Here is a 42,231-nt window from a genome sequence, read left to right on the forward strand (position 1 = left end):
CGTTTATTTTGAAGTTTTTCGCGAGAAACTCGTTTAGCTTCAAACACTTGGCTCGCTGCGATCTCTCGTAGCGGGAGGCGAATCATACAGCGTTTAGAAGCGCTGTCAACCACCTTTTCAACCGCTACCGATCAGACGATCGAAGCACCTCCAGCACTACCTGGATTAAGTAACTCTTTGAAATTCAAGGAGTTTCTCGTTCCGACTACGCTGGAAGTGGGGCGCATTATAAGGGGATTCGAGACCCCGTCAAGGCTTAATTTCAAGAAACCTTAATATCGCTGAAAAACAAAGCGGGGCGGCCAAATGGCCGCCCCGCTTCTATATAGCTACAGCAACTGCCGATCACTCAGCCTTGAGTGTCACCCGGCCAAATGCCTTCTTGCCCGCCTGGCACACATGGGTCGCACCCAGCGCGAACACGAAGTCGCGATCAACCACAGCACCGTCGACCTTGACCGCGCCGCCATTGAGCAGGTCCCGCGCCATTGCCGAGTTCTTCACCAGGCCCGCGCGATTCAGCACGGCAGCGATCGGCAAGCTTTCTGTTGCGCCAACTTCGATCTCAGGCAAGTCTTCCGGCAGCTCGCCCTCCTTCATGCGGTTACCCGCCGCGCGATGCGCATTGGCCGCAGCTTCTTCGCCATGGAAGCGCGCAACGATCTCTTCGGCCAGCTTGATCTTGATGTCACGCGGATTGGCACCATTGGCCACGTCGGCACGGAACTGCTCGATCTCTTCCATCGAACGGAAGCTCAGCAGCTCGAAGTAACGCCACATCAACGTGTCCGGGATCGACACCAGCTTGCTGTACATCACCCCGGGCGCTTCCTGGATACCCACATAGTTGCCCAGCGACTTGGACATCTTCTTCACGCCGTCCAGCCCTTCGAGCAGCGGCATGGTCACGATGTTCTGCGCTTCCTGGCCGTAGGCGCGCTGCAGTTCGCGGCCCATCAGCAGGTTGAACTTCTGGTCGGTACCACCCAGTTCCACGTCAGCCTTCAGCGCTACCGAGTCGTAGCCCTGCACCAGCGGATAGAGGAACTCGTGAATGGCAATCGGCTGGTTGGTGGTGTAACGCTTGTCGAAGTCATCACGCTCGAGCATCCGCGCAACGGTGTACTGCGAAGCCAGGCGAATGAAGTCGGCCGGCGTCAGCTTGTCCATCCAGGTGGAGTTGAAGGCGACCTCGGTCTTGGCCGGGTCGAGGATCTTGAACACCTGCTGTTTATAAGTCTCAGCATTGTCCAGCACCTGCTCGCGCGTCAGTGGCGGACGCGTGGTGCTCTTGCCGCTCGGATCACCGATCATCCCGGTGAAGTCACCAATCAGGAAGATCACCTGATGCCCCAGCTCCTGGAACTGGCGCAGCTTGTTGATCAGGACCGTGTGGCCAAGGTGCAGGTCCGGCGCAGTCGGGTCGAAGCCTGCCTTGATGCGCAGAGGTTGGCCGCGCTTGAGCTTCTCCACCAGTTCCGACTCGACCAACACTTCTTCCGCACCGCGCTTGATAAGCGCCAGCTGCTCTTCAACCGACTTCATAAACAGACCCGCTAGGCTCAGATTCAAGGGGAGCCAACCATACAAGATCGGCCATCAAATACAAGTTTCGCAATGGAATGTGACCTGACCGCAGCTTTGCGGCGTCTACGCGCCCTTGCGTGAAAGTGGATTTGGTTATATTTTATACAGTTATTTCATCTTCATCATGTCATTCATCTTTTCCATATTCACTTTTCTTCAAAGTCACCTTACCTATGACCAACGAAACGCCTAAAGCGCCCCCGCTTTATCCGAAAAGCCATCTGTTGGCCGCCAGCGGCATCGCCGCTCTGCTCAGCCTGGCCCTGCTGGTATTTCCGTCCAGCGAAGTCGAAGCAAAGAAGACCACCCTCAGCCTGGAACTGGAAAGCCCGGCCGAACAACTGAAGGACGAGTCCAAGGCCGCGCCACTGGTGCAGGTCGAAGGCGGTCAAGGCACCCCCTTCGCGCAGATCGAAGGCGCCGAACCCAGCACCGAACAAGCCGCTCAGGAAGCTCCCGCTGCCGAGCAGAAACCCGAAGCCAAGGACCCCAGCCATCGCGAAGTGACCGTCGCTCGCGGCGACACCCTGTCGACGCTGTTCGCCAAGGTTGGCCTGCCGACCAACGCGGTGCATGACCTGCTGGCCAGCAACAAGCAGGCCAAGCAGTTCAGCCAGCTCAAGCACGGCCAGGTGCTGCAGTTCGAACTCGATAAGGATGGCCAACTGGCCAGCCTGCACAGCAAGGTCAGCAACCTCGAAACCATTCGCCTGACCAAGACCGCCAAGGGCTACGCCTTCGATCGTGAAATCAGCAAGCCGGTGGTACGCACTGCCTACGCCCACGGGGTGATCAAGAGCTCGCTGTCGGCCTCGGCCCAGCGCGCCGGGCTTTCCCACAGCATGACCATGGACATGGCCAAGGTGCTTGGCTACGACATCGACTTCGCCCAGGACATCCGCCAGGGCGACGAATTCGACGTGGTCTACGAGCAGAAGGTCATGGATGGCAAGGTGGTCGGCACCGGCAACATCCTCTCCGCGCGCTTCACCAACCGCGGCAAGACCTACACCGCCGTGCGCTATACCAACAAGCAGGGCAACACCAGCTACTACACCGCCGACGGCAACAGCCTGCGCAAGGCTTTCATCCGTACCCCGGTCGATTTCGCCCGCATCAGCTCGCGCTTCTCCGCCGGGCGCAAGCACCCGATCCTGAACAAGATCCGCGCGCACAAAGGCGTCGACTACGCCGCACCACGGGGCACGCCGATCAAGGCCGCCGGTGACGGCCGCATCGAGCTGGCCGGCCGTCGCGGGGGTTACGGCAACACCGTGATCATTGCCCACGGCAACAGCTACAAGACCCTCTACGGGCACATGCAGGGCTTTGCCAAGGGTATCAAGACCGGCAGCAGCGTGAAGCAGGGCCAGATCATCGGTTACATCGGCACCACCGGCCTGTCCACCGGCCCGCACCTGCATTACGAGTTCCAGGTGAACGGCGTGCACGTCGACCCATTGAGCCAGAAGGTGCCGATGGCCGACCCGATCGCCAAGGCCGAGCGCCAGCGTTTCCTGCAGCAGAGCCAACCCCTGATCGCCCGTATGGACCAGGAAAAGGCCACCATGCTCGCAGCGAACAAGCGCTGATCCCATGGCGCTCTACCTGGGGGTGATGTCCGGCACCAGCCTCGACGGGCTGGACATTGCACTGATCGAACAAGGCGAGCAGCCGCTACTGCTCGCCACCCATTACCTGCCCATGCCACCCGACCTGCGGCGCGACCTCCTGAGCCTGTGCAGCAGCGGCCCGGACGAGATCGCACGCGCCGCGCTGGCAGAAAACCGCTGGGCGAGCCTGGCGGCCGAGGGCATCCAGCACCTGCTGGCGCAGCAGGGCCTGGGGGCTGACGCCATCCGCGCCATTGGCAGCCATGGCCAGACCATCCGCCATGAACCTGCCCGCGGATTCACGGTGCAGATCGGTAACCCGGCCTTGCTCGCCGAGCTCACCGGTATCAGCGTGGTTGCCGACTTCCGCCGCCGCGACGTGGCAGCGGGTGGCCAGGGCGCGCCGCTGGTGCCCGCCTTCCACGAGGCGCTGTTCAGCCACCTTGGCAAGCAGCTGGCGGTGCTCAATGTCGGGGGGTTCAGCAACCTGAGCTTGATCGAGCAGGGCAAGCCGGTACACGGTTTCGACTGCGGCCCTGGCAACGTATTGCTGGACGCCTGGGTCGAGCGCAAGCGTGGCCACACCTATGATGCAGACGGTGCCTGGGCAGCCAGCGGCGTGGTACAGGGCGATTTGCTCAATACACTGCTGGGCGACCCGTTCTTCGCCGGCAGCGGGCCAAAAAGCACCGGCCGCGAAGTGTTCAACCTGCCCTGGCTGGACGGCCACCTCGCCCGCCTGCCCGCCTACCGGGACGAAGACGTCCAGGCCACGCTGCTGGAGTTGACCGCGCGCAGCATCATCGACGCACTGCTCAACGCCCAGTCAGGCACGCAGGCCCTGCTGGTGTGCGGCGGGGGTGCCCGCAACGGTGCGCTGATGGCGCGGCTTGCCGGGCTGCTGCCCAATGCCCAGGTCACCAGCACCGGGGAACAGGGCGTCGACCCGGACTGGGTCGAGGCCATGGCCTTTGCCTGGCTGGCCCATTGCTGCCTTGAAGGCATCGCCGCCAACCGCCCCAGCGTCACCGCAGCCAAGGGGCTACGGGTACTGGGCGCAATCTACCCGGCCTGACAGGCTACGCCACAAAGCAAAACGCCGCGCAAATGCGCGGCGTTTTCGTATCGCCCGGCGTCAGATCGAGAACGAGGAGCCACAGCCACAAGTAGTGGCAGCATTCGGGTTCTTGATCACGAAGCGCGAACCTTCCAGGCCTTCCTGGTAGTCCACCTCGGCGCCAGCCAGGTACTGGTAGCTCATCGGGTCAACCACCAGGGACACGCCTTCGCGCTCGACGATGGTGTCATCCTCGGCCACGTCTTCATCGAAGGTGAAGCCGTACTGGAAGCCCGAACAGCCGCCACCGGTCACGAACACGCGCAACTTCAGGCGCTCGTTGCCTTCTTCGGAAACCAGGGTCTTGACCTTTTGCGCTGCCCCTTGGGTGAATTCCAAAGCCGTGGGGGTGAAGGTTTCGACGCTCATGTAGATTCTCCCGGCGCAGTGCCGCCTTAAAACTCGATGACGCGCATTATCCGCTTCTCCGAGAAAATCGGTCAACAATTGTGCGGCTTTAGTCGCGGCAAACAAAAAGGCCCGCACGCGGCGGGCCTTTTCGACGAACCTGGGATTACGGCAGCAGGCCGGCGTGGGACAGGCCCATGCGCTCGTCCAGGCCGAACAGGATGTTCAGGTTCTGCACGGCCTGGCCGGAAGCGCCCTTGACCAGGTTGTCGATCACCGACAGCACCACCACCAGGTCACCGCCCTGTGGGCGATGAACGGCGATGCGGCAGACGTTGGCACCGCGCACGCTGCGGGTTTCCGGGTGGCTGCCCGCTGGCATCACGTCGACGAACGGCTCATCGGCATAGCGCTTTTCGAACAGCGCCTGCAGGTCGACCGAAGTATCGACGACGTTTGCGTACAGGGTGGCGTGAATGCCACGGATCATCGGCGTCAGGTGCGGCACGAAGGTCAGGCCGATGTCCTTGCCGGCAGCCAGGCGCAGGCCTTGGCTGATTTCCGGCAGGTGGCGGTGGCCCTTGACCGCATAGGCCTTCATGCTTTCGCCGGACTCACAGAACAGCGAGCCCACGGCGGCACCGCGCCCTGCCCCGCTGACACCCGACTTGCAGTCGGCGATCAGGCGAGACGGGTCGGCCAGGCCGGCCTCGAGCAGCGGCAGGAAACCCAGCTGGGTGGCGGTCGGATAGCAACCCGGTACGGCGATCAGGCGCGCCTGGCGGATCTTCTCGCGGTTCACTTCAGGCAGGCCGTAGACCGCATCCTTGAGCAGCTCAGGCGCGCCGTGCGGCTGGCCGTACCACTTGCCCCACTCGGTGGCGTCCTGCAGGCGGAAGTCGGCGGACAGGTCGATGACCTTGGTGCCGGCCGCCAGCAGCTCGCCAGCCAGGGCGTGGGCAACACCGTGCGGGGTGGCGAAGAACACCACGTCACACGCTGCCAAAGCCTTGCTGTCCGGCACGCTGAAAGCCAGGCCGTCGTAGTGACCGCGCAGGTTCGGATACATGTCGGCGACCGCCACGCCCGCTTCGGAACGCGAAGTGATGACCGCCACTTCGGCCTGTGGATGCTGTGCCAGCAGACGCAGCAGTTCGACGCCGGTGTAACCCGTGCCGCCGACGATACCGACCTTGATCATAACGCTTGCCCCTTTATCAACGAGCCGACTGGAAAGCGCACGATAATAGGGGTGCAGGGCGCCTGTAACAACTCTTCGGGTGACCCTCCGGGCACTTGGCCTCTACTATCTGACCACCGTGAAAACCTGAAGGAACTCCCTCCATGCTCTATCTATGGATCAAAGCGCTGCATATCGTCAGCGTGGTCTGCTGGTTCGCCGGCCTGTTCTACCTGCCTCGCCTGTTCGTCTACCACGCCCAGAGCGAAGACAGCATCAGCCGCGAACGCTTCATTACCATGGAGCGCAAGCTGTACCGCGGCATCATGAACCCGGCGATGATCGCCACCTATGTATTCGGCGCCTGGATGCTGTACCTCACCCCCGGCTGGCTGAGCCAAGGCTGGCTGCATGCCAAGCTGACCCTGGTGATCCTGCTGACCGGCTACCACCACGTGTGCGGCGCCCAGCGCAAGCGCTTCGCCAGCGGTACCAATACCCGCAGCCATGTCTACTATCGCTGGTTCAACGAAGTGCCGGTGCTGTTCCTGCTGGGCATCGTGATCCTCGTGGTGGTCAAACCGTTCTGACGCACACCCTTCTGCACTGGAGCCTTGCCCATGTCTTTGCCTGCCTCGCTCGAACAACGCCTGCGCTTGCCGGTGATCGCTGCCCCCATGTTCCTGATTTCCAACCCTGATCTGGTCCTGGCCTGCTGCGGCAACGGCATCGTCGGCAGCTTCCCTGCCCTGAACCAGCGCGACAGCGCCGGCTTCAAGGCCTGGCTCGAAGAGATCGAGGCTGGCCTGGCCCAGTTGCATGAGCCCGCGCCCTACGCCGTCAACCTGATCGTCCACCCCACCAACCCGCGCCTGCAGGCCGACCTGGCACTGTGCGTCGAACACCGCGTGCCGATTGTCATCACCAGCCTCGGTGCGGTGAAGGAAGTGGTGGATGCGGTGCACAGCTACGGTGGCCTGGTGTTCCACGACGTGACCACCCGCCGGCATGCCGAGAAGGCCGCCGAGGCGGGCGTGGATGGGCTGATCGCCGTGGCGGCGGGCGCTGGCGGGCATGCAGGCACCTGGAGCCCGTTCGCCCTGGTGGCCGAGATCCGCCAGTTTTTCGACAAGACCTTGCTGTTGGCCGGCTGCATCAACCACGGCCACGAAATCCTCGCGGCCCAGTTGCTGGGCGCAGACCTTGCCTACATGGGCACGCGCTTCATCGCCACCCGCCAGAGCCGTGCGCAGGAGGCCTACAAGCAGATGCTGCTCGACGCCCATGCCGCCGACATTATCCATACCCCCGCGGTTTCCGGCATTCCGGCGAGTTTCCTGCGCCCGAGCCTGGAGCAGGCGGGCTACGACATGGCGGCACTGAAAGCCGGGCACGAACAGGGCAAGCTCAAGCCACTGGACGACGAGGCGAAGGTCTGGAAGACCGTCTGGTCCGCAGGCCAGGGCGTCGGCGAAATCCATGACCTGCCCGACGCCGCCGCGCTCATCCAGCGCCTGCAAGGCGAATACCGTGCAGCGCTGAACCGCAGCCAGGCATTGAGCGCCAAGGCCCTGTAGCAAAAGGCAACACCTTGCCCGGCCAAGTTGTACACTAGGCGCCCTCTTCAGCCCCCAGGAGCCTTGCATGACCCGTTACGCCATGATCACCGGTGCTTCCAGCGGCCTGGGCCTGGCCCTGGCGGAAGCCCTGGCGCGGCGCGGGCGCAACCTGATCCTGGTGGCACGCCATCGCGAGACCCTGGAGCCGGTGGCTATCGAGCTGACCCAGCGCTTCGGCGTCGAAGTGCTGTTTCGCGCCTGCGACCTGAGCCAGCCACTGCGCCTGTCAGGCTTCGTACTGGAGCTCGAGGAAGGCGAACGGCGCATCGACCTGCTGGTCAATTGCGCCGGCCAGCGCACCTACGGCCCGTTCCTGGCCCACGAATGGGCCGATGAGCAGGACCTGCTGGAGGTCAACATCCTGGCCCTGAGCCGCCTGTGCCATGCCATCGGCAACCTGATGGCGGTGCAGGGTGGCGGGCAGATCCTCAATGTCGCCGGCCTTGCGGCAGCGGCACCCGGCCCCTGGATGGCCACCTATGCGGCGAGCAAGGCCTACGTGCTGAACTTCAGCGAAGCGCTGCGCGAAGAGCTCAAGCCCACCGGCATCAAGGTTTCGGTATTGTGCCCAGGCCCGGTGCGCTCGGCGCTGCGGCGCATTCCCCGGCTCGACGGCAACAGCCGCTGCCTGAGCCCCGAGGAAGTGGCCCTGTACACCGTGCGCGCCCTGGCAAAGAACCGCGCGCTGATCATGCCGGTGCGCCGCAACCGCTGGCTGGCCTTTGCCCCACGCCTGATGCCGCGCTGGCTGGCGCGCAAGCTGGCAGGCTTCATCCACCGCCGCTACTGCCCGGTCGGCATGGAATAGCCACTGGGCGAGCGGCGCACGGCTGAGTACACTCGGCCCGACCCTCACCATGGAGCAAGTGCTGTGGACGATCTATTCCTCAAAATCATCAACCGGGAAATCCCGGCGGATATCATCTATGAAGATGACCAGATCCTGGCCTTCAAGGACATCGCCCCAGCGGCGCCGGTACACTTTCTGGTCATCCCGAAGAAACACATCCGCACCCTCAACGACCTGACCGAAGAGGACAAGGCCCTGGCCGGCCATATCCTGTTCACCGCCCAGCGCCTGGCGGTCGAGCAAGGTTGTGAAGAAGGTTTCCGCGTGGTCATGAACTGCAACCCCAAAGGCGGCCAGACCGTCTACCACATCCACATGCATGTACTCGGCCAGCGCCAGATGAACTGGCCACCGGGCTGACCCAAGGCAAGCCCCTCCCGGGCGATTGAGGTAAACTGTCGGGCATCACTTCAGTGGAGGTGCCCGATGGCCACCGAACGTCACTACTCGCCGCTCGACCGCTTGTTGCTGCAGGCCGATACCGCCATGCGCACCTTGCTGCCCTTCAGCGGCCAACCGTCCCGGCCCTCGCCGGCCATCATCCAGCCGGATGTCGAGCTGGACGAAAGCCAGACCCGCCACGTTGCCGGCCTCATGCGCATCAACCATACCGGCGAAGTCTGCGCCCAGGCGCTGTACCAGGGCCAGGCCCTGACCGCCAAGCTGCCGCAGGTGCGCAAGGCCATGGAACATGCCGCCGAGGAAGAAGTCGACCACCTGGCCTGGTGCGAACAGCGCATCCGCCAGCTTGGCAGCCACCCAAGCGTGCTCAACCCGCTGTTCTACGGTATGTCGTTCGGCATCGGCGCACTTGCCGGGCTGGTCAGCGACAAGGTCAGCCTGGGTTTCGTCGCCGCTACCGAGCATCAGGTGTGCAAGCACCTGGACGAACACCTCGAGCAGATCCCCCAGGAAGACGAAAAATCACGGGCCATCCTCGAACAGATGCGCGTGGATGAAGAGCACCACGCCGAATCCGCCCTGGAGGCCGGCGGCTATCGCTTCCCCGCTCCGGTTCGCTTCGGCATGAGCTTGATGGCCAAGGTCATGACCAAGAGCACCTACCGCATCTAAGGGCACGCCCATGACGGACCGCATCGACGCCAAGGACCTGGCGCGCGCCGTGCAAGCCGGCATCCTCCAGCCGGGCCAGGACCAGGCCCTGCTGGACTTCCTGCGCAAGCAACCTGCCGCACGTGGCAACTTCCAGCTGGCTCACGTCGCCTTCTACTTCGGCGCCCTGTTGATCATGGGGGCCATGGGCTGGCTGCTCACCGAAGCCTGGATGCGCATTGGCGACGCCGCCCTGCTGGCCATCGCCACCCTGTACATCGCCCTCATTACCCTGTTCGCCCTGGCCCTGCAAAAGCGCCAGCAACCCATTGCTGCCGGCGTGCTGGCGGCCGTTGCAGTGAGCATCGTGCCGCTGGCCGTGTTCGCCGTCGAACGCCTGGCGGGCTGGTGGCCGCTGGACGATGCGCAAACCGACTATCACCAGTACTACACCTATGTGCAGGGTGGCTGGCTGGTGATGGAGGCGGCCACGGTGCTGGCCGGCCTGCTGATGCTGAGGCTGATTCCCTACCCGTTCATCGTGATGCCCATCGCCGTCGCGCTGTGGTTCATGTCGATGGACCTGAGCGAGTGGGTGTATGGCTCACCGTTCAGCTGGGAGCAGCGGCGCACGGTTTCGCTGTGGTTCGGGCTGGGATTGCTGCTGGTGTTCGTGCTGGTCGACGGCCGTACCCGCGAGGACTACGCCCATTGGGGCTACCTGGCCGGGCTGGCGGCGTTCTGGGGCGGGCTGACGATGATGGAAAGCGACAGTGAACTGGGCAAGGCGCTGTACTGCCTGGTCAACCTTGGCTTGATGGCAATCGCCGTGCTGCTGCGCCGGCCGGTGTTCATGGTGTTTGGCGCACTGGGGGTGGCGGCCTACCTGGGCTATCTGTCTTACGAAGTGTTTGCCGAATCGCTGCTGTTCCCGGTGGTGCTGACGCAGATCGGGCTTGGCGTGATTGGCCTGGGGCTGGCATATCAGAAGCGCCGGGAGCGGTTGAGCCAGGCGGTCAGGGCTTGGCTGCCGCAATGGTTGCTGGCGGCCTTGCCGGCACTGCGTAACTGATTCATGACGCTGAGGCCGCATTTGCGGCCCCAGCTTTTCCGGTTCAACCCAGCTCTACAATCTCGTAGCCGTGGGTAATTTCCACACCAGCGCGCTCCAGCATGATCGACGCCGAGCAGTACTTCTCCGCCGACAGCTCCACCGCCCGCTTGACCTGGGCCTCTTTGAGCCCACGGCCCTTGACCACGAAGTTCATGTGGATCTTGGTAAAGACCTTCGGGTCTTCACTGGCGCGCTCGGCTTCCAGGAAGGCTTCGCAGCTTTCCACCGCCTGGCGGGACTTCTTCAGGATGCTCACCACATCGAAGCTGCTGCAGCCACCCAGGCCGAGCAGGAGCATTTCCATCGGGCGCACGCCCAGGTTGCGGCCGCCAGCCTCGGGCGGGCCATCCATCACCACCACGTGGCCGCTCCCCGACTCACCGAGGAACATCGCTTCACCGGCCCACTGGATGCGTGCCTTCATCTGTCCGTACTCCTGGAATTCGCAAAAGGGTGTCAGCTTAAGCCTTGTATGGCTGTCGGAAAAGCTCAATGCGCGTCGCATTTGTGCCGAAACATCCTGCAGTGTCTGATAAGCTGGCGCCAATTGAATGGCGCGCAGCGTCAATCAATGACTAACAAGAGCCTATGCCTCGCAACGAACAGGATTTCGTGATGGTTGCCTCAGCCCTACCCGCCAAGATCAAGAACATCGACAAGCTGCTGGTGCACTGCCAGCGCCGCCGCTACACCGCCAAGAGCAACATCATCTGCGCCGGTGATCGTGCCGAAACCTTGTCGTACATCATCAAGGGCTCCGTGACCATCCTGATCGAAGACGACGAAGGCCACGAGATGATCATCGCCTACCTCAACAACGGCGATTTCTTCGGCGAACTCGGGCTGTTCGAACCTGCCGACAGCGACCAGCAGCGCAGCGCCTGGGTACGGGCCAAGACCGAATGCGAAGTGGCAGAAATCAGCTACGACAAGTTTCGCGAGCTGACCCGCCACGACCCGGAAATCCTCTACGCCCTCGGCAGCCAGATGGCCCAGCGCCTGCGCAACACCACGCGCAAGGTCGGCGACCTGGCGTTCTTCGATGTGACCGGCCGGGTGGCGCGCTGCCTGCTCGACCTGTGCAAGCAGCCAGATGCCATGACCCACCCGGACGGCATGCAGATCAAGATCACCCGCCAGGAAATTGGCCGCATCGTCGGTTGTTCCCGGGAAATGGTCGGCCGCGTGCTCAAGGATCTGGAAGAACGCAGCCTGGTACAGGTCAAGGGCAAGACCATGGTGGTCTACGGCACCCGTTAATCCCTGGGCAGGGCCGCCAGGACTTCGCGGTATGCCTGGGACAGGCGCTCGAACCAGGGCGCCTGGGGCACCACTTCATGCAAGGCGATATGGCTGTCGGCGCGGCAGCGCTGCTCCAGTTCGCAACACTCGTTGAAGCGGTTGACCGCCGCGACCATCGATTCGCGCTCGTTGTCCAGCAGCAGCGCGCCATGCACCAGCACCACCGGGCGCTTGCCGCCCAGCCCCTGGCGCCAGCGCTGGGCCGTACCGACCAGCTTGCGGCCATTGAGGTTAACGTTGTAGCGGCCATCGCAGAAGGCGCCGTCGATTTCGCCCACCGATGCCACGCCACCCCACTCGCGCAACACATCGCACAGCGGCAGGCACAGGCGCTCGTAGGCGTTTTCGATGCGGCCGTGGTCGCCTTCGCTGCGCGGGGCGACATAGACCAGGGCCACGTTCACCGTCGAATGCGACTGCGGTACCGGCTCACCGCCGGTTTCGCGCAACAGCACCGGCCAGCCGGCAATTGCCAGCTCCGCGCAAGCGGCTTCGAAGTTTTCCAGCCGGCTCATGCGCCGGGGCATGACCAGGGCGTGGTCGGTCGGCCGCCAGAACAGCACGCCGCATTCCTGGTCGCCGCGGCATACGGCGGCCAACAGTTCCTGTTCGGCATGCAGGCCTTGTTCGACGGTGAGGGCCAGGGGTTGATCGATCATTGATCCATCTTTCATGTTGTTTTCCCTGGCCTCTTCGCGGGGCAAGCCCGCTCCCACAGGTTCTTGCTGCACTCAGGAACTGGAGTGTCATTGTGGGAGCGGGCTTGCCCCGCGAAGAGGCCAGAACAGACAGACAAAAAAGCCGGCATAAAGCCGGCTTCGTTTCAATCAGTCCAGTTGCTGAACGGTCTTCTTCACCTGCTCGGGGAAGAACAACCGCTGCAGCTCCAGCCCAGGCTGTTCGGCCCGCATGAATGCCTCGCCGACCAGGAACGAGTAGACCTCGTTGATTTCCATCAGCTCCACATCGGCGCGGTTGAAAATGCCGCTCTCGGTAATGGCCAGACGGTCACGCGGAATGCGCGGCAGCAGGTCGAGGGTGGTCTCCAGGCTGACGTCGAAGGTATGCAGGTTGCGGTTGTTGACCCCCACCAGCGGCGTATCGAGGGTTTTCAACGCGCGGTCCAGCTCATCGCCGTCATGCACTTCGACCAGCACGTCCAGGCCGACGTCCTTGGCGGTGGCGGCCAGCTCGGCCATCTTCACGTCATCCAGCGCCGACACGATCAGCAGCACGCAATCGGCGCCCAGGGCACGGGCCTCGACGATCTGGTACGGGTCGACCATGAAGTCCTTGCGGATCACCGGCAGCGAAACCGCGGCGCGGGCCTGCTGCAGGTATTCATCGGCGCCCTGGAAGTAATCCACGTCGGTCAGCACCGACAGGCAAGTCGCGCCGCCCTTTTCATAGCTGACGGCAATCTCCGCCGGCACGAAGTGCTCGCGGATTACCCCTTTGCTCGGCGAAGCCTTCTTGATTTCGGCAATGACCGCCGGCTGCTTGCGCTTGGCCTGTTCGATCAGCGCATTGGCGAAACCGCGCGGCGCATCGGCAGCCTTGGCCAGGCGCTCCAGTTCGGCAAGGCTGACGCGGGCGCTGCGCTCGGCCACTTCCTGGAATTTACGGGCAATGATCCTTTCCAGCACCGTCGGCACACTCATGCTTCGTTCTCCACCTTGAATACCGCCGTGAAGGCTCCCAATTCCTGCAGCTTCTCCCAGGCCAGGCCGGTGTGCAGGACGTCGTGGGCCAGTTCCACACCCGACTTGAGGCTCATGGCGTGGTCAGCGGCATACAGCGCCGCGCCCGCGTTGAGCACGATCATCTCGGCCGCTTTCTGGCCGTTTTCGGTCTTGCGCCGGCCCAGGGCATCGCGGATCAGCTCCAGCGAAGCCTGCGGGCTCTCGACGGCCAGGCCGTGCAGGCTCTGGCTCTTCATGCCGAGGTCTTCAGGCTCGACCCAGTATTCGCTGATCTGGTCATTTTTCAGTTCGGCGACGAAGGTCGGCGCGGCCAGGCTGAACTCGTCCAGGCCGTCCTTGGAGTGCACCACCAGCACGTGCTTGCTGCCCAGGCGCTGCAGCACCTCGGCCAGCGGGCGGCACAGCGCCTGGGTGAACACGCCCACCACCTGGTGCTTCACACCGGCCGGATTCGTAAGCGGGCCAAGCATGTTGAACAAGGTGCGCAGGCCCAGGTCGCGGCGCGGGCCGGCGGCGTACTTCATGGCGCTGTGATGGCTTTGCGCGAACATGAAGCCGATGCCGAGGCTGTCGATGCAACGCGCAACCTGGGTTGGCGTCAAGTTCAGGTAGATGCCGGCGGCTTCCAGCAGGTCGGCGCTGCCGCTCTTGCCGGACACAGCGCGGTTGCCATGCTTGGCGACCGGGCAACCCGCTGCCGCCAGAACGAACGACGAGGCGGTGGAAACGTTGAAGATGTTGGCGCCGTCACCGCCGGTACCGACGATATCGACCACGCCATCGAGGTTTTTCAGCTCGACCTTGTCGGCCAGCTCGCGCATCACCGAAACGGCACCGACGATCTCGTCGATGCTCTCGCTCTTCATGCGCATGCCCATCAGGAAGGCGCCGATCTGCGCTTCGCTGCACTGGCCGGTCATGATCTGGCGCATGACGCCGCGCATTTCCTCGGTGCTCAGGTCCAGGTGGCCGACGATACGGCTCAACGCGCTCTTGATATCCATGTTCGATCCTTAGCGGCGGCCGCCGGTCTGCTTGAGGAAGTTGGCGAACAGCTCGTGGCCCTGCTCGGTGAGGATGGACTCGGGGTGGAACTGCACCCCTTCGATATTCAGCGTCTTGTGGCGCAGGCCCATGATCTCGTCGACCGAGCCGTCATCGTGGGCGGTCCAGGCGGTCACTTCCAGGCAGTCGGGCAGCGTCTCGCGCTTGACCACCAGCGAATGGTAGCGGGTCACCGTCAGCGGGTTGTTGAGGCCGGCGAACACGCCGAGGTCGCGGTGCTGCACCGGGCTGGTCTTGCCATGCATCACCTGGCGCGCACGCACCACGTCACCGCCAAAGGCCTGGCCGATGGACTGATGGCCAAGGCACACGCCCAGGATCGGCAGCTTGCCGGCAAAATGCAGGATGGCCTCGATGGAAACACCCGCTTCGCTGGGTGTGCACGGGCCTGGGGAGACGACGATGCGCTCGGGGTTGAGGGCTTCGATCTGGGCGATGGTCATTTCATCGTTGCGAATGACCTTCACCTCGGCACCCAGCTCGCCCAGGTACTGGACGACGTTGTAGGTGAATGAGTCGTAGTTGTCGATCATCAGTAACATCGGTTGAACCTCTTGAATCTACTGACTTTGAATTCGAACCTTCCCCGGCCACGCGCGTGGGCAGTGGATGTTTAAGCAAACGGGAAGGTAAACGGGGGCGGGCCGGACGGGCCGGCAGGAGATAAAGTCAGGCGCGCCAACGCCAACGGGCGTGGGCCTTGATTACGCGCATCAAGAGTTTACTGACGATCAACACAGGATAGGTCTCGCTCATACGTCCCGGCACAGTAGCCTACCGGCGCGACGGGCGCAATATGCCCGTAAACACGGGGAAACGAATGGACTTGGGAGCCATGCCCGACGATTTGCTAAGGTCGATCAGGTTGTTCCCATAAAAACAATGAAAAGGATGTTCATCGATGCGCAAAGCACCGCTGCTGCGTTTCACCCTCGCCTCACTGGCCCTCGCCTGTGGCCAGGCCCTCGCCGCCCCCTCGCCCTACTCCACCCTGATCGTGTTCGGCGACAGCCTCAGCGATGCCGGGCAATTTCCCGACCTGGCAGGCGGCACGCCAGGCGCCCGCTTCACCAACCGTGACGCACAAGGCAACTTCGCGCCGGTGTCGCCGATGATCCTTGGCGGCAAACTGGGCTTCAGCGCCAGCGAACTGGGCCCCTCGACCTCACCTGGCAATGCGGCCCGGGGCCTTCCCGATGGCAACAACTGGGCCGTTGGCGGCTATACCACCGGGCAGATCCTGGCATCGATCACCGACACGTCCGAAACCGTGATCCCCCCGGGCCAGCAAGGCGCTGGCACGGTACTGCGCGACCGGCCGGGCTACCTTGCCAACGGCCAGCGGGCCGACCCCAATGCGCTCTACTACCTGACCGGCGGTGGCAATGACTTCCTCCAGGGCCTGGTCAACTCACCGGCCGACGCTGCAGCCGCCGGCGCGCGCCTGGCGGCCAGTGCCCAGGCCCTGCAGCAGGGCGGCGCCCGCTACATCATGGTGTGGCTGCTGCCCGACCTGGGCCAGACTCCCAATTTCAGCGGCACGCCCATGCAGAACCCGCTGTCGCAACTTTCCGCCGTGTTCAACCAGTCACTGGTCAGCCAGCTCAATCAGGTCGACGCCGAGATCATTCCGTTGAACATCCCGCGGCTGCTGAATGAAGCGCTGGCCAGCCCGGCTGATTTCGGCCTGGCCAGCGGCCAGAACCTGGTGGGCACCTGCTACAGCGGCAACAGCTGCGTGGAGAACCCCGTGTACGGCATCAACGGCCTGACACCCGACCCGACCAAGCTGCTGTTCAACGACTCGGTCCACCCCACCATCGCCGGCCAACAGCTAATCGCCGACTACGCCTATTCGATCCTCGCCGCCCCGTGGGAGCTGACATTGCTCCCGGAAATGGCCCACGCCAGCCTGCGTGCGCACCAGGACGAGCTGCGCAATCAGTGGCAGACACCCTGGCAAGCGGTGGGGCAATGGCAACCCTTCGTCAGCACCGGCGCACAGGACCTGGACTTCGACAGCCAGCGCAGCGCCGCCAGTGCAGACGGCCATGGCTACAACCTGACCCTGGGCGGCAGTTATCGGCTGAACGACGCCTGGCGCCTGGGCCTGGCCGGTGGCGCCTACCGGCAGAAACTGGAAGCAGGTGCACAGGATTCGGACTACAAGCTCGACAGCTACCTGGCCACCGCCTTCGCCCAGTTCCGCCAGGACCGCTGGTGGGCGGATGCCGCGCTGACGGCCGGGCACCTGGATTATCGCGACCTCAAGCGCACCTTCGCGCTGGGCGTGAATGACCGCAGCGAGAAAGGCGACACAGATGGCAAAGCCTGGGCCGTGACCGGACGCCTGGGTTACAACCTGGCGGCCGAGGCCAGCAGTTGGCAGCTGGCACCGTTCATCAGTGCCGACTATGCGCGGGTGAAGGTCGATGGGTATGACGAGAAGAGCGGGCGCTCGACCGCGCTGGGCTTCGACGACCAGGACCGCACCTCGCGGCGCCTGGGCGTGGGCCTGCTCGGCAGCGTGCAGGTGCTGCCGAGCACCCGCGTGTTCGCCGAGGTGGCGCAGGAGCATGAGTTCGAGGATGACCGGCAGGATGTGACCATGCACCTGACGACGCTGCCGGCCAACGATATCACCCTGACCGGGTATACGCCGCACAGCGACCTGACCCGAGCGAGCCTCGGGGTGAGCCATGAGCTGGTGGCGGGGGTGCACCTGCGGGGCAATTACAACTGGCGCAAGAGCGATGAGTTAACCCAGCAGGGGGTGAGCCTGGGCGTCAGCGTCGACTTCTGAAAACAGCTGGGGCCGCAATGCGGCCCCATTCGTGTCACTTGGCAGAGGTCTGCTCGGCCAACGCCACCGCACGGAACATCGCCCGGCGCTTGTTGATGGTTTCTTCCCACTCCAGCGCTGGCACCGAGTCGGCAACGATGCCGCCGCCAGCCTGCACATGCAGTTCGCCGTCCTTGATCACCGCCGTGCGAATGGCAATCGCGGTATCCATGTTGCCGTTCCAGGCGAAGTAGCCCACCGCGCCCCCATAGACGCCACGCTTGACCGGCTCCAGTTCGTCGATGATTTCCATCGCGCGGATTTTCGGCGCACCCGACAAGGTGCCCGCCGGCAGGATCGCCCGCAGTGCATCCATGGCGGTCAGGCCCTGGCGCAGCTGGCCGGTGACGTTGGATACGATGTGCATCACGTTGGAGTAACGCTCGATCACCATCTTCTCGGTCAGGCGCACGCTGCCGGTCGACGACACCCGGCCCACGTCGTTGCGGCCCAGGTCGATGAGCATCAGGTGCTCGGCGATTTCTTTCTCGTCCGACAGCAGGTCGTCTTCCAACGCCCGGTCGGCCTCTTCGGTCGCCCCGCGCGGGCGCGTGCCGGCAATCGGGCGCACGGTGACCAGGTTGTCCTCCACCCGCACCAGCACTTCCGGCGAGCTGCCTACCACATGGAAGTCGCCGAAGTTGAAGAAGTACATGTAAGGCGTCGGGTTGAAGCAGCGCAGCGCACGGTACAGGTCGATGGGCGCGGCCTTGAAGTCGATCGACATGCGCTGCGACGGCACCACCTGCATGCAGTCGCCCGCCAGGATGTATTCCTTGATGCGCCCTACCGCGTTCTCGTAATCGTCGCGGGTATAGCTGGAGCGAAATTCCGGCTCGGCCGCCATCGGGCCGCTGAGGTCGAGGCCACGGCGCGGCGTGATCGGCTGGCGCAGGGTTTCCAGCAGGCCCTGCAGGCGTGCCTGGCCTTGTTCGAACGCCTGCTCCTGGGCCGGGTCGACCAGCACGATGGCGTGCATCTTGCCCGCCAGGTTGTCGAACACCACCACGGCGTCGGAAACCATCAGCAGGATGTCCGGCACGCCCAGTGGGTCCGGGTTGGGGCTGGCGCCCAGGCGTTTTTCCACATAGCGCACGCAGTCGTAGCCGAAGTAGCCCACCAGGCCGCCGTTGAAGCGAGGCAAGCCGGGGATGTCAGCGACCTTGTAGCGGTCCTTGAAGGCTTCGACGAAGGCCAGCGGGTCTTCGACGTCATGGCTTTCCACTTCCACGCCATCCTGGAGGATGCTGACGTGGTAGCCGTGCACGCGCATCACCGTGCGCGACGGCAGGCCGATCATCGAGTAACGGCCCCACTTCTCGCCGCCCTGCACCGATTCGAGCAGGTAGGTGTTGGGCTGGTCGGCCAGTTTCAGGTAGATCGACAGCGGCGTGTCGAAGTCGGCCAGGGTTTCGCAGGCCAGGGGAATGCGGTTGTAGCCGGCAGCGGCCAGGCGCAGGAATTCTTCGCGGGTCATGGGTAGCCTCGTGGCAAGCAGCAATAGGGTCGGGCAAGCGGACGGGCCGGCAGGCGCCGGCGGGCAGGAGTCAGGCGCGCCAGCGCCAACGGGCCAGTGCCTTGATGACTTTCATCCAGAATTTGCCAGTGACCGCCACGGGGGACTCTCTGTCTTGTGAGGCTTGAAGGTCCGCCAACGTTATCCCAGTGGCCGGGTCTGCGCAACCGGGCAGCAGCGCGCGCAGGTCGTCGATCACCAGGTTCGGCGATTCTTCATCGATCGGCCGGCCATGGTTGTAGCCATAGCTCAGGCCAACGCACTGCACACCGGCAGCCTTGGCCGCCAGCACGTCGCTGCGCGAGTCACCGACGAACAGCGATTGCTCCGGCGTGACGCCGGCCATTTTCATCACGTGCAGCAGCGCTGCGGGGTCGGGCTTTTTCTCTGGCAGCGTGTCGCCGCCGATGATCCAGCGGAAATAGCGGCCGATCTTCATCTGGTCCAGCAACGGCCCGACGAAGCGTTCGGGCTTGTTGGTGATCAGCGCCATCTCCACGCCCTGCTTGTGCAGCCAGCGCAGGGTATCCTTCACACCGGGGTAGATGACGGTCAGCCCATGGCTGTCGGCATACGCCTCCATGAACAACGCCAGCGCCTGGTCGGCCAGGGCATCGTCCACCGAAGCGTGCTCGATGCCGCCGGCCAGGGCCCGGCGCACCAGCACCTGGGCACCGTTGCCTACCCAGTGGCGCACGGCCTCGAGGCCTGCGGGCGGGCGCCCGAGTTCGAGCAGCATGCGGTCCACGGCGGCGGCCAGGTCAGGTACCGAGTCGATCAGGGTGCCGTCCAGATCGAACATCACCAGCCTGGGCAGCGTCCCCGGGAACAGCTGCTCGAAGCCGCTCATGGGCGCGCCTGGGCCAGTTCGGCGCGCATCTTGGCGATGACTTCCTGGTAGTCCGGGGCATTGAAGATGGCCGAGCCGGCGACGAAGGTGTCGGCGCCCGCGGCTGCGATCTCGCGGATGTTGTTGACGTTGACGCCGCCGTCGATTTCCAGGCGGATATCACGGCCACTGGCATCGATCAGGGCGCGGGCCTCGCGCAGCTTGTCGAGGGTGCCGGGGATGAACTTCTGCCCGCCGAAGCCTGGGTTGACGCTCATCAGCAGCACCATGTCGACCTTGTCCATCACGTACTTCAGGGCATCCAGGCTGGTCGCCGGGTTGAACACCAGGCCGGCCTTGCAGCCGCCGTCCTTGATCAACTGCAGCGAACGGTCGATGTGCTGCGAGGCTTCCGGGTGGAAGGTGATGTAGGTGGCGCCAGCTTCGATGAAGTCGCCGATGATGCGGTCGACCGGGCTGACCATCAGGTGCACGTCGATCGGCGCGGTCACGCCGTACTTGCGCAGCGCGGTGCAGACCATCGGGCCGATGGTCAGGTTGGGGACGTAGTGGTTGTCCATCACATCGAAGTGAACGATGTCGGCGCCGGCGGCCAGCACCTTGTCGACGTCCTCGCCCAGGCGGGCGAAATCGGCGGAGAGAATGGAGGGGGCAATAGCGTAGGGCTGCATGGCGCACCTGTTGGCAGAATCACGGTGGCGCGCATTGTAACTCAGGGAATTGGATACAGGCTGATTGGTATCAATCCGTGTCGACGGGTGTCTCCTTTGTCTGAACCGGCCTCATCGCCGGCAAGCCGGCTCCCACAGGATCTGCACTGCCCTACCTGTGGGAGCCGGCTTGCCGGCGATGAGGCCAGCACAGGCAAGCATCAATCAACCAGGCTGCTGCGTCCTCAGCTTCTCGCTGCGCCCACGCAACCACTCCAGGGTCAGCAACAACACCACCGAGAAGCCAATCAGCAAGGTCGCCGCCGCCGCAATGGTCGGGCTGAGGTTCTCGCGAATGCCGCTGAACATCTGCCGCGGCAAGGTCGCTTGCTCCGGGCCGGCCAGAAACAGCGTCACCACCACTTCATCGAACGAAGTGGCAAAGGCGAACAGCGCCCCGGAAATCACCCCAGGCGCAATCAAAGGCAAGGTCACCCGACGGAACGCCAGCAACGGCGAGGCGCCCAGGCTGGCAGCCGCGCGCACCAGGTTGTAGTTGAAGCCCTGCAAGGTCGCCGACACGGTAATGATGACGAACGGCACACCCAGCACCGCATGCACCAGAATCAGCGAGATGAAGCTGTTGCCCATGCCCAGCGGGGCGAAGAACAGGTAACTGGCCACGCCGATGATCACCACCGGCACCACCATCGGCGAAATCACCAGCGCCATCACCAGCGACTTGCCCGGGAAGTCGCCGCGGGTCAGGCCGATCGAGGCCAAGGTGCCGAACACCATGGCCAGCAGCGTCGCCGCCGGGGCGACGATGATGCTGTTCTTCAGCGCCCGCATCCATTCGGCCGAGGCGAAGAAGTCGTGGTACCACTGCAGCGAGAAGCCCTGCAGCGGATACACCAGGAAACTGCCACTGTTGAACGACAGCGGCACGATCACCAGCACCGGCAGCACCAAGAACAGCAGGATCAGGCCGCACAGAATGCGCAGGCTGTAGAACCACACCCGCTCCACGGGCGACATGTATGGGCTCAGCATCACAAGGCTCCTCAGCTCAGGCGCAGGCGGCTGGCGCCGACCAGCCAGCTATAGATCAGGTACAGCAGCACGGTCGCCAGCAGCAACAGCCCGCCCAGCGCGGTGGCCATGCCCCAGTTGATGCTGGTGTTGGTATAGAAGGCGACGAAGTAGCTGACCATCTGGTCGTTGGGGCTACCGAGCAGCGCCGGGGTGATGTAGTAGCCGATGGCCAGGATGAACACCAGCAGGCAACCGGCGCCCACACCTGCGTAGGTCTGCGGGAAGTACACCCGCCAGAAGCTGGCGAACGGGTGGCAACCGAGCGAAATCGCCGCGCGCATGTAGCTGGGCGAAATGCCCTTCATCACGCTGTACAACGGCAAAATCATGAACGGCAGCAGGATGTGCACCATCGAGATGTACACGCCGGTGCGGTTGAACACCAGCTCCAGCGGCTGGTCGATGATGCCCATCGCCATCAGCGCACTGTTGATCAGCCCGCCCGACTGCAGCAGCACGATCCACGCCGCCACCCGCACCAGGATCGAAGTCCAGAACGGCAGCAGCACCAGGATCATCAAGAGGTTGCTCTGCCGGGTCGGCAGGTTGGCCAGCAAGTAGGCCAGCGGGTAGGCCAGCACCAGGCAGATGGCCGTGATCACCACACCCATCCACAGGGTGCGGGCAAAGATGTCCAGGTAGATGGCCTGGTCAGGCGTGGCCTTGGCCAGCTCGCCGAGGTCGTCGATACGGTGGTCGAGCGCCGCCAGCAGGTAGAACGATGTCACCGAACTGGTATTGCGGCGGATCGCCTGCCAATAGGCCGGGTCGCCCCAACGCTCGTCGAGTGCCTGCAGGGCATCTTTATATGAGGCCGGCTCTTCCTTGAACGGCAGCGCCCGCGCGGTTTTCGCCAACAGGCTGCGGTAGCCGGCCAGTTCCATGTTCAGGCGCTTGGAGAGGTCGCCCAGGGTCTGGTTCTTGCGCGACTCGGCCAGGTCCTGGCCCAGGGCCTTGTACACCTCTTCACCCGGCAAGCTCTTGCCATCCCAGCGGGCGATGGTCTCGACCGTGCGCGGCAGGCCGCCGACCACTTCCGGGTTGCCGACGCTCTTGTACAAAAGCGCCGCGATCGGCACCAGGAACACCAGCAGGAGAAACAGCGCCAGCGGCGCGATCAACGCCTGGGCCTTCCAGCGGTTGACCCGCTCGGCGTGCTTGAGGCGCTGCTTCAGGTTTGGACCTGCGCCTTCGTTCAGGGGCATTGCAATGGCCATGGCGAACTCCGCAAAACAGGCTGAATTTGGGGCTGCTGTGCAGCCCATCGCCGGCAAGCCGGTTCCCACACTACCTCAGCTGTGGGAGCCGGCTTGCCGCCGACGGGCCGCAACAGCGGCTCCTGTCGTTTACTTCGCCGCCCAGGCGTTGAAGCGTTGCTCCAGCTGTTCGCTGTTGTCGGCCCAGAAGGCCACGTCGATCTGCACCTGGTTGGCGATGTTCTCAGGCGTGGTCGGCATGTCCTTCTTCACTGCATCCGCCAGCAGCGGGACGGCCATGGAGTTGGCCGGGCCGTAGGCGATGTTTTCGGAGTAGGTCTTCTGCTGCTCTGGCTTCACGCTGAAGGCGATGAACTTCTCCGCTTCTTCCTTATTCTTGGCGCCTTTCGGAATGGCCCAGGCGTCGAAGTCGTAGATACCGCCGTTCCATACCACCTTCAGGTTGCTTTCCTTCTGCACCGCAGCGATGCGGCCGTTGTAGGCCGAGCTCATGACCACGTCACCCGAGGCCAGGTACTGCGGCGGCTGGGCGCCGGCTTCCCACCACTGGATGCTGGGCTTGAGTTCGTCGAGTTTCTTGAAGGCGCGGTCCTGGCCTTCCTTGGTACCCAGCACTTGATAAACGTCCTTCGGCGCCACGCCGTCTGCCATCAGGGCGAATTCGAGGGTGTACTTGGCGCCTTTGCGTAGGCCGCGCTTACCTGGGAATTTTTTCGTGTCCCAGAAATCGGCCCAGCTGGTAGGCGCGGTCTTGAGCTTGTCGGCGTTGTAGGCAAGTACCGTGGACCAGACGAAGAAGCCCACGCCGCATGGCTGGATGGCGCCCTTCACATAGTCACTTTCTTTGCCGAACAGGGCCGGGTCGAGCTGTTCGAACATGCCTTCGTCACAACCGCGGGCCAGCTCCGGCGACTCCACTTCCACCAGGTTCCAGTTCACGCTCTTGGTATCGACCATGGCTTTGACCTTGGCCATCTCACCGTTGTATTCGCCCGCGGTGATCTTGCCATTGCCGGCCTTTTCCCAAGGCTCGTAGAACGCCTTGACCTGGGCCGCCTTGTTGGCGCCACCGAAGGAAATCACGGTCAGGTCCGCTGCCATGGTCTGGCCGGCGGCGAACAGGCCAAGGGCCAGGGCGGTCAGTTTCAACTGCTTGCGCATTATTATTCTCTCCACAGTACAGGGTTGGTGAAGCAATCCATCAGTGGGCTTCGGCAATCGGATCGAGCGCGCGCGCGTGCTCCACCTCCCAGCCCAGCGGTACCACATCGCCCACGGCCAGCGCCGGGTCGAGCTCGGCAATCGGCTGCTTCACGAAGAAGTCGGCCTTGCCGCAGACCTCCAGGCGCACGCGCACGTGGTCGCCCAGGTAGATGAACTCGGCCACGCGGCCGGAGAAGCGGTTGACGCAGCTTTGGCTGTGGCCATTGAGGCGCACGCGCTCGGGGCGGATCGACAAGGTCACCGGCTCCCCGGCCTGGCCGACATTCACCGCCAGCGCCTCGACCCGCTCGCCGCGCGCCAGCTGCACCTGGCAGCGCTTGCCATCACTGGCCAGCAGGGTACCGTTGATGCGGTTGTTCTCGCCGATGAAGTTGGCGACGAAGGTGTTGCGTGGCTCTTCATAAAGCGTGCGCGGGTCGGCGATCTGCTGGATCTCGCCCTGGTGGAACACCGCCACGCGGTCGGACATGGTCAGCGCCTCGCCCTGGTCGTGGGTCACGTACACCACGGTCACGCCGAGGCGCTGGTGGATGTGCTTGATCTCCATCTGCATGTGTTCGCGCAGCTGCTTGTCGAGGGCGCCGAGCGGCTCGTCCATCAGCACCAGCTGCGGCTCGAACACCAGGGCGCGGGCCAGGGCCACACGCTGCTGCTGGCCGCCGGACAATTGCCCGGGGTAGCGCTTGGCGAAGGCGTCGAGCTGGACCATGTTGAGCACCCGCTTGACCCGCTCGCTGATGTCGGTCTTGCTCAGGTTGCGCACGCTCAAGGGGAAGGCCAGGTTCTCGGCCACCGTCATGTGCGGGAACAGCGCGTAGTTCTGGAACACCATGCCGATGTCGCGCTTGTGCGGCGGCACGTTGTTGATCGAACGCCCCGCCAGCTGGATTTCACCGGCGGTGGGGGTTTCGAACCCGGCGAGCATCATCAGGCTGGTGGTCTTGCCCGAGCCGGACGGCCCGAGCAGGGTGAGGAACTCACCTTTGCGAATGTCCAGGTTGAGGTCTTTGACGATCAGCGATTCGCCGTCGTAGCTCTTCTGCACACCACGGAAGCTGACCAGCGTTTCGCCAGTGGCCGCATTCGAATTCGCCTCGCTCATGCCTGCACCTTCTTGTTGGATGACTGCGTGGCAAAAGACTAGAGCAGGCGCAAGCGCCCGGAAATCGGGGCTGAAGAGAGAATGCCATCATCCGGGTGGAAGAATGCGTGTAGGGATTGCCCTACACGCTTGTCGCAACCAGAACAGTCACACCAGCTTGTGCTCCATGGCGTACTTCACCAGCTCCGCCAGCGAGTTGACCTTGAGCTTCTGCATCAGCCGCGCTTTGTGGGTGCTGATGGTCTTGCTCGACAGCGCCAGTTGCTGGGCGATGTCGTTGACGTTGGCGCCCTGGGCCAGGCGCTCGAACACCGAGAACTCGCGCTCCGACAGCAACGTATGCAGCGGGCGGGTTTCGGTCAGGCCGACTTCGAACACCATGCGGTCGGCCAGCGCCGGGTCGATGTAGCGCCCGCCGCCCGCCACCCGGCGGATCGCCGTGAGCAGCAAGGCCGGGTCGCTGTCCTTGGTGGCATAGCCGGCGGCGCCGGCCTTGAGCGCACGGGCGGCCATCTGCGCCTCGTCGTGCATGGACAACATCAGGATCGCCGGGGGGTTGTCCAGCGCGCGAATCCGCGGGATGGCCTCGAGGCCGTTGACCCCGGGCATGGAAATGTCCAGCAACACCACCTCGCACGGGGTATGGCGCAAGGTCTCCAGCAACTGCTCGCCATTGCCGGCCTCCCCGGCCACGTGCATATCCTTGGCAAGGCCGATCAATTGCTTGATGCCTTCACGGACGATGGTGTGGTCTTCGGCCACCAGCACTCGAATCACGCTTGCTCTCCTCTATCCAAGGGAATGGCCACGCTCAGGCTCGTGCCCTCGCCTGGTTCGCTGTCAAGCCGCATGCTGCCACCGAGCATCAGCACCCGCTCACGCACCCCCACCAGGCCGAACGAGGCCGGCCTGGGTTGATCGTGGCAGAACCCGCGGCCATCGTCGCTGACGGTCATGCGCAAGTAACCGCCTTCGCGCACCAGCTCGATTTCCACGCTGTGCGCCTGGGCATGGCGCATCACGTTGGTCAATGCCTCCTGCAGGATGCGGAACAGCCCGGTGGCCTTGGCATCGCTCAATGCCGGCAGGTGCTCCGGCACCTGTACCAGGCAAGGAATCTGCGTGCGGCTTTCGAAACGCCGGGCCTGCCATTCGATGGCCGAGGCGATGCCGGCGTCGAGAATTGGCGGGCGCAGTGCCGTGGCCACGTCGCGCACCAGCTGGAACAACTGGGCAATCAGGCGCTTCATGCTCGCCAGGCGCTCGTTCAGCGCCGGGTCCAGCTCGGCGAACGCCAGCTCGCACATCGACACTTCGAGCTTGAGCACCGTCAGCATCTGGCCGAGTTCATCGTGCACTTCGCGGGCGATGCGGGCTTTTTCTTCCTCGCGCACGCTCTCCAGGTGCGCCGACAGCTCGCGCAGCTGCTCCTGGGACTTGCCCAGCGCCAGCTCGGCGCGCTTGCCCTGGGTGATGTCCCAGACCACGCCGTCCCACACCACTCGGCCATTGGCCAGGTGTCGGGCACTGGCCTTGATGTCGGCCCAGCGCTGCTCGCCGTCGCGGGTCAGGATGCGCCCCTGCCATGACCAATCCTGGCCGCTGGCGATGGCCAGGTCCTGCACCTGGTGATAATCGGCGCGGTCCTGGGGGTGCACCAGGTTGCGCAGGCCCATCTGCGGGTGCTGGATCTGCGTTGGGGTGTAGCCGACCAGCGCCTCGCTGCCCTCGCTTATGTAGGGGAACTCCGGCTCACCTTCGGCAGGGGCCGGCTCCAGGCGAAACACCAGGCCCGGCACGTTGCCGGCAATGCCCTTGAGCCGCGCCTCGCTTTCACGCAGCGCCGCCAGGGCGCGGTGGCGTTCGGTCACGTCGGCGAGGTAGACCACCAGGTACTCGGCATCGCGAAAGCGCAGGAAGCTCAGCGACAACTCCACCGGCAAGGTGCTGCCATCGGCGCGCAGGCAGTGCGTCTCGAACTGCCGTGCCCCGCCCTCACCGGTGCGCGCGCCCTTCCACAACTGCAGCCAGCGGTCCATGCCAAGGTTCGGCTCGAAGTCGATCAATGGGCGTTCGAGCAGTTCGCTTTCGGCGTAGCCGAGCATGCGCTCCACCGCATGGTTGGCGTAACGCACATGGCTGTCCCAGCTGACCCAGAGAATGCCAACGGTGCTCTGGTCGATGGCGAACTGGCTCAGGCGCAGCGCTTCTTCACGCACCTGCCGCTCGGCCAGCGTTTCCCTGGCTGTCAACAGGCTGCGCTCGAGCTGGCGCTGCTGGCGGCGCTGCCATACCAGGGTGGCCAGGGCGCACAACAGCAGCAGGCCGAACAGCAAGGCCAGGTTCTGCCAGAAGCCGGCCGACTCGCTCAGGCGCGGGTATCTGGGTTGCAGCCAGCGCTGGTGCAGCTGCTCCAGCTCCTTGGCCGGCATGGCCTGCAGGCCGCGTTCGAGCACATCGGCCAGCATCGGCCAGTCACGCCGCGAGCCCACCCGCAGCAACTGCGGCAGGCCGATGTCACCCACCACCACCAGCTCGCTGAACTCGCTTTCCCGCGACAGCCGGCTGAGCTGGGCCTCATCGAGCACCGCAAGGCTCGCCTGGCCGCCGATCACCCACTGCAAGGCCTCGCGCTCAGTGGGCACGCCCTGCAGGTTGAGGTTGGGGTAGTTGCCGCGCAGGTAGTCGGCCAGCACGCTGGGCATGCGCACCGCGACACGCTGGTCGGCATCGAGCTTTTCCAGCTCCACGGCCATTGCCCCGGTGCGTGGCCCCACCACCAGTTGCGGCACGCGCATGTACGGGTCGCTGAACAGCCATTTGCGCAGGCTGGCGGGGGTCTGGGTCAGGCCTGGGGCAAAGTCGATTTCGCCGGCCTGCAGGGCGTGCTCGAGGCTGGCCTGGTCACTGAAGTTGCGCCAGGTCAGGTCCAGGTCGAGCGCCCGGGCCAGCCCGTTCACCAGTTCCACGTTGGCTCCGTAGAGCTGCTGCAGGCGGCGGTCGAACTGGGCATAGGGCGCCTGCAGCACCAGGCCCACGCGCAGGCTGCGGTGGCTGTCCAGCCATTGCTGCTGGGCAGGCTCCAGCGCGACCGCTGGCGGGGCTTGCGGCCTTGCCAAGGCGATCAAGGGCAGCAACAAGCAGCCGATAACCCACAGGCGACGCAATCGCTTCATTCACACGCTCGTCTTGGCAAGGGCGGCCCTGCAGCATGGCCGTCTCGGGCAAATACTATTAGGCTGCCGGTATTATTCTGGCCTTGGGTTGATCCATGTTGACACTTTATCGCACGACGCTGGCAATGTGCTGCCTCGCCTCGCTCCTGCCCCTCGGCGCCCTGGCCGCCGACGCCGAAAAACAACCCGCAGCCGCCGAGGCAAGCGCGGCGGCAGAGCCGCGACCGCCCCTGCTGGAACGTAGCCAGGAAGATGCGCAGGCCCTGGAGCGCCTGGTGCCCAAGGCCGAGCAAGAGACCTTGCAGGCCGGCAACGAAAGCTTCCTGGCGTTGTGGAAACCCGCCAACGACAGCGACCCGCAAGGCGCGGTGATCATCGTCCCGGGTGCCGGCGAGAACGCCGACTGGCCGAACGCGGTTGGCCCGCTGCGGCGCAAGTTCCCCGATATCGGTTGGCACAGCCTGAGCCTGAGCTTGCCCGACCTGCTTGCCGACAGCCCGCAGGCGCGGGTGGAAAGCAAGCCGGCCGCCGAGCCGCAAAAAGACAAGGGCGAGACGGCCCCGGCCAAGGACACCCCGGCCGACGCCAACGCCAACATCGCCCAGGCCACGGCGGCCGATGGCGACGCCGCGCAGGGCACCGACGCCGAACAAGCCAGCGAGCAGAACGACCAGGCCGACGCCGAACGCATCTTCGCCCGCCTCGATGCCGCCGTCGCCTATGCCCAGCAGCACAACTCACGCAGCATCGTGCTGATCGGCCATGGCAGCGGTGCGTACTGGGCCGCGCGCTATCTGAGCGAGAAACAGCCCGCGCAGGTGCAGAAACTGGTGATGATCGCGGCGCAGACCCCGGCGCGGGTCGAGCATGACCTGGAAAGCCTGGCGCCGACCCTCAAGGTACCGGCCGCCGACCTCTACTACGCCACCCGCAGCAGCGACCGCAAGGCCGCCGAGCTGCGCCTGCAGGCCAGCAAGCGGCAGAAGGACAGCCAGTACAAGCAGCTTTCGCTGATTGCCATGCCGGGCAACCTGGGTGCCGAGCAGGAGCAATTGTTCCGCCGCGTGCGCGGGTGGATGGTGCCGCAGGAATAGACCGCGCGGCGCCTATCGCCGGCAAGCCGGCTCCCACACTGACCCTGGCGGCTGTTGGATCCTGGTGGGAGCCGGCTTGCCGGCGATAGGGCCCTCACAGCCCCCGCCGCTTGCGGATCAACGCGTAGGCCTGATGCAACTCCCGGGTCCGCTCGGTGGCCTCGCGCACTTGCGCTTCGCTGGCCCCGGTCCCGGCCAGCTTGTCCGGGTGGTGCCGGCTGACCAGGCGGCGATAGGCCTGCTTGACCCGGTCGCCATCGGTATCCGCCTCGACCGCCAGCAGCCGCAGCGCCGCGGCATAGGTCATGACGCCAGAGGCCACCGGGGCCTTGCGCGGCTCGTATTCCAGCGACATGGCCTGCACCTGACGCCGGCTCAGCCCCAGTTTCTGCCCCCACTCCAGCAGCAGCTCGCGCTCATGCTGGCCAGCCTTGCCATCGGCCCAGGCCATGCGCCAGCACGCGCGCAAGGTGCCTTCGGCGGCATGCGGCTGCAGACGGATACGCCGCAAGTGCGCGCCCAGCCGGTCCTTGCCGGCCTTGCCGCGGTTGAATGCAGCAATCGCTCGCAGGCGCTGCGCCTCGGCCATGTCCAGGCGCACCATTTCCTGGCGGGCCTGCTGGATATGCTGCTCGGCGACCCGCCCATCGCTCTTGGCCAGGCGCCCGAGCAGCACGAACAACAACTCCTCGTCACGCAGGGCCGAGCGCCCGCCCAGGCGCTCGCGCATGTCTGCCCAGCCCTGCACGCGCAGGCGCCGGTCCATGGCCTGGCCCAGCAATGCGCCGAGCAATGCACCGGGAATGCTGGCGACGGCAAAACCCGCACCCAGCCCGATCACCGTGCCTGGCCACCACATCTCAGGCGCGCTCGCCGATCAGGCGCTCGGCCTCGGCCAGGCGCTCCAGGGTGCCGACATCGACCCAGTGGCCGCGGTAATGCTCGCCGCTCACCTGGCCGGCCTGCATCGCCTGGCGCAATAGCGGCGCCAGCTTGAACGCACCTGGCCGGCAGCCTTCGAACAAGCCCGGATGCAGCACCGACAGGCCGCTGAAGGTCAGGGTGCCGGGCGCATCGTCGCCGTCCACCACCCGCTCGCCCTGCAGGCGGAAATCGCCGCGGCCGTGATGGCCGGGGTTATCCACCAGCACCAGATGCGCCAGGCCCTGCAACGGCGCCTTCAGGCGGGTGAAGTCGTAATCGGTCCAGACATCGCCATTGACCAGCAGGAACGGCGCCTCGCCCAGCAGCGGCAGCGCCTTGAAGATCCCGCCCCCGGTTTCCAGGGGTTCGCCCTCTGGCGAATAGCGGATGCCCAGGCCGAAACGGCTACCATCGCCCAGGTGGTCTTCGATCTGCTGGCCAAGCCAGGCGTGGTTGATCACAACCTCAGTCACCCCGGCCGCCGCCAGGGCGCGCAGGTGGTACTCGATCAACGGCTGGCCGGCGACCGGCACCAGCGGTTTGGGGGTATGCAGCGTGAGCGGGCGCATGCGCTCGCCCTTGCCTGCCGCCAGGATCATCGCTTTCATGCACGCGCTCCGGCCTTGAGTTCGGCGATCAGCTGGCCCAGCTCCGCAAGCTCGGGACGGCGGCTGATCACTTCATCTATATAGGCGAAGAAACGCGGCACGTCGGCCAGGTAGCGCGGCTTGCCATCGCGGTGGCAGATGCGGGCGAAGATGCCGATCACTTTCAGGTGGCGCTGCAGGCCCATCAGGTCGCTGGCGCGCTGGAAGTCCTCGAATTCAGGCTGCACCGGGATGCCGGCGGCCAGCGCCTGGCCCCAGTAGTTGCGCAGCCAGCCTTCGACGCGGGCCTGGGGCCAGCTGAGGAAGGCGTCCTTGAACAGGCAGGTGATGTCGTAGGTGACAGGGCCGTAGACCGCGTCCTGGAAGTCCAGCACGCCGGGGTTGGGGCTGCTCTGCATCAGGTTGCGCGGCATGTAGTCGCGGTGAACCAGCACCTTGGGCTGGGCCAGGGCGCTGTCGATCAGCAGCTGGCTGACGCGTTGCCAGGTGGCTTTCTGCGCGTCGTCGAGGGCCTTGCCAAGCTCGCGGCCAACGTACCACTCAGGGAACAGCTCGACCTCGCGACGCAGAAGTGCGTCATCGTAGCTGGGCAGCGCAGCGTCCATCGGCAGGCGCTGGAACGCCAGCAGCGCGGCGATGGCGTCGGCGAACAAGGCGTCGGCGTTGTCGGCATCGATGATGTCGAGGTAGGTCTGGTGCCCTAGGTCGCCCAGCAGCAGGAAGCCGCGCTCCAGGTCCTGCGCATGGATTTGTGGCACATGCACGCCGGCGCTCGCCAGCAGGTGGTCGATGGCGACGAATGGTCGGCAATTTTCCTGGGGCGGTGGGGCATCCATGATCACGAAGCTGCGCCCAGCGCCCTGCCAGCGGAAGTAGCGGCGGAAGCTCGCATCGCTGCTGGCGGCGGTCAGGCTGCCCTCAGGCACCTCGCCCCAGGCGTTGTTGCGGAAAAGCTGATCGAGCTGCTCATCGAGCCATACAGTCAGTTGTTGCAGGCGTACATCGTGTTCAGGCATTACAAGGGTCTCCGACGGCCCTAGCCGTCAAGCGGGTCATGCTTTATTATCCAGCATCTTTTTCAGACCATCGAGAGGCGTGCGGCCCCACACGCGGGCAGATGGCACGCAGGAAGCCCGGACTAATAAGATGGCATTGAAATCCCCCGCGTTTCGTAGAAAGTTTCCGTTGCTGGTGACCGGCGGTCTGCTGGCCATGCAACCTCTGGCCACCCCCTATGCGGTGGCTGCCGAGCAGTTCGACTGCCAAGTGTCCGCCTCCGGTGGTTGGGACTGCAAGCCCAAGTCCCCAGTCAATAACCTGCCTCCGCGCCCCGTGCACGAAGGTGCCGCGCTCACGTCCGGCACCGAAGCCCCGTCGGCTGAAGCCGAAAGCGGCGAAAAACCGATGCTGGTCACCGAGAGCAAGGGCCGTGGCCTGAAGTCGCGCAGCGAAGACTACAGCCACCTGGACTGGGTCCCGCGTGAAAAGCTCACTGCCGCGCAGCTGGCCGAAACCGGCCCGTACTGCGGTGGCGCGTATGTCGAGCCTATCCGCCCTGGCATGGCCGACACCACGCCGAAGGACGAATCGCCGACCTACATCAATGCCAAGGTGTCCAGGTACCAGCAGGAGCAGCAGATCGCTACCCTCGCCGGTGACGTGGTCATGCGCCAGGGCAGCATGCAGGTCGAGGCCGACGAGGCCAACCTCTACCAGACCGAGAACCGCGGCGAGCTCAAGGGCAACGTCAAGATCCGCGACAACGGCTCGCTGGTGGTCGGCGACGAGGCGCAGATTCAGCTCGACACGGGCGAAGCCCAGGTCGACAACGCCGAATACGTGATGCACAAGTCGCACATCCGCGGCAACGCCCTGTACGCCAAGCGTGGCGAAAACGCCATCATCCGCCTCAAGGACGGTACGTACACCACTTGCGAGCCGGGCAGCAACGCCTGGCAGCTGAAGGGCAACAACATCACCCTGAACCCGGCCACCGGCTTCGGTACCGCGACCAACGTCACCCTGCGGGTCAAGGATTTCCCGGTGTTCTACACACCGTACATCTACTTCCCGATCGATGACCGTCGCCAGTCCGGCTTCCTGCCGCCGTCGTTCAGCAGCACCAGCGACACCGGCTTCATGCTGGTCACCCCGTACTACTTCAACCTGGCGCCAAACTATGACGCCACGTTGTACCCGCGCTACATGACCAAGCGTGGCTTGTTGATGGAAGGCGAATTCCGCTACCTGACCAAGTCCAGCGAAGGCCAGTTCGGCGGCGCGTACCTGAACGACAAGAACGACGATCGCAAGGACCAGACTGACTACAAAGATCAGCGCTGGATGATCAACTGGCAGCACAAGGGTGGCCTGGACGAGCGCCTGATGACTGAAGTCGACTACACCGACATCAGCGATCCGTTCTACTTCCAGGACCTTGAAACCGACCAGATCGGCGTGAAGAGCCAGGACGTGGTCAACCAGCAGGGTGCGCTGACCTGGCGGGGTGATAGCTACACCGCTCGCCTGAACATGCACGCCTACGAAATGGCGACCATTTCGCAGATCACCCCATACGACCGCCTGCCACAGATCACCCTTAACGGCGTGCTTCCATTCCAACCGGGTGGCTTGAACTTCGCCTATGAAACCGAGGCTGTGCGCTTCGACAGGGACTTGAAAAAGGGCCCTGTGTTCAACGAAGACGGTGAACTGGACACGACCGCAGGGCCGAACGGGCGACGCCTTGATGAAAACATCTCCGGCATTGCTCGGGCCAACGGCAACCGTTTGAACGTAGCGCCTTCCATGAGCTTGCCAATGCAAGCCAGCTATGGCTTCGTTACGCCGAAACTGAAGTACGCCTACACCCATTACGATCTGGACCTGGACGGCCAAGGCAAGGCTCAAGCTATCGCCCAATCGGCCAATCCGGCGTACGGCAGCTACAACAGCTCTCTGGACCGCGACATCCCGATCTTCAGCGTCGACAGCGGCTTGTACTTCGACCGCAACACTTCGATGTTCGGCACCAATTACCGCCAGACCCTCGAACCGCGCCTGTTCTACCTCTACGTCCCCTACAAGGACCAGAAGGACATTCCACTGTTCGACAGCGGTGAAACGCTGTTCAACTTCGACTCGCTGTTCCGCGACAACCGCTTCAGCGGTGTCGATCGCATCGGTGACGAGAACAAGCTGTCGCTTGGTGTGACCACCCGCTACATCGAAGACAACGGCTTCGAGCGTCAGAACTTCAGCATTGGCCAGGCGTACTACTTCAAGGACCGCAAGGTCCAGCTGCCGGGCATCGACTACCGTACCCGCAAGGACTCGCAGTCCGACGTATCGCCATACGCACTGCTGTACAACTACTACTTCAACCGCGACTGGCGCTTCAATTCGGACTTCAACTGGGACCCGGACAGCCGCAGCACCCGCTCGGGCAGCGCGATGTTCCACTACCAGCCTGAAGACAACCCGAACAAGATCGTCAACGTCGGCTATCGCTACCGTAACGACACCATCGCCTACGACTCCACCACCGGTACCTGGAAGGTGGGCGGCGGCGACTATGGCACGCCGGGCAGCCCGAACTACATCAAGGACTACTACAAGATCCAGCAGCACGACTTCTCGGTCATCTGGCCGGTCGTACCGCAATGGAACGTCATCGCCCGCTGGCAGCACGACTACAACCGCAACCGCACCCTGGAAGCCATGGGCGGTTTCGAATACGACAACTGCTGCTGGAAACTGCGCCTGATCAACCGTTACTGGATCGATTACGACGACTTCAGCCAGGCCACTCCGCAGAACGAAAAAGGCGACCATGGCATCTTCCTGCAGATCGTGCTGAAAGGCCTCGGTGGCGTGGTAGGCAACAAGGTCGAATCTTTCCTCGACCAAGGCATTCAAGGTTACCGTACACGTGAAGACCAAGCTTATTGATCGTCTGCGCCCCGCGTTGCTGGGCGCTGTATTGCTGAGCGGCGTGGCGCATGCCGCACCGCAACCTTTGGACCGTGTGGTGGCCATCGTCGACAACGACGTGGTCATGCAGAGCCAACTGGACCAGCGCGTCCACGAGGTACAGCAAACCATCGCCAAGCGCGGCGGCGGCGTACCGCCGACCAGCGCGCTGGAACAGCAGGTACTGGAACGCCTGATCGTCGAGAACCTGCAACTGCAGATTGGCGAACGCTCCGGCATTCGCATTACCGACGAAGAGCTGAACCAGGCCATCGGCACCATTGCCCAGCGCAACGGCATGTCGCTGGAGCAGTTCCGTGCTGCCCTGGCCCATGACGGCCTGTCGTTCGATGACGCCCGCGAGCAGGTCAAGCGCGAGATGATCATCAGCCGCGTGCGCCAGCGCCGTGTGGCCGAGCGCATCCAGGTATCCGAGCAGGAAGTGAAGAACTTCCTCAACTCGGACCTGGGCAAGATGCAGATGTCGGAAGAGTACCGCTTGGCCAACATCCTGATTCCTACCCCGGAAGCGGCCAATTCGGACGCCATCCAGGCTGCGGCGCGCCAGGTCGGCGATGTCTACCAGCAGCTCAAGCAGGGCAAGGACTTCGGCCAGATGGCCATCGAACGCTCTGCCAGCGAAAACGCCCTGGAAGGCGGCGAGATGGGTTGGCGTAAAGCCGGCCAGCTGCCACCAGACTTCGCCAAGATGCTCAGCAGCATGGCCGTGGGCGACATCACCCAGCCCATCCGCATCCCCAACGGCTTCATCATCCTCAAGCTCGAGGAGAAGCGCGGTGGCAGCGAGAACGTGCTGCGCGATGAAGTGCATGTGCGCCACATCCTGATCAAGCCAAGCGAGATTCGCAGCGATGCCGCCACCGAGCAGCTCGCCGAGCGCCTGTATGACCGGATCAAGAACGGCGAAGACTTCGGCGAGCTGGCCAAGAGCTTCTCGGAAGACCCAGGTTCTGCCCTGAACGGCGGCGACCTCAACTGGGTCGACCCGAACAGCCTGGTGCCTGAGTTCCGCGAGCAGATGGCCAACGCCCAGCAAGGTGAAGTGACCAAGCCGTTCAGAACCCAGTACGGCTGGCACGTGCTGGAAGTGCTGGGCCGCCGCGCCACCGACAGCACCGAGCAGGCCCGCGAGCAACAGGCCCTGAACGTGCTGCGCAACCGCAAGTACGACGAAGAGCTGCAGACCTGGCTGCGCCAGATCCGCGACGAAGCCTACGTTGAAATCAAGCTGCCTGGCGCTGACCAGGCCGCACAGTGAAGCCCCTGCGCTTCGCCGTCACCCCCGGCGAACCAGCCGGCATAGGCCCCGACCTCTGCCTGCTGCTCGCCGCCGACGCCCAGCCTCACCCCCTGATTGCCATCACCAGCCGTGACCTGCTCGCCGAGCGGGCCACGCAGCTGGGGCTGGCCGTCAACCTGCTGGCGGTGCAACCGGGCCAGTGGCCAGAGCAGCCGGCACCGGCCGGCAGCCTGTATGTGTGGGACACCCCGCTGGCAGCGCCCGTAGTGGCCGGCCAGCTGAACCAGGCCAATGCCGCGTTCGTCCTGCAAACCCTGACCCGTGCCGGGCAAGGCTGCATGAGCGGTGATTTCGCCGGCATGATCACCGCCCCGGTGCACAAGGGTGTGATCAACGAAAGCGGCATCGCCTTCTCCGGCCATACCGAATTTCTCGCCGACCTGACCCACACCGCCCAGGTGGTGATGATGCTGGCGACCCATGGCCTGCGCGTAGCCCTTGTGACCACGCACCTGCCGCTGCGGGATATCGCCGACGCCATCACCCCCGAGCGCGTGGAGCGCGTGACGCGCATCCTGCATGCCGACATGCGCGACAAATTCGGCATCGCCAACCCACGTATCCTGGTCTGCGGGCTCAACCCGCATGCCGGTGAAGGCGGCCATCTGGGCCGCGAAGAAATCGACATCATCGAGCCGACACTGGCCCGTCTGCGCCAGGAAGGCATGGACCTGCGCGGCCCGCTGCCGGCCGATACCCTGTTTACCCCCAAATATCTGGAGCACTGCGACGCGGTGCTGGCGATGTACCACGACCAGGGCCTGCCCGTACTCAAGTACAAAGGTTTTGGCGCGGCCGTCAACGTGACCCTGGGCCTGCCGATCATCCGCACGTCGGTCGATCACGGCACCGCCCTGGACCTGGCCGGCAGCGGCAAGGTCGACACCGGCAGCCTGCGCGTCGCCCTGGAAACCGCCTACCAGATGGCCGAGAACCGACCATGAACGAGCAATACCAACACCGGGCGCGCAAGCGCTTCGGCCAGAACTTCCTGCATGACGCGGGCATCATCGACCGCATCCTGCGCGCGATCAACGCCAAGGCCGGCGAACACCTGCTGGAAATCGGCCCGGGCCAGGGCGCCCTCACCGAGGGCCTGCTGGGCAGCGGCGCACAGCTGGACGTGGTGGAACTGGACAAGGACCTGGTGCCGATCCTCCAGCACAAGTTCGCAGGCCGCGACAACTTCCGCCTGCACCAGGGCGACGCCCTGAAGTTCGACTTCAACCAGCTGGGCGTTCCCGCGCGCAGCCTGAAAGTGGTCGGCAACCTGCCGTACAACATCTCCACCCCGCTGATCTTCCACCTGCTCAGCCATGCCGGCCTGATCCGTGACATGCACTTCATGCTGCAGAAGGAAGTGGTCGAGCGCATGGCTGCAGGCCCAGGCGGTGGTGATTGGGGCCGCCTGTCGATCATGGTGCAGTACCACTGCCGGGTCGAACACCTGTTCAACGTCGGCCCCGGAGCGTTCAACCCGCCACCGAAGGTGGATTCTGCGATCGTGCGCCTGGTGCCGCATGAAGTGCTGCCATACCCGGCCAAGGATCATCTGCTGCTGGAACGCGTGGTTCGCGAAGCCTTCAACCAGCGTCGCAAGACCTTGCGCAACACGCTGAAAGGCCTGCTCGACAGCCAGGCCATCGAAGCTGCCGGCGTCGACGGCAGCCTGCGCCCTGAGCAGCTGGACCTGGCCGCTTTCGTGCGCCTGGCCGACCAGCTCGCCGATCAGCAAGCCTGATCCAGCCCTTGCCAACCCCATCGCCGGCATGCCGGCGATGGGGCCTCAACTGGCACTCCCCTGTCTCCCCACGCACTGGCCCTCCCCCCCGCCAATAGCCTAGACTGCATGAATCGCCGTATTCGCGTGTTTGCTCAAGGCCCTTGCATGTCCGACCCCCGCTATCAGATCGACGTCAGCGTCGTGACCCGCTACCTCAAAGAACAATCCGACCCCGAAAGCAGTCGTTTCGCCTTCGCCTATACCATTACCGTGCAGAACAACGGCTCGGTCACCGCCAAGCTGATGTCCCGCCACTGGCTGATCACCAATGGCGACGGTGAAGTCGAAGAGGTGCGTGGCGCCGGTGTGATTGGTCAGCAACCGACCATCGAGCCGGGGCAAAGCCACACCTACAGCAGCGGTGCGGTGATCAGCACCCGCGTGGGCACCATGCAGGGCAGCTATCAGATGTTCGCCGAAGACGGCAAACGCTTCGATGCCGAGATCATGCCCTTCCGCCTCGCGGTCCCGGGGGCCCTGCACTGATGGCCACCTACGCCGTCGGTGACCTGCAGGGTTGCCTGCAGCCGCTCAAGTGCCTGCTCGAACGTGTGCGTTTCAACCCGGCAGTCGATCGCCTGTGGCTGGTGGGCGACCTGGTCAACCGCGGCCCCGAATCGCTGGAAACCCTGCGTTACCTGTACTCGATTCGCCAGTCGCTGGTCTGCGTGCTGGGCAACCACGACCTGCACCTGCTGGCGGCCTGGCACAACGTCGAGCGCCTGAAAAAAAGCGACACGCTGCGCGAAATCATCGAAGCACCCGATGCCGACCTGCTGCTCGACTGGCTGCGCCGCCAGCCACTGCTGCACTACGACGAGCCACGCGGTATCGCCCTGGTGCATGCCGGCATTCCGCCGCAGTGGACACTCGGCAAGGCGCTGGAGCTGGCTGCAGAAGTCGAAGAGGCGCTACGCGATGACGGGCGCCTGAAGCTGTACCTGGACGGCATGTACGGCAACGAGCCGCACAAGTGGAGCAAGAACCTCAGCGGCATCGAACGCCTGCGGGTCATCACCAACTACCTGACCCGCATGCGCTTCTGCACCGCCGACGGCAAGCTCGACCTCAAGAGCAAGGAAGGCCTGGGCACCGCGCCCAAAGGCTACAAGCCGTGGTTTGCCCACAAGGACCGCCGCTCGCGCCACGTGAAGATCATCTTCGGCCACTGGGCCGCGCTCGAAGGCCGCGTCGACGAGCCTGGCGTGATCGCCCTGGACACCGGCTGCGTGTGGGGCGGGGCGATGACCCTGTACAACGTCGACAGCGGTGAATACCACCGCTGCGAGTGTGCCGACGACGGCAACCTGCGCCAGCCTCCACAACCCGATAAACTCAACGTCCACCCCTGAAGGAAGCCGTACCCATGAGCGAATTCAAGCGCATCCCTCCCGAGCAGGCCCTGGCCCTGCGCGCGCAAGGTGCGGTCGTCGTCGACATTCGCGACCCGCAAGCCTATGCCGCCGGCCACATCACCGGCGCCCGGCACCTGGACAACCACTCGGTCGCCGACTTCATCCGCAATGCCGACCTGGACGCGCCAACGCTGGTGGTCTGCTACCACGGCAACTCCAGCCAGAGCGCCGCCGCCTACCTGGTCGGCCAAGGCTTTTCGGACGTGTACAGCGTCGATGGCGGCTTCGAGCTGTGGCGCGCCACCTACCCGGCCGAAACCGCCCAAGGCACGCCCGAGTAATTTTTTCATTTTTACTGCAGCCCGCGCCCCACGCGGGCTTGCGCCTGACCTGACGAACGGTCACTGGCAACTTCCTCGCCGCTTCCCCTTGACCTTGCGGATAACCAACTATTCTTAAGCGCAGGCCATCCAAAAAAAGGGGAGAGCCGGTACACCGGCGTGCGGGTCATCGGTAGCGTTACAGGGTGTTCTGGGGGGTATACAGCAATCGGCGAACCCGGTTGCATGCCAGCATCAGCTGACTGATCCGGCGTCGTCTCCACGTATCGAGCGAGGTGACGTCATGAGTATTTTTAGCCACTTCCAACAACGTTTCGAGTCTACGCGCCAGGAAGAACTCTCGCTGCAGGAGTACCTCGAGCTGTGCAAAGAGGATCGCAGTGCCTACGCATCGGCAGCTGAACGGCTGTTGCTGGCCATCGGTGAGCCGGAACTGATCGACACCTCAACCAACTCCAGGCTGTCGCGCATCTTCTCCAACAAGGTGATCCGCCGCTACCCGGCCTTTGCCGACTTCCATGGCATGGAAGAGTGCATCGACCAGATCGTCTCCTACTTCCGCCACGCCGCCCAAGGCCTGGAAGAGAAGAAACAGATCCTCTATCTGCTGGGCCCGGTAGGCGGCGGTAAGTCGTCGCTGGCCGAGAAACTCAAGCAGCTGATGGAAAAGGTCCCCTTCTACGCGATCAAGGACTCACCGGTCTTCGAGTCGCCGCTGGGCCTGTTCAATGCCACCGAAGATGGCGCCATTCTCGAAGAGGAGTACGGCATCTCGCGGCGCTACCTGAACACCATCATGTCGCCGTGGGCCACCAAGCGCCTGCAGGAATACGGCGGCGACATCAGCAAGTTCCGGGTGGTCAAGCTGTACCCGTCGATCCTCAACCAGATCGCCATTGCCAAGACCGAACCTGGCGACGAGAACAACCAGGACATCTCCGCCCTGGTCGGCAAGGTGGATATCCGCAAGCTCGAGGAATTCCCGCAGAACGACGCCGACGCCTACAGCTACTCGGGTGCGCTGTGCCGGGCCAACCAGGGCCTGATGGAATTCGTCGAGATGTTCAAGGCGCCGATCAAGGTCCTGCACCCACTGCTCACCGCCACCCAGGAAGGCAACTACAACAGTACCGAAGGCCTCGGCGCGATCCCCTACTCCGGGATCCTGCTGGCCCACTCCAACGAATCGGAGTGGCACACCTTCCGCAACAACAAGAACAACGAGGCGTTCATCGACCGGATCTACATCGTCAAGGTGCCGTACTGCCTGCGCGTCAGCGACGAGATCAAGATCTACGACAAACTGCTGGTCAACAGCTCCCTGGCCAAGGCCCATTGCGCGCCGGACACGCTGAAGATGCTCGCCCAGTTCACCGTGCTCTCGCGCCTCAAGGAGCCGGAAAACTCCAACATCTACTCGAAGATGCGCGTGTATGACGGCGAAAACCTCAAGGACACCGACCCGAAAGCCAAGTCGATCCAGGAGTACCGCGATTCCGCAGGTGTCGACGAAGGCATGAACGGCCTATCGACCCGCTTCGCCTTCAAGATCCTCTCCAAGGTGTTCAACTTCGACCCGCACGAGGTGGCCGCCAACCCGGTGCACCTGCTGTACGTGCTGGAACAGCAGATCGAACAGGAACAGTTCCCGGCAGAAGTGCGCGAGCGCTACCTGCGCTACCTGAAGGAGTACCTGGCACCGCGCTATATCGAGTTCATCGGCAAGGAAATCCAGACCGCCTACCTCGAGTCGTACAGCGAGTACGGCCAGAACATCTTCGACCGCTATGTGCTGTACGCCGACTTCTGGATCCAGGACCAGGAATACCGCGATCCGGAAACCGGCGAAATCCTCAACCGCATCGCCCTCAACGAAGAACTGGAAAAGATCGAGAAACCGGCCGGCATCAGCAATCCGAAGGATTTCCGCAACGAGATCGTCAACTTCGTGCTGCGCGCCCGCGCCAACAACAACGGCAAGAACCCGAGCTGGCTGAGCTACGAGAAGCTGCGTGTGGTGATCGAGAAGAAAATGTTCTCCAACACCGAAGACCTGCTGCCGGTCATCAGCTTCAACGCCAAGGCCAGCAAGGAAGACCAACAGAAACACAACGACTTCGTCACGCGCATGGTGGAGCGTGGCTACACCGACAAACAGGTGCGCCTGCTGTCGGAATGGTACCTGCGGGTCAGGAAATCGCAATAAAGCGGCAAGCTACACGCCGTTCGCTCGCAGCTGGCCAACCAGCTTCGGGCGGCGGTGGCTGCTTTGCTGGCTAGTACGTGCAGCAGCTCGTAGCTTGAAGCGTGCAGCTGTTCCCAGCTACCGGAGGGACCATGAGCTACGTTATCGACCGACGCCTGAACGGCAAGAACAAGAGCACGGTCAACCGCCAGCGTTTCTTGCGGCGTTACCGTGAACACATCAAGAAAGCCGTCGAAGAGGCGGTGAGCCGACGCTCCATCATGGACATGGAGCATGGCGAACAGATCAGCATTCCCGGGCGGGACATCGATGAACCGGTGCTGCACCATGGCCGTGGCGGCAAGCAGACCATCGTGCACCCAGGCAACAAGGAATTCACCGCCGGCGAGCATATCGCCCGGCCC

The 42,231-nt window shown here is 64.0% G+C and carries 40 protein-coding genes; 20 read left to right on the top strand and 20 right to left on the bottom strand.

Annotation, left to right across the window (positions count from 1 at the left end; translation table 11 throughout):
• Window positions 1-345: 345 nt before the first annotated feature.
• Complete coding sequence (tyrS, locus tag L6D75_RS25565; RefSeq protein WP_176515986.1) at window positions 346-1,545, bottom strand: tyrosine--tRNA ligase; 1,200 nt, start codon at window positions 1,543-1,545, stop codon at window positions 346-348.
• A 215-nt stretch (window positions 1,546-1,760) separates the two neighbouring features.
• On the opposite strand from tyrS, the gene L6D75_RS25570 reads away from it, so the two are divergent.
• Complete coding sequence (locus tag L6D75_RS25570) at window positions 1,761-3,179, top strand: peptidoglycan DD-metalloendopeptidase family protein (RefSeq protein ID WP_176515987.1); 1,419 nt, start codon at window positions 1,761-1,763, stop codon at window positions 3,177-3,179.
• Window positions 3,180-3,183: 4 nt separating this feature from the next.
• Entirely contained in the window at window positions 3,184-4,275 is a 1,092-nt protein-coding gene (locus L6D75_RS25575) for an anhydro-N-acetylmuramic acid kinase (protein WP_176515989.1), read from the top strand.
• A 60-nt stretch (window positions 4,276-4,335) separates the two neighbouring features.
• Here the strand turns inward: L6D75_RS25575 and erpA are convergent, their stop codons facing one another.
• Window positions 4,336-4,686: an iron-sulfur cluster insertion protein ErpA gene (gene erpA, locus L6D75_RS25580; protein ID WP_176515990.1), complete on the bottom strand. Its 351-nt coding sequence runs from the start codon at window positions 4,684-4,686 to the stop codon at window positions 4,336-4,338.
• Window positions 4,687-4,831: 145 nt separating this feature from the next.
• A complete protein-coding gene (gene argC / locus L6D75_RS25585; protein WP_176515992.1) occupies window positions 4,832-5,866 on the bottom strand; it encodes an N-acetyl-gamma-glutamyl-phosphate reductase in 1,035 nt (344 codons plus the stop codon).
• A gap of 143 nt (window positions 5,867-6,009) precedes the next feature.
• On the opposite strand from argC, the gene hemJ reads away from it, so the two are divergent.
• The 6 genes from hemJ (at window position 6,010) to L6D75_RS25615 (ending at window position 10,439) form a co-directional block, all read left to right on the top strand.
• On the top strand, window positions 6,010-6,435 hold the full coding sequence (hemJ, locus tag L6D75_RS25590) for a protoporphyrinogen oxidase HemJ (protein ID WP_176515994.1): 426 nt from the start codon (window positions 6,010-6,012) through the stop codon (window positions 6,433-6,435).
• Between the two features lie 30 nt (window positions 6,436-6,465).
• Window positions 6,466-7,422 (top strand): NAD(P)H-dependent flavin oxidoreductase, encoded by a 957-nt coding sequence (locus tag L6D75_RS25595; RefSeq protein WP_176515996.1) that lies wholly within the window; start codon window positions 6,466-6,468, stop codon window positions 7,420-7,422.
• 67 nt (window positions 7,423-7,489) lie between these two features.
• A complete protein-coding gene (locus tag L6D75_RS25600) occupies window positions 7,490-8,272 on the top strand; it encodes an SDR family NAD(P)-dependent oxidoreductase (RefSeq protein WP_176515998.1) in 783 nt (260 codons plus the stop codon).
• A 63-nt stretch (window positions 8,273-8,335) separates the two neighbouring features.
• Entirely contained in the window at window positions 8,336-8,674 is a 339-nt protein-coding gene (locus L6D75_RS25605; protein ID WP_003255518.1) for a histidine triad nucleotide-binding protein, read from the top strand.
• Window positions 8,675-8,740: 66 nt separating this feature from the next.
• Window positions 8,741-9,388, top strand: coding sequence for a 2-polyprenyl-3-methyl-6-methoxy-1,4-benzoquinone monooxygenase (gene coq7 / locus L6D75_RS25610; RefSeq protein ID WP_176516000.1), 648 nt, complete (start codon window positions 8,741-8,743; stop codon window positions 9,386-9,388).
• A 10-nt stretch (window positions 9,389-9,398) separates the two neighbouring features.
• The gene (locus L6D75_RS25615; protein WP_176516002.1) at window positions 9,399-10,439 is read left to right on the top strand and encodes a DUF2157 domain-containing protein; all 1,041 of its coding nucleotides are present in this window, start codon (window positions 9,399-9,401) and stop codon (window positions 10,437-10,439) included.
• A gap of 43 nt (window positions 10,440-10,482) precedes the next feature.
• On the opposite strand, the gene L6D75_RS25620 is transcribed toward L6D75_RS25615, so the two are convergent.
• On the bottom strand, window positions 10,483-10,905 hold the full coding sequence (locus tag L6D75_RS25620) for an OsmC family protein (RefSeq protein WP_004376171.1): 423 nt from the start codon (window positions 10,903-10,905) through the stop codon (window positions 10,483-10,485).
• A 191-nt stretch (window positions 10,906-11,096) separates the two neighbouring features.
• Between L6D75_RS25620 and crp the strand changes: the two genes are divergently transcribed.
• The gene (gene crp / locus L6D75_RS25625) at window positions 11,097-11,741 is read left to right on the top strand and encodes a cAMP-activated global transcriptional regulator CRP (protein WP_176516004.1); all 645 of its coding nucleotides are present in this window, start codon (window positions 11,097-11,099) and stop codon (window positions 11,739-11,741) included.
• Here crp and L6D75_RS25630 read toward each other — a convergent pair.
• The 4 genes from L6D75_RS25630 to L6D75_RS25645 all read right to left on the bottom strand — a co-directional run bounded on the left by L6D75_RS25630 (window position 11,738) and on the right by L6D75_RS25645 (window position 15,093).
• Window positions 11,738-12,442: a lipoate--protein ligase family protein gene (locus L6D75_RS25630; protein WP_176516006.1), complete on the bottom strand. Its 705-nt coding sequence runs from the start codon at window positions 12,440-12,442 to the stop codon at window positions 11,738-11,740. The two genes, crp and L6D75_RS25630, sit on opposite strands and share 4 nt — an antisense overlap.
• A 168-nt stretch (window positions 12,443-12,610) precedes the next feature.
• Entirely contained in the window at window positions 12,611-13,444 is an 834-nt protein-coding gene (gene trpC, locus L6D75_RS25635) for an indole-3-glycerol phosphate synthase TrpC (protein WP_176516008.1), read from the bottom strand.
• Window positions 13,441-14,490 (bottom strand): anthranilate phosphoribosyltransferase, encoded by a 1,050-nt coding sequence (trpD, locus tag L6D75_RS25640; RefSeq protein ID WP_176516010.1) that lies wholly within the window; start codon window positions 14,488-14,490, stop codon window positions 13,441-13,443. Before trpD ends, trpC begins: the two co-directional genes overlap by 4 nt.
• A gap of 9 nt (window positions 14,491-14,499) precedes the next feature.
• Window positions 14,500-15,093, bottom strand: coding sequence for an aminodeoxychorismate/anthranilate synthase component II (locus L6D75_RS25645; protein WP_176516013.1), 594 nt, complete (start codon window positions 15,091-15,093; stop codon window positions 14,500-14,502).
• Between the two features lie 359 nt (window positions 15,094-15,452).
• Here L6D75_RS25645 and estP point away from each other — a divergent pair, with 359 nt between their 5' ends.
• On the top strand, window positions 15,453-17,354 hold the full coding sequence (gene estP, locus L6D75_RS25650) for an esterase EstP (protein ID WP_176516015.1): 1,902 nt from the start codon (window positions 15,453-15,455) through the stop codon (window positions 17,352-17,354).
• 34 nt (window positions 17,355-17,388) lie between these two features.
• Here the strand turns inward: estP and trpE are convergent, their stop codons facing one another.
• The 9 genes from trpE to L6D75_RS25695 form a co-directional block, all read right to left on the bottom strand.
• Entirely contained in the window at window positions 17,389-18,870 is a 1,482-nt protein-coding gene (gene trpE / locus L6D75_RS25655) for an anthranilate synthase component I (RefSeq protein WP_176516017.1), read from the bottom strand.
• Window positions 18,871-18,940: 70 nt separating this feature from the next.
• Entirely contained in the window at window positions 18,941-19,759 is an 819-nt protein-coding gene (locus L6D75_RS25660) for a phosphoglycolate phosphatase (protein ID WP_176516019.1), read from the bottom strand.
• Complete coding sequence (rpe, locus tag L6D75_RS25665) at window positions 19,756-20,430, bottom strand: ribulose-phosphate 3-epimerase (RefSeq protein ID WP_027917448.1); 675 nt, start codon at window positions 20,428-20,430, stop codon at window positions 19,756-19,758. Before rpe ends, L6D75_RS25660 begins: the two co-directional genes overlap by 4 nt.
• A gap of 204 nt (window positions 20,431-20,634) precedes the next feature.
• On the bottom strand, window positions 20,635-21,462 hold the full coding sequence (locus tag L6D75_RS25670) for an ABC transporter permease (protein WP_176516021.1): 828 nt from the start codon (window positions 21,460-21,462) through the stop codon (window positions 20,635-20,637).
• An 11-nt stretch (window positions 21,463-21,473) separates the two neighbouring features.
• Window positions 21,474-22,721 (bottom strand): ABC transporter permease, encoded by a 1,248-nt coding sequence (locus tag L6D75_RS25675; RefSeq protein WP_176516023.1) that lies wholly within the window; start codon window positions 22,719-22,721, stop codon window positions 21,474-21,476.
• Window positions 22,722-22,850: 129 nt separating this feature from the next.
• Entirely contained in the window at window positions 22,851-23,882 is a 1,032-nt protein-coding gene (locus L6D75_RS25680; RefSeq protein ID WP_176516025.1) for an ABC transporter substrate-binding protein, read from the bottom strand.
• A 40-nt stretch (window positions 23,883-23,922) separates the two neighbouring features.
• Window positions 23,923-25,047: an ABC transporter ATP-binding protein gene (locus tag L6D75_RS25685; RefSeq protein WP_176516026.1), complete on the bottom strand. Its 1,125-nt coding sequence runs from the start codon at window positions 25,045-25,047 to the stop codon at window positions 23,923-23,925.
• Between the two features lie 147 nt (window positions 25,048-25,194).
• Window positions 25,195-25,824 (bottom strand): response regulator, encoded by a 630-nt coding sequence (locus L6D75_RS25690; protein ID WP_176516028.1) that lies wholly within the window; start codon window positions 25,822-25,824, stop codon window positions 25,195-25,197.
• Window positions 25,821-28,223 carry a PAS domain-containing sensor histidine kinase gene (locus L6D75_RS25695; RefSeq protein WP_176516030.1) on the bottom strand — a complete coding sequence of 801 codons (2,403 nt, stop codon included), beginning with the start codon at window positions 28,221-28,223 and terminating at the stop codon, window positions 25,821-25,823. The genes L6D75_RS25690 and L6D75_RS25695 overlap by 4 nt, the downstream gene beginning before the upstream one ends.
• Window positions 28,224-28,318: 95 nt before the next feature.
• Between L6D75_RS25695 and L6D75_RS25700 the strand changes: the two genes are divergently transcribed.
• A complete protein-coding gene (locus L6D75_RS25700; protein ID WP_176516032.1) occupies window positions 28,319-29,317 on the top strand; it encodes an alpha/beta hydrolase family protein in 999 nt (332 codons plus the stop codon).
• A gap of 94 nt (window positions 29,318-29,411) precedes the next feature.
• Here L6D75_RS25700 and L6D75_RS25705 read toward each other — a convergent pair whose 3' ends face one another.
• Genes L6D75_RS25705 through L6D75_RS25715 form a run of 3 tightly spaced genes read right to left on the bottom strand, consistent with a single transcriptional unit; the run spans window position 29,412 to window position 31,865 of the window.
• The gene (locus L6D75_RS25705; RefSeq protein WP_176516034.1) at window positions 29,412-30,176 is read right to left on the bottom strand and encodes a TerB family tellurite resistance protein; all 765 of its coding nucleotides are present in this window, start codon (window positions 30,174-30,176) and stop codon (window positions 29,412-29,414) included.
• 1 nt (window position 30,177) lies between these two features.
• Window positions 30,178-30,849, bottom strand: coding sequence for an N-acetylmuramate alpha-1-phosphate uridylyltransferase MurU (gene murU, locus L6D75_RS25710; RefSeq protein WP_176516036.1), 672 nt, complete (start codon window positions 30,847-30,849; stop codon window positions 30,178-30,180).
• On the bottom strand, window positions 30,846-31,865 hold the full coding sequence (locus L6D75_RS25715) for an aminoglycoside phosphotransferase family protein (protein ID WP_176516038.1): 1,020 nt from the start codon (window positions 31,863-31,865) through the stop codon (window positions 30,846-30,848). Before L6D75_RS25715 ends, murU begins: the two co-directional genes overlap by 4 nt.
• A gap of 130 nt (window positions 31,866-31,995) precedes the next feature.
• On the opposite strand from L6D75_RS25715, the gene L6D75_RS25720 reads away from it, so the two are divergent.
• The 9 genes from L6D75_RS25720 to L6D75_RS25760 all read left to right on the top strand — a co-directional run.
• Entirely contained in the window at window positions 31,996-34,800 is a 2,805-nt protein-coding gene (locus L6D75_RS25720) for an LPS-assembly protein LptD (RefSeq protein WP_176516040.1), read from the top strand.
• The gene (gene surA / locus L6D75_RS25725) at window positions 34,781-36,100 is read left to right on the top strand and encodes a peptidylprolyl isomerase SurA (protein ID WP_176516042.1); all 1,320 of its coding nucleotides are present in this window, start codon (window positions 34,781-34,783) and stop codon (window positions 36,098-36,100) included. The genes L6D75_RS25720 and surA overlap by 20 nt, the downstream gene beginning before the upstream one ends.
• Window positions 36,097-37,086 carry a 4-hydroxythreonine-4-phosphate dehydrogenase PdxA gene (gene pdxA / locus L6D75_RS25730; RefSeq protein WP_176516044.1) on the top strand — a complete coding sequence of 330 codons (990 nt, stop codon included), beginning with the start codon at window positions 36,097-36,099 and terminating at the stop codon, window positions 37,084-37,086. The genes surA and pdxA overlap by 4 nt, the downstream gene beginning before the upstream one ends.
• Entirely contained in the window at window positions 37,083-37,883 is an 801-nt protein-coding gene (gene rsmA, locus L6D75_RS25735) for a 16S rRNA (adenine(1518)-N(6)/adenine(1519)-N(6))-dimethyltransferase RsmA (RefSeq protein WP_176516047.1), read from the top strand. The genes pdxA and rsmA overlap by 4 nt, the downstream gene beginning before the upstream one ends.
• A gap of 147 nt (window positions 37,884-38,030) precedes the next feature.
• On the top strand, window positions 38,031-38,411 hold the full coding sequence (gene apaG / locus L6D75_RS25740) for a Co2+/Mg2+ efflux protein ApaG (RefSeq protein ID WP_176513944.1): 381 nt from the start codon (window positions 38,031-38,033) through the stop codon (window positions 38,409-38,411).
• The gene (locus L6D75_RS25745; RefSeq protein ID WP_176513942.1) at window positions 38,411-39,277 is read left to right on the top strand and encodes a symmetrical bis(5'-nucleosyl)-tetraphosphatase; all 867 of its coding nucleotides are present in this window, start codon (window positions 38,411-38,413) and stop codon (window positions 39,275-39,277) included. Before apaG ends, L6D75_RS25745 begins: the two co-directional genes overlap by 1 nt.
• Before the next feature lie 14 nt (window positions 39,278-39,291).
• Window positions 39,292-39,621, top strand: coding sequence for a thiosulfate sulfurtransferase GlpE (gene glpE, locus L6D75_RS25750; RefSeq protein WP_176513940.1), 330 nt, complete (start codon window positions 39,292-39,294; stop codon window positions 39,619-39,621).
• A 283-nt stretch (window positions 39,622-39,904) separates the two neighbouring features.
• Window positions 39,905-41,827 (top strand): PrkA family serine protein kinase, encoded by a 1,923-nt coding sequence (locus L6D75_RS25755; protein ID WP_176513938.1) that lies wholly within the window; start codon window positions 39,905-39,907, stop codon window positions 41,825-41,827.
• 131 nt (window positions 41,828-41,958) lie between these two features.
• On the top strand, window positions 41,959-42,231 hold a 273-nt coding region (locus L6D75_RS25760), incomplete at its 3' end, for a DUF444 family protein (RefSeq protein WP_176513937.1).

The organism is Pseudomonas faucium (assembly GCF_021602585.1).
Lineage (GTDB): Bacteria > Pseudomonadota > Gammaproteobacteria > Pseudomonadales > Pseudomonadaceae > Aquipseudomonas > Aquipseudomonas faucium.

What these genes read in the sequence shown, in the direction of transcription:
- tyrS (WP_176515986.1), bottom strand. Translation starts at nt 1,545, where the DNA reads ATGAAGTCGGTTGAAGAGCAGCTGGCGCTTATCAAGCGCGGTGCGGAA.
- L6D75_RS25570 (WP_176515987.1), top strand. Translation starts at nt 1,761, where the DNA reads ATGACCAACGAAACGCCTAAAGCGCCCCCGCTTTATCCGAAAAGCCAT.
- L6D75_RS25575 (WP_176515989.1), top strand. Translation starts at nt 3,184, where the DNA reads ATGGCGCTCTACCTGGGGGTGATGTCCGGCACCAGCCTCGACGGGCTG.
- erpA (WP_176515990.1), bottom strand. Translation starts at nt 4,686, where the DNA reads ATGAGCGTCGAAACCTTCACCCCCACGGCTTTGGAATTCACCCAAGGG.
- argC (WP_176515992.1), bottom strand. Translation starts at nt 5,866, where the DNA reads ATGATCAAGGTCGGTATCGTCGGCGGCACGGGTTACACCGGCGTCGAA.
- hemJ (WP_176515994.1), top strand. Translation starts at nt 6,010, where the DNA reads ATGCTCTATCTATGGATCAAAGCGCTGCATATCGTCAGCGTGGTCTGC.
- L6D75_RS25595 (WP_176515996.1), top strand. Translation starts at nt 6,466, where the DNA reads ATGTCTTTGCCTGCCTCGCTCGAACAACGCCTGCGCTTGCCGGTGATC.
- L6D75_RS25600 (WP_176515998.1), top strand. Translation starts at nt 7,490, where the DNA reads ATGACCCGTTACGCCATGATCACCGGTGCTTCCAGCGGCCTGGGCCTG.
- coq7 (WP_176516000.1), top strand. Translation starts at nt 8,741, where the DNA reads ATGGCCACCGAACGTCACTACTCGCCGCTCGACCGCTTGTTGCTGCAG.
- L6D75_RS25615 (WP_176516002.1), top strand. Translation starts at nt 9,399, where the DNA reads ATGACGGACCGCATCGACGCCAAGGACCTGGCGCGCGCCGTGCAAGCC.
- L6D75_RS25620 (WP_004376171.1), bottom strand. Translation starts at nt 10,905, where the DNA reads ATGAAGGCACGCATCCAGTGGGCCGGTGAAGCGATGTTCCTCGGTGAG.
- crp (WP_176516004.1), top strand. Translation starts at nt 11,097, where the DNA reads ATGGTTGCCTCAGCCCTACCCGCCAAGATCAAGAACATCGACAAGCTG.
- L6D75_RS25630 (WP_176516006.1), bottom strand. Translation starts at nt 12,442, where the DNA reads ATGATCGATCAACCCCTGGCCCTCACCGTCGAACAAGGCCTGCATGCC.
- trpC (WP_176516008.1), bottom strand. Translation starts at nt 13,444, where the DNA reads ATGAGTGTGCCGACGGTGCTGGAAAGGATCATTGCCCGTAAATTCCAG.
- trpD (WP_176516010.1), bottom strand. Translation starts at nt 14,490, where the DNA reads ATGGATATCAAGAGCGCGTTGAGCCGTATCGTCGGCCACCTGGACCTG.
- L6D75_RS25645 (WP_176516013.1), bottom strand. Translation starts at nt 15,093, where the DNA reads ATGTTACTGATGATCGACAACTACGACTCATTCACCTACAACGTCGTC.
- estP (WP_176516015.1), top strand. Translation starts at nt 15,453, where the DNA reads ATGCGCAAAGCACCGCTGCTGCGTTTCACCCTCGCCTCACTGGCCCTC.
- trpE (WP_176516017.1), bottom strand. Translation starts at nt 18,870, where the DNA reads ATGACCCGCGAAGAATTCCTGCGCCTGGCCGCTGCCGGCTACAACCGC.
- L6D75_RS25660 (WP_176516019.1), bottom strand. Translation starts at nt 19,759, where the DNA reads ATGAGCGGCTTCGAGCAGCTGTTCCCGGGGACGCTGCCCAGGCTGGTG.
- rpe (WP_027917448.1), bottom strand. Translation starts at nt 20,430, where the DNA reads ATGCAGCCCTACGCTATTGCCCCCTCCATTCTCTCCGCCGATTTCGCC.
- L6D75_RS25670 (WP_176516021.1), bottom strand. Translation starts at nt 21,462, where the DNA reads ATGCTGAGCCCATACATGTCGCCCGTGGAGCGGGTGTGGTTCTACAGC.
- L6D75_RS25675 (WP_176516023.1), bottom strand. Translation starts at nt 22,721, where the DNA reads ATGGCCATTGCAATGCCCCTGAACGAAGGCGCAGGTCCAAACCTGAAG.
- L6D75_RS25680 (WP_176516025.1), bottom strand. Translation starts at nt 23,882, where the DNA reads ATGCGCAAGCAGTTGAAACTGACCGCCCTGGCCCTTGGCCTGTTCGCC.
- L6D75_RS25685 (WP_176516026.1), bottom strand. Translation starts at nt 25,047, where the DNA reads ATGAGCGAGGCGAATTCGAATGCGGCCACTGGCGAAACGCTGGTCAGC.
- L6D75_RS25695 (WP_176516030.1), bottom strand. Translation starts at nt 28,223, where the DNA reads ATGAAGCGATTGCGTCGCCTGTGGGTTATCGGCTGCTTGTTGCTGCCC.
- L6D75_RS25700 (WP_176516032.1), top strand. Translation starts at nt 28,319, where the DNA reads ATGTTGACACTTTATCGCACGACGCTGGCAATGTGCTGCCTCGCCTCG.
- L6D75_RS25705 (WP_176516034.1), bottom strand. Translation starts at nt 30,176, where the DNA reads ATGTGGTGGCCAGGCACGGTGATCGGGCTGGGTGCGGGTTTTGCCGTC.
- murU (WP_176516036.1), bottom strand. Translation starts at nt 30,849, where the DNA reads ATGAAAGCGATGATCCTGGCGGCAGGCAAGGGCGAGCGCATGCGCCCG.
- L6D75_RS25715 (WP_176516038.1), bottom strand. Translation starts at nt 31,865, where the DNA reads ATGCCTGAACACGATGTACGCCTGCAACAACTGACTGTATGGCTCGAT.
- L6D75_RS25720 (WP_176516040.1), top strand. Translation starts at nt 31,996, where the DNA reads ATGGCATTGAAATCCCCCGCGTTTCGTAGAAAGTTTCCGTTGCTGGTG.
- rsmA (WP_176516047.1), top strand. Translation starts at nt 37,083, where the DNA reads ATGAACGAGCAATACCAACACCGGGCGCGCAAGCGCTTCGGCCAGAAC.
- apaG (WP_176513944.1), top strand. Translation starts at nt 38,031, where the DNA reads ATGTCCGACCCCCGCTATCAGATCGACGTCAGCGTCGTGACCCGCTAC.
- L6D75_RS25745 (WP_176513942.1), top strand. Translation starts at nt 38,411, where the DNA reads ATGGCCACCTACGCCGTCGGTGACCTGCAGGGTTGCCTGCAGCCGCTC.
- glpE (WP_176513940.1), top strand. Translation starts at nt 39,292, where the DNA reads ATGAGCGAATTCAAGCGCATCCCTCCCGAGCAGGCCCTGGCCCTGCGC.
- L6D75_RS25755 (WP_176513938.1), top strand. Translation starts at nt 39,905, where the DNA reads ATGAGTATTTTTAGCCACTTCCAACAACGTTTCGAGTCTACGCGCCAG.